Raw genomic sequence first — 55820 nt, 5'->3', positions numbered from 1 at the left:
TCACGGGCCCGCCTCTCATGTGTGATTTTCCGGATACCCGGAGCCAATGGTTTTATTTTGCGCATGATACTTTTGGGTTGGGGGCGGACACACAGCGAAACGGGACAGGACGCTTGGCAAATTGGACACGGGACAAGGAGGGGATTAGTTCGCCAGCCGTTGGTCAACGAACGATGCATTAATCAGGGTAAATGCAGCAAGCCAATCCCGCGGCCTGCGGTGATCCCTCACCGCAGGCCGCGGGGCAGAGTGCTAGGGACTGACCGTGATGCTGAAGCCGCGCGAGCTCTGCTGTCCGTTGGGCGCATAAGTCGTTACGGTCACCTGGTTGGTTCCGTTCCTTAAATAGCCCACCGGCAGTTCGAACGGGGCGGTCGTGTCACTGAATGACAAGGAGCCGCTGACCTGGAACATGGCTCGGTTGGTGAGCCCGCCGGCATTCAGGCGTAATGCGCGGAAACCGCTTCTGGCAAGTGTTGCGCCTGAGTTCGCCACCGCCACCGGCTGGCCGTTCTGCACCGTCACCAGATTGCGGATGTCCGGCGATATGCCATTACTGCCGGGCTGCAGGTACTCGTCAATGAGGCCCGACCCGGATACACCCCAGTTGGCCTGGATGGAATTCAGGAAATCGGACGGAAGGTTGCCGCTGATGAAAGGCGGGGCCTGGGTTGGTTGACGACGCGGATCCAGCTTCGCCGCCACGTTTTTCCACGCCAGGGCATTCACCTTCAGCCCGACGACTTTTTCGCTGGTTTCGTTGCCGGCATGACAGATCAGGCAGAATTCGTTGGTGGTGGAGTCAGGACGCGGGGCATCGTGGTAGAGCGGGCCTTCCGGGAAGTGCATGCTGGCGCGGATGCTGATGGCGCCGGCGGGGAGGCTATGCATCACGGCTGTACGGTCCTGGTCCGGGCTGTCCATGTAGCAGGCATAGCTGGAGTAGAAAGGTTGTCCGCGCAACTGGAGCGCTGTCGTGATGCGGCCATGCATGGCCGACGAATACCGCTTGGCCTGTTCGGCCAGTTGCGGATTAGTTCCGGTTGCCAGCAGCGTACCGTGCGCCAGATTGCAGGCCGTTTCCGGATCGGGCTGCCAGGAAAAAACCTTGTATTCATCCATCCAGCCTTTGTACGCGCCATAGTTGGCGGAGGTGGCGGTCGATATCCCGAACAACCGGGTCAGCCAGTTCGAGTAGCGCTTGTCGTAGCTGTTGTGAGCGCGCCCCAGAACCAGTGCACCCCCCGTCATTTGAAACAGGGAACTGTCTGCCGCAGTTGACAGGAATTCCGTGTAGGGATAGCCATTCACAAAGACCGTAATCCGGTTGGCCGGTGATTTCTGGATGCCCAGCTGGAACCATTGCGCCTTGACGAGACTTGCGGGAACAGAAAATGTCTGCTGCAGTTCGCCGAAGTTGTTATAGGCCTTGAACGTGACGTTTGCGCCGGAATCCAGCATGGTCAGGCGGCTCTTGTCCGGAAAGTCGAGGACCACCCGCTCCACATCCGGACTCAGCCCCCGTGCATCCAGGAACACGGAGTGGAACCAGGAAGACGCCGCCATGGAGTGCGGCTGGCCGGACGGGATGTCGTATAATATCCGCGTATTATCGCCATTGAAGTATAGGCCTTTGCCCTTGACGCCGCCGTTGCCCACCGGCTCGATGCGCCCATGCACCACATCCCCGGAGTGGGGAACAATCCAGCGGTCGGGCAGGGTGGTGGCTGCATTCTGCACCTTCACCTGACCCCGCCATGAGCCGTAGAGTTCATTCCAGCCATCATAGCCCGTCATGCGGAAAGGATTCTGGTTGACCCACGAGTAGGCCGCCACCATGTCCGAGACGATGAAGGCGTTGTTGTTGAGCAGGTCGTCGAAAGAAAATTCATCGCTCGTCGCGCCGCTGCTGAGCAGCCAGACCACATCGTGCGGCGAGGCGGGCTTCAGGTGCGGGTTGTAGTTCATGCGGTTTTCAATGCTGTCGAACAGCGACGAGTTCTTCATCAGGTAGGTCAGGGCCTTGCCATCGCCTCCGGGAATGGTGTTGCCATATTCATCCTTCAACGCGATGTACTGGTCTTTGGGTGTGCCGCCGCCGACTTCCCGGTAAGCCCCCACCTCGACACTGGCGGATTTGTTGGTCGTGCCGGGCAAGGCGGAACCGGGCTGGTAAAGATCCAGGTACAGCGCGTTGGCGAGATTGATGCGGAAGTCGGCGTAGTTCAGCCGGTTGTCAATAACGGCCATCTTGCCTTTGGTCCATGCCCCCATCAGGGCGAACTGGCTGACATTGCTCTTGTCCGGCGAGTCACCGGGTGTGCAGTCGCTGTTGACACAACGGTTGGGGAAACGGGAATTATCGAACAGGAAACCGTCCCGGAAGAGATTGGCGTCGCTGATCATCAGCGACAGGTTCTTGGCGTCCTTGTCCAGCCAGGGATAGGTGGCCTTGATGTCCTCGCCGTCGGTTATGAGGTTGCCCATTGGATCGCGGAACGGATACTTGGCGAACGCATACCGGTCCCTGACTTCCGGATCGAAGGGGGCATGTGTAATGGGTTTCAAATCACCCCATTGGGTGACATCGCACGGGGCGGCGGTCTTGGGCGCCACGGCATAGACCATTTCGTAGCTGCCGGCGCGCATCAGGCCGGTGGTCGAATGGCGCCAGACCAGCGGCAGTCCTTGCCGCCGGGTCACCAGAATACGGCCGTCCGCCGGGGTGTTCAGTTCAAACAGGATCCCTTGGCGAATGGGCGCTTCCTTGTGGTCCGGGCTGAACGTCACTTCCGCGATTTTGGCTTGCGCGGTTTTTGGTAGGCTGACCCGGACCGTCATCTCCCGGCTGTACAGACGATCCTCTTTTTCCAGTTGCGGCATATAGAGGGTTCGATAGCCATCCTTAAGCGAATAGATGGCAGAGGTGCTGAAGGTGTCCTTGACGGCGCTGCCGACCAGCGTCAGCTTGTAGCAGTCATCCTGTCCGTTGATGCCACAGGTGTAGGGGTTTCTCTCCGCAGGCGTTTTCGGTTCACCTTCGCAGATGGACACGAAATGCGTGGTCTTGCTGCCGGGCATGCCCCATTTGTTGTGGTCGGTGACTTCCCAGGTGACCGGATCCAGTGTCGGCACGCTCGCCGCGCTCTGCAGAAAGTGTTTGTTCAGGACTTCCGGACGATTGAGCCGGATGCGCAGCGGTTGCGGACTACCGTCCAGGCCGCCGCTGCCGGGAACCACGCCGATGCGTCCGTCGTGCGTCAGGCGCATCGGCGGCAGCAGCGGCTTGCGGAACCCCTCGGTCAGGTTGACGGGTGTGACCACGCGGTTGACCAATGGGATCAAGGGGGTGGCAATCGTCCAGCCACCGCCATTGTCCGGGGGATTGTTATTGACGATGACGGTGCTCAGGCCGGGGATATTGGAGGAAATATACTGGTTCCAACCGGCACTGGCACTGGCGAGCTGGTCGGCCGGCGGCAAGGCGCCATAACGTGCTTTCGCCTCGGCGTAATATTGCAGAAAGTTCCATTGCGAAACCCCGAGGGCATACGCGGAATTGATCAGGGGCCGGTCGTTGTACCAGTTATAGCTGTTTTCCGGAGCCCTGGGCTCCGGGTGTGCGGAAATACTCTGTCCGCTCAGGGATAGCAACGCGGCGATACACGATAGGCGGAATCGGGCAGTGTCGGCAAAGGTCATGGTATCTCCTGTATTCTTTATTCGTATATGGCGGGGCAGCCTTAGAGCACAGAATGGGTGATGGACCTCAGCCGCACCGCTTTTCTGCTGACCGGGAGTGCTTGTTTTTTGTGTTGTTCCCATGCGGGGGCATCAGCCGGGCCATGCTACAGCCGGTGACATGCTGCGGACACAGCAAAACGGGACAGGGTACTTGGCAAATTGGACAGAGTCAGTCTTGTTCATTTCTGCGGCCATGATCCACCGCAGCTGCGCCTTCGCCCCACTATGACACCAGCTCGCTGGTCAAATGCGTATTTCGCAGCCGGTGCAGATTTTCAGGTATTGATATTGATTAATGTTAAGATCAGTGAGTGGCAGCATAACAATAAGAGTGCCTTTGCCGAAGGCGCATAAGGGTTTGAGGGGATGAAAATGCGGAAGGTGATGGGGGCCGGCTTGCTGGCGTTGTTCATGGGCATGCAGCCCTGGGTCGCGATGGCTGCCAATACTAATAATGATGATGATGGCCTTGACCAGTTTCAGGAACGGGCAGTACGCAACCAGTGGATCAAGATCCGCGATGACCGCCGAACCAATATCGTGGCCTGGTACAAGATTGAGGATGGCAAGGCCGTCCGTTCTTTCAAGCTTGAAGCGATCATGGACTCCCCGATGGAGCGCGTCGCCAAGACCATTCTGGATGCAGACAACCTGCAGCGCTACTTCTGGGAATGCTTTGAGTCCCGGCAGGTCAAAAAGATATCCGACACCGAATTTTACGCTTACCTGAAAGTCAACGTGCCGCAGCCTGTGCCGGATCGTGACATTGTATTGCGCCTGCAGGCACAGCCGTATTCGAAGAAGCGCGGCTATCTCACTTTCCACATTGATGCGGCTCCGAATGTCCTGCCTCTGTCTTCCGGCCTGGTGCGGGTTCCTGAATTCACCTTTGACATCAAGCTGACGCCGATGGGTGCGGAAACACGGCTGGAATTGGAGGGTTCGATAAATCCGGGGGGAAATATCCCGTCCTGGGCGGTCAACGCCATCATGCGCAATGCCCCTTATGTGTCGGTTCTGGGTATGCGCAGACTGGCCAAGCTCGCTAAATTCGAGGAGCCTTTTCCCTACCGCATCACGGAGGACTAAGTCTGCCATGTCTCGTCTGGTCAAGCTGTTCCTGGTGCTCTGCGCGCTGGCGTTTATCTACATCGGCCTTGCCACCTTTCACGACCCGCTGGCCGCGTTGGCTCCGGTGGAAATCACCTCGAACTCCGTCAGTGCGCTGAATGAGCTGCGCGCCAATTATGGCGGGCTGCAGATCGGTATCGGTTTGCTGTTGCTGATCGGGGCGTTACTGCCGTCCATGACGCGGCCCGCGTTGATGGTGCAGGCGCTGCTGGTGGGCGGACTGGCGGCGGGGCGGCTGATCAGCATCGGGCTGGACGGCCTGCCGAACGGGTTTGTGCTGATGTTGCTGGCGCTGGAGAGCACCATTGCGTTGTTGTCGGCGGTGTTTTGGGTGCTGGGTAAAGATCCGGGCCGCCCGGACGCTCACAGCAACACATAATCCACCGGCTCCACGGCTTTCGGCAACTCCCCATCGCCCAGCATTTCCCGCAACGTCGTTTCAATCATCACGCACATCGCCTCCAATGGCAGGTCATTGGCGCTGGTCCCGAAAGGCTCTTCCAGCTCATCACTCAAGGCTTCCAGCGCAAAGAAGGTATAGGCGATAAAGGCCACCATCAGCGGCGTGGTCCAGCCGATGGCGTCCACCAGCCCGAAGGGCAGCAGGAAGCAGTAGAGGTAGGTGGTGCGGTGCATGATCACGGAATAGGGGTACGGCAACGGCGTGCTGTTCAGCCGTTCGCAGCCGCAGATGGCGTCGGTCAGCCGCGCCAGCGGCGGTTCCATTTCCGTGGCGGGCAGGGCGTCCAGTTGCTGCTGTTGCCGCCAGGTTTGCAGCTGCCGCGCCAGATCCAGCACCAGCAGGTTCGGGACGAACTGCGCCGTCCGCAGTGTTTCCAGAACCTCCGGCGGCAGCAGCCGTTGCAGGTCAGGCGCGGCGTCGGTGCGACGCAACTGATGGCGCAGGGCGTAGGTCACGGCCGCCAGCGTCAGCACCGCTTGGCGTTGTCGCGGCGCTTCGACAGCATGCGGCATGGTCAGTATCTGCCGCGCCAGCGTACGGCTTTCCCCCAACACAATGCCCCACAGTTTCCGGCCTTCCCAGTAACGGTCATAGCTGGCGCTGTTGCGGAAGCCGAGGAAGACCGCCAGCGCTATGCCGATCAGGGTGAAGGGCACGAAGGTAAGCGGTACTTTCAGGTGATAAAGCTGCCCATGCAGCACCGTGACCAGGCAGGCAATGCCGGTGACGGCGGCCAGTTGCGGCAGGATGCGCGGCAGCACGGAGCCGCGCCAGATGAACAGCATGCGCAGCCAGTGCTCGCGGGGACGGACAATCATGATTCAGGGCCGGACAGGCGGAAGATATCCGGCTTTTTAACGTGATCAGCATCAAGTTACCAGTCAGGGCACGGAAATATCTGCGGGATGCGCGTTGGCCGGTTTTGGTGTAGCGTCAGTGATACCCGTTACTCAGGGAAGTCTGTCCCGCGCGCCAACCCTCAGCGACGGCGAGTTCCAATCTCTCCGGCCTTTTTTGCCCGTCAATTCTGGAGTCACACCTGATCATGGCTACCTGTTACCAATGCAATGAAGAGAAGGGACTGGAAAACTGTGTTTCCTGCGAGAAGCCGGTATGCAAGCAGCATGCGGGTCATCTGAAAAACTATGTCTCGCTGGAAGGCCGCAAGGGGCGGGGATGCAGTGTCTGCATTGAGGAAGGACACGCACGGCCCGATTACGGCATGACCGACTTTCATCTGGTGGTGCCGGACGCCGTCCGCCGTTTCGAACACAAATTCTATCCGCGCATCCTGGCGGACCTCTCCACGCTCACCGACCAGACCAAGCAGGAAACCTTCAACGAAGCGCGTCAACTGGTGAAGGAACTGGAAGACTCCATCCAGCGCACCAGCGAAACCCTGACCCGCGAACTGGAAGGCTCCGCCGACCGCATTGTCACCGATACACTGGAGAAGGTGCAGCTGACCTTGCAAGGCCTCACCGCCGAGATCACCAACGCCATTACCCATCAACGAGTGGAAGTCACCTCGGATGCGGAGAAAATTGTGCAGGAAATCGGCCGCACCGCGAATCAGGCCATTGTCGAAGTGAGCAAGGCGATTAACACGGCGCTGTTGCGCGCGGCTATTGTGCTGGTGGTTGGCTTGGGCAGCGTGGCGGCGCTGATCGCAGTGGTGCTGAAATAGCCGGGAAATCCGGCTGACTCAGGCTGCACCCATTTCATCCGGGGAGACACATTACACCCCCGGTCCCACCATCGCCTCCGGCCGCACCAGTGCATCAAATTCCTCCCCGCTCATCAGCGCCAGTTCCATGACCACCGCCCTCAGCGTCTTTCCCTCCCGATATGCCTGCTTCGCCACCTTCGCCGCATTGTCATAGCCAATTCTCGGATTCAGCGCCGTCACCAGCATCAGCGAATGATGCAAATTCCGGTCGATGATTTCCGGTACCGGTTCAATGCCCATCGCGCAATGTTCGTTGAAACTGTTGCAGGCGTCGCCCAGCAAACGAATGGATTGCAGCAGGTTGAGGCTGATCACCGGCATATACACGTTCAGCTCGAAATTCCCGGAAGCCCCGGCCATGGAAATGGTGACATCGTTGCCCAGCACTTGCGCTACAACCATGGTCAGGGCTTCGGCCTGCGTCGGGTTAACCTTGCTGGGCATGATACTGGAGCCCGGTTCATTTTCGGGAATGCGCAACTCGCCGATGCCGCAGCGCGGGCCGCTGGCAAGCCAGCGCACATCATTGGCTATCTTGTTCAAACTCACCGCCAACGTTTTTAACGCCCCGGAGGTTTGCACGGCGGCATCCCGCGCCGCCAGCGCCTCGAATTTGTTGGGGGCGCTGACAAAGGGCAGGCCGGTCAGTTCGGCAATCTTCGCCGCTGTCCGCACGGCATACTCCGGGTGCGTGTTCAGACCGGTGCCCACGGCGGTGCCGCCAATGGCCAGTTCATACAGGTCTCCCAGCGCCTGCTCCAGCCGTTTCAGGCCATGGTCCAGCTGGCTGACATAGCCACTGAATTCCTGGCCCAGCGTCAGCGGCGTGGCGTCCTGCAAATGGGTGCGGCCGATCTTGACGATGGCGGCAAAATCCTCGGCCTTGCGTTGCAGCGTCTGGCGCAAGGCGGTGACGGCGGGAATCAGCTGTTGACGCATGCCGGTGGCGGCGGCGATATGAAGGGCGGAGGGGAAGACGTCGTTGGTGGACTGGGAGCGGTTGACGTGATCGTTGGGATGCACCGGGCTCTGACTGCCCGGCGGCTTGCCCGCCAGCACGTTGGCGCGGTTGGCGATCACTTCGTTGCAGTTCATGTTGCTTTGGGTGCCGGAGCCGGTTTGCCAGATCACCAGCGGAAACTGGTCATCCCATTGACCGGCCATGACTTCGTCCGCCGCCGGTAAAATCAGCGCCAGCAGCGAAGGCTCCAGTTGTCCCAGTTCGGTGTTGACCAGCGCGGCAGCTTTCTTGACCAGCGCCAGCGCCCGGATCAACGGGCGCGGCAGGCGTTCATCGCCAATCCTGAAGTTCTGCAGGCTGCGCTGGGTTTGTGCGCCCCAATAGACGCCTTCGGGCACAACAATTTCGCCCATGGTGTCGTGTTCAATGCGGCCGTTCATGATGCTGCTCCTTTAACGTACAGCATAGGCGGTATGCCGGTTTCCCGCCCGGCATTTCGCCCAGTGTCGTTTTGATCATCACGCACATCGCATCCAGTTGCAGATGGCGGTTTAACGTGATGCCTGGAGTTTTTGTCGGGAAGGACCACCGGGCGCTTGCACCCTGCGGGTGTCGTCAGGCATCTTCGGGGTGTTCATGGCCGGAGCCTTCGCAATGGAAACGTCAGTACCCGTCTCACATGTGTTGCAGACACAGCGCATCCTTCCCTATACGCCGGATGTCATTTATGCCGCCTTTGCCGACCCGGACCGCTTGGCGCAATGGTGGGGGCCGAATGGATTCACCAATACCTTTAAGGTTTTTGAATTCCGGGTCGGGGGGCACTGGATCTTCGTGATGCATGGCCCGGACGGGACCGATTATCCCAACGAGTGTGTGTTCAAGGAGCTTGAGCCGGGGAAAAAAGTGGTGATTGAGCACGTTTGTCAGCCGTACTTTACGTTGACGGTGTCTCTTCAGCCGGTGAAGGAGGGAACCCGGGTGCTGTGGGTTCAGGCGTTTGAAAATGCCGGGGTGGCGGAGGCGGTTCGCGCGGTTGCCGGGCCGGGGAATGAGCAGAATCTGGACCGGCTGGGCGGGGTGTTGGGCGGGGCTGGATGATTTGATCGCCCCGTGTGGGGGGGCTTCAGCCCGACACCACCCTCCGAACGGGGGACATCGTCGGGCTGAAGCCCGACCTACAAAACTCAAACCTCCCCCTTTCCCTGTGTCGCATACACCGCCGCCTGCACCCGGCTGGTCAGGTTCAGCTTGCGCAGAATACTCTGGATATGGAACTTTACCGTGCTTTCGCCGATATCCAGTCCGCGCGCAATTTCCTTGTTGCTTTGTCCCGCCGCCACCAGCTTCAGCACTTCCTTTTCCCGCGCCGTCAGATGCTCCTTCTCCTCCGGCTCATGCTCGTCCTTCTTCATCTGCCGCAGGCCCGCCGCCAGTGATCCTGCCATTTCCGGCTGAATCGCCGTGCCGCCCATCGCCACCATGCGGATGGCGTTGACCAGATAATCCACATTGCTGTTTTTCAGCAGATAACCGCGCGCCCCGGTCTGCAATGCCACCATCAAATCCCGCGACTCCTCCGACAGCGTCAGCATGATGATTGCCTGTTGCGGGTTTTCCTCCAGCGCCAGCTTCAGCACTTCCAGCCCGGACAGGCCCGGCATGTTCAGGTCAAGCAGCACCAGGTCGGGTTTCAGCGAGCGGATCAGCTTCAGCGCTTCCGAGCCTTCTCCGGCTTCCCCGGCAATCTCGATATCCGTCTGGCGTTGCAGCAGGGCGCGCACACCGCTGCGGAAGAGGGTGTGGTCATCAACCAGCAGGATTCGGATGGGGCTCATGGGGTGTCCTCAGGCTTTTTGCCGTTGTTCGCGCGGCAGGTGCAGGCTCAGCGTGGTGCCTTGCCCCGGGGTTGAGTCTAGCAGCAACTCCGCATGGGCGCGGGTGGCGCGCTCACGCATGATCTTCAGGCCGATGTGGGTGTGCAGGCTGGACAGCACGGCCTCGGGGTTGAAGCCGATGCCGTTGTCGGTGACGGTCAGGTCGAAGTCGGCGCGGTTCAGCACCCGCACGCTGACCACGGTGGCCTGGGCGTGCTTGCGGATGTTCGACAGCGCTTCCTGCAAAATGAACAGGATCTGCAACCGCTCCTCGTTGGCCAGCGGCGCGCCGCTGTTGTCAATCTTCAGGTCGACCGGAATGGCGGTCTGTTCGGTGAAGCGGCGGATCACCGCGCCAATGGCGGCTTCGAGCTGGGTTTCGTCGTGGCGGGTGCGGAAGTTGCCCATCAGTTCGCGCAAATCTTCATAGCCCTGCTGCACGCCGGTCTGCAGCAGCGGGATGGTTTCCGCCACCTGCGAGAAGTCACCTTTGCCCACGGCTTCCTTCAGCAGTTGCAGGTGCAGGTTCAGGAAGCTGAGGCTTTGCACCACGCTGTCATGCAGGCCCTGCGCCACCAGGTTGCGTTCTTCCACAATCGCCAGTTCCTTGGCCTGCACGGCCAGCCGCTGATTGTCGATGGCGATGCCCAGATGCTGCCCCATCGCTTCCAGCAACTGCACTTCTTCCGCCCCCAGATGGCGGTCTTCCATGAAATGCAGGTTGAAGATGCCCAGTTTCTTGTCCGAGGAGCGGATGGGGATGGCCATGACCACGGCAAATCCCGCCTCCAGGCAATGCGAGAAATTCGGGGCGCAGCGGTTGTTGAGGTGATTGACGGAAGTCCGCCCGCGTTGGGCGGCGATGGTGCAGAAGCAGCTGCCCAGTTGTTGGCATTGCATCTGTTGCGACAGGGTGGGGGGGATGCCTTCTTCCACCACCAGATAGACGCGGTCGGCACTGCGGTCGATCAGCCTTACTGTGCCGCCCGCCGCGCCGAATTCGGGGACGATGCGGCGCATGAACAGCGCGCACATGTCTTCCATGCTCTGCGGGCGGTTGAAGTCCTTGCTGATGTCGTAGAGCACGGAGAGGTGGCGGTTTTTCTCGGCCAGCCGCAGCGTCTTTTCCTGCACCCGTTCTTCCAGCCTGTCATAGACCTGCTGCAATTCGTCGGCCATGGTGTTGAAGCCTTCGGCCAGTTGCGCGAATTCATCCCGGCCTTCCACCGGCAGGCGCACGCCGAAATCGCCGGCGCTCATGCGTTGCAGGCCCTGGTGCAGGCGGGTGACGGGGGTGACGATCATCAGGTGCAGCAGCATGATCATCACCAGCGAACCACAGATCGCCAGCACAATCAGCGCCATTTGCGAGGAGCGCAGCCAGAAGGTCTGGCGGGCGTATTCCTGTTCAATGAGGCCGACGGTGGCGTGAATCTGCGCCACAAAATGCCGGGTGGCCAGTTCGTGGGCGGCAGCGGCGGCAGGGCGGATATGCCTTTCGCGCAGCATGCGGTCCAGTGATGGGGCGAAGCTGTCACGCCAGTAGGTTTGCAGGCTGCGGATGTTGCTGCGGATGTGGTTTTCCCGGGGCAGGAACAGCGGCCGTTGCGGGTCGCCGGCGCTCAGGCCGCTCAGGGTTTGCTCGAATTCGTCACGCGTTTGTTGCAGTTCGGCGGCCTGGCTGTCGCTGAGACCGGCATCGCCTTCGGCCTGGTTGATGATCGCCGCCATTTTCCAGGCGCGCATGCGCAGGCTGCCGCTGTCATTGATGGCGGCGGCCGCGCCTTCCAGTTCCCACGACAGCAGCAGCGTATAGCCGATCGCCACCAGCGCAAAGACCATGGCGCCCAGCAGCATGCCGGTGATCTTGGCGGTGAGGCGGGTTTTGAGGGTGTCGATGAAGGTGGCCATGTCCGCCATTTAAACACACTTTGGTATAGCCCCGACCTAGCCGTTCGGCGAGGGAACGGCCCGCCTTCCGGAAGCCCGCGACTGCGCCACCGACCGATGAATTCCCTTGCGGTTTGTACGTATTCTGGCGCTAACCTCCCGAGGAGCATTCCCTTATGGCTATTTCCCGCAACGCCCAGAAATATTCGGTACTGGCCAGCAGCACCATGGCCTTCACCGTCTGCTTCATGGTGTGGATGATGTTCGGCGTCATCGGTATTCCGATCAAGAAGATGCTGGGTCTGAACGCCACGGAATTCGGGCTGCTCACGGCGATGCCGGTGTTGACCGGTTCACTGTCCCGCCTCTGGCTGGGGGCTTGGACCGATAAGTACGGCGGCCGCAATGTGCTGTTCCTGATCATGCTGATCTGCGTCATTCCCATCTGGATGATCGGTTACGCCACCGCCTACTGGCATTTTCTGGTGCTGGGGCTGTTTGTCGGCTTGGCGGGCGGTTCGTTCTCGGTGGGCACCCCCTATGTGGCGCGCTGGTTTGAAGTCAACCAGCGCGGCATGGCCATGGGCGTGTTCGGCGCGGGCAATTCCGGGGCGGCGGTCAACAAGTTCGTGGCACCGGCGCTGGTGGCCGCTTTTGGCTGGACTGCGGTGCCGCATGTCTATGCCGGGGTGATGCTGGTGGCGGCCATCCTGTTCTGGATGTTCAGCTACAGCGATCCCAAGCATCTGGTCGGCAAGTCCGTCACCCTGCGCGAGCAGCTGGTGGTGCTGAAGGACCCGCGTGTCTGGAAGTACTGCCAGTACTACTCCATCGTCTTCGGCGGCTATGTGGCGCTGGCGTTGTGGATGGTGCAGTACTACGTGGGTGAATACGGTTTCAACATGAAGAACGCCGCCTTGCTGGCTGCCTGCTTCTCGCTGCCCGGCGGGGTGCTGCGCGCGGTGGGCGGCTGGCTCTCCGACAAGTTCGGCGCGCACAACGTCACCTGGTGGGTGTTGTGGGTGTCCTGGGTCTGCCTGTTCCTGCTGTCGTACCCGCAAACCGATTTCACCATTAAGACCGTGGACGGCTACACCACCTTCCATATCGGCCTCAATGTCTATGTCTTTACCGCGCTGATGGGAATCATGGGCGTGGCCTGGGCCTTCGGCAAGGCGTCGGTCTTCAAGTACATCGGGGATGAATTCGGCCACAACATCGGCGCGGTGTCGGGCGTGGTCGGCCTGGCGGGCGGCCTGGGCGGCTTCGTGTTGCCGATCATGTTCGGCGCGCTGCAGGACCTCACCGGCGTCCGCACCTCCTGCTTCATGCTGATGTACGGGATTGTCTGGGTATCACTGACCTGGAACTACCTGACCGAAGTCCGCCGCATCGATGTGATGAAGACGGCCACCCAAACCCCGCATGCAAGCGCCTGATTCTTAATTAACGGAGAAGCCTTATGTCTTCTGTCCTGAAGAAGTGGGAGCCGGAAAACCCGGCTTTCTGGAACGAGACCGGCAAGTCGATTGCCAATCGTAACCTGTGGATATCCATTCCCTGCCTGCTGCTGGCCTTTGCGGTGTGGATGGTGTGGAGCATGGTGGTGGTGAAGCTGCCGGATGTGGGCTTCAACTACACCAAGAACCAGCTGTTCTGGCTGACCGCGCTGCCGGCGCTGTCGGGCGCGACGCTGCGGATCTTCTATTCCTTCCTGGTGCCGATCTTCGGCGGCCGTCGCTGGACCGCCATCTCCACCGCCTCGCTGCTGCTGCCCGCCATCGGCATCGGCTACGCGGTGCAGGACCCCACAACGTCCTACCCGACGATGATGATGCTGGCGCTGCTCTGCGGTTTTGGTGGCGGCAACTTCTCCTCGTCGATGTCGAACATCAACTTCTTCTTCCCCAAGGCGCAGAAGGGCTATGCCCTCGGCATGAACGCCGGTCTGGGCAACCTGGGCGTGTCGGCGATGCAGTTCATCGTTCCGATCGTCATCACCCTGGGCGTGTTCGGCGCGCTGGGCGGCGATCCGCAAACCATCGTCAAGGACGGGGTGTCCAAGTCCGTGTTCCTGCAAAACGCCGGCTTCATCTGGGTGCCGTTCATTGCGCTGTCGGCCATCGCCGCCTGGTTCGGCATGAATGACATCGCTTCCGCCAAGGCCTCCTTCTCCGAGCAGTCGGTGATCTTCAAGCGCAAGCACAACTGGCTGATGTGCTGGCTGTATCTGGGCACCTTCGGTTCCTTCATTGGCTTCTCCGCCGGTTTCCCGCTGCTGATCAAGGGCCTGTTTCCGGATGTGGACCCCACCAAGATCGCTTTCCTCGGCCCGTTGGTCGGGGCCATCGCCCGTCCCCTCGGCGGCATTGTTGCCGACAAGCTGGGTGGGGCGCGCGTTACCTTCTGGAGCTTTGTGCTGATGGTGGTGGCCGTGTGCGCGGTGATCAACTTCATGCCGGGCAAGGTCGACGGCGTACTGACCGGCGGTAATTTCCAGGGCTTCTTCGCCGCCTTCCTCTGCCTGTTCGCGCTGACCGGCATCGGCAACGCCTCCACCTTCCGCATGATTCCGGTGATCTTCCTCACCCATCATGAGCGGCTGGCCAAAAGCAACAAGGCCATGACCCGCGATCAGGTGCTGCAGAACGCCAACAAGGAAGCCGCCGCCGTGCTCGGGTTTTCCGGCGCCATCGGCGCTTACGGCGGTTTCTTCATTCCCAAGAGTTACGGCACCTCCATCGCCCTGATGGGCTCCCCGGTGGGTGCGCTGTATGCCTTCATCCTGTTCTATGCGACCTGCCTGATCGTCACCTGGTGGTTCTACAGTCGCAAGAACGCCGAAATGCCCTGCTAAGGAGAATGCCATGAGCCACTTCCTCGACCGCCTGATGTTCTTCCGCCAACCCAAGGAAGAGTTCAGCAACGGCCATGGCATCAAGACCAACGAGAACCGTCGTTGGGAAGATGCCTACCGCAACCGCTGGTCGCACGACAAGATCGTGCGCTCCACCCACGGCGTGAACTGCACCGGTTCCTGCAGCTGGAAAATCTACGTCAAGAACGGCCTGGTGACCTGGGAAACCCAGCAGACCGATTACCCGCGCACTCGTCCCGACCTGCCCAACCACGAGCCGCGCGGCTGCGCCCGCGGCGCGTCCTACAGCTGGTACCTGTACAGCGCCAACCGGGTGAAATACCCGATGGCGCGCGGCAAGCTGGTCAAGGCCTGGCGCGAGCTGAAGGCACGTGAAAAGGACCCGGTCAAGGCCTGGGCCATGCTGCAGCAGGACAAGGCCGCCGTGCGCGACTACCAGTCGCATCGCGGCTTGGGCGGTTTTGTCCGCACCAGCTGGGAGGAAGTGAACGAGATCATCGCCGCCGCCAACGTCTACACCGCCAAGACCCACGGCCCGGACCGCATCGCCGGTTTCTCGCCGATTCCGGCGATGTCGATGGTGTCCTACGCCGCCGGTGCGCGTTACCTGTCGCTGATCGGCGGCAACTGCCTCAGCTTCTACGACTGGTACTGCGACCTGCCGCCGTCCAGCCCGCAAACCTGGGGCGAACAGACCGACGTGCCCGAGTCCGCCGACTGGTACAACTCGGCCTACATCATCGCCTGGGGCTCCAACGTGCCGCAGACGCGGACGCCGGACGCCCACTTCTTCACCGAAGTGCGCTACAAGGGCACCAAGACGGTTTCCGTCACCCCCGACTACTCGGAAGTGGCGAAGCTGACCGACCTGTGGATGAACCCGAAGCAGGGCACCGACGCCGCCATGGGCATGGCCATGGGCCATGTGGTGCTGACCGAGCATTTCGTCAAGCAGCAGACTCCGTACTTCCAGGATTACGCTCGCCAGTATTCCGACATGCCGATGCTGGTGCGGCTGGTGCAGAAGGACGGCCTGTGGGTTGCCGAGCGCCAGATCCGTGCTTCCGACCTGCCGGACAACCTCGGCGCCACCAACAACCCCGAGTGGAAGACCGTTGCCATCGACGGCAATACTGAAAAGCTGGTGCTGCCCAACGGCTCCATCGGCTCGCGCTGGGGCGAGAAGGGCAGGTGGAACCTGGAAGAAAAGGCGCTCTCCGGTGAAGACGTCAAATTGCGCCTCAGCCTGAAGGACGCCCCGAACCGCGAAGTGGCGCTGGTCGGCTTCCCGTACTTCGGCAACATCCCGCACGAGCACTTCCAGCATACCGACCACGGCGACATCATCCCCCGCGCCGTGCCCGCCCTGCGCCTGAAGGACAAGGACGGCAAGGACATGCTGGTCGCCACGGTCTATGACCTGTTCCTGGCCAACTACGGCGTCGACAACGGCATGGGCGGCGACAATACCGCCATCAGCTACGACGATGATGTGCCGTACACCCCGGCCTGGCAGGAAAAGATCACCGGCGTGCCGCGCGCGCAGGTGATCCAGGTGGCCCGCGAGTTCTCGGAAACGGCCGCCATTACCAAGGGCCGGTCCATGATCATCGTCGGTGCGGCGCTGAACCACTGGTACCACATGGACATGACCTACCGCAGCATCATCAACCTGCTGGTGATGTGCGGTTGCGTCGGTCAGAGTGGCGGCGGCTGGTCGCACTATGTCGGCCAGGAAAAGCTGCGCCCGCAAACCGGCTGGGTGCCGCTGGCCTTCGCCACCGACTGGGTGCGTCCGCCGCGCCACATGAACGGCACCTCCTTCTTCTATGCCCACAGCGACCAATGGCGCTACGAGAAACTGCAGGTCAACGAGATCCTGTCGCCGCTGGCCAATGAGAAAGAGTGGGCCAACGTCAGCCTGATCGACTGCAACGTCAAGGCCGAGCGCATGGGCTGGCTGCCGTCCGCGCCGCAACTGAACCTGAACCCGCTGACTATCGCCGCGCTGGCGGAGAAGGCTGGCAAGCCGGTGGCCGAATACCTGGTCGGCGCGCTGAAGAGCGGTTCCGCCGTGTTTTCCTGCGAAGACCCGGACAATCCCGTCAACTGGCCGCGCAACATGTTCATCTGGCGCTCCAACCTGCTGGGTTCCTCCGGCAAGGGCCACGAGTACTTCCTCAAGCACCTGCTGGGCACGCAAAACGGCGTGATGAACAAGGACTTGGGGCAGGAAGGCGCGATGAAGCCTTCGGAAGTGGTGTGGCAGGACAAGGGGCCGGAAGGCAAGCTGGACCTGCTGGTGACGCTGGACTTCCGCATGTCCACCACCTGCCTGTATTCCGACATCGTTCTGCCCACCGCCACCTGGTACGAAAAGCACGACCTCAACACCTCGGACATGCACCCGTTCATCCACCCGCTGTCGGCCGCCGTCGATCCCGCCTGGGAATCACGCACCGACTGGGAAATCTACAAGGGCATCGCCAAGCGCTTCTCCGAAGTCTGCGTCGGCCATCTGGGCGTGGAAAAGGACGTGGTGCTGACCCCGATCCAGCACGACACCCCGCTGGAACTGGCGCAGGGCCTCGACGTCAAGGACTGGAAGAAGGGCGAGTGCGAGCCCATTCCCGGCAAGACCCTGCCCAGCATCGTCGTCGTCGAGCGCGACTACCCCAACACCTACGCCCGTTTCACCTCCATTGGCCCCAACCTGGAGAAACTCGGCAACGGCGGCAAGGGCATCAGCTGGGATACCAAGAAGGAAGTGAAGCTGCTGGGTGAACTGAACCATCTGGTGGCGGACGGTGTCGCCAAGGGCCGCCCGCGCCTGGACACCGCCATTGACGCCTGCGAAATGATCCTGTCGCTGGCCCCGGAAACCAACGGCCATGTCGCGGTCAAAGCCTGGGCGGCGCTGTCGGAATTCACCGGCCGCGACCACAGCCATCTGGCGGTGCCGCGTGAAGACGATGCCATCCGTTACCGCGATGTACAGGCGCAGCCGCGCAAGATCATCTCCTCGCCCACCTGGTCGGGCATCGAGTCCGAGCATGTCAGCTACAACGCCGGTTACACCAACGTCCACGAGCTGATCCCCTGGCGCACCCTCAGCGGCCGCCAGCAGCTGTACCAGGATCACCCGTGGATGCGCGCCTTCGGCGAAGAACTGTGCGTCTACAAACCGCCGGTCGACCTGAAGACGATCAAACCGGCGCTGGACGCCCACAGCGATGACCGCAAGCAGGTGGTGCTGAACTGGATCACCCCGCACCAGAAGTGGGGAATCCATTCCACCTACACCGACAACCTGCTGATGCTGACGCTGTCGCGCGGCGGCCCGATTGTCTGGGTCAGCGAAATCGACGCCAAAAAGATCGGCATTGTCGATAACGACTGGATCGAAGCCTACAACGTCAACGGTGCGCTGGTGGCGCGGGCGGTGGTGTCGCAACGCATTCCTGAAGGCGCGATCTTCATGTACCACGCCCAGGAAAAGCTGACCAACGTGCCGCTGTCCGAAATCACCCAGAAACGCGGCGGCATGCACAACTCGGTCACGCGCACCGTCACCAAGCCCACGCACATGATCGGCGGCTATGCCCAGCAGTCCTACGGCTTCAACTACTACGGCACCGTCGGCGCCAACCGCGACGAGTTCATCATCCTGCGCAAGATGGACAAGGTCGAATGGGGCAACGAAGGCGATCTGGCCAGCCGTCAGGGTCAGGAGTAAACACCATGAAAATACGCGCACAAATCGGCATGGTCCTCAACCTGGACAAATGCATCGGCTGCCACACCTGCTCCGTCACCTGCAAGAACGTCTGGACGTCGCGGCAGGGCATGGAATACGCGTGGTTCAACAACGTCGAAACCAAGCCCGGCATCGGCTATCCCGACGACTGGGAAAACCAGGAACGCTGGAACGGCGGCTGGGAACGGCTGGCCAACGGCAGCATCCGGCCCAAGCTCGGGGCGAAGTGGCGCATCCTTGCCAACATCTTCGCCAACCATGACCTGCCCACCATCGACGACTACTACGAGCCGTTCACCTTCGACTACACGCATTTGCAGAATGCGCCGACCTCGAAAGTGACCCCGACCGCCCGTCCGGTGTCGGTCATCACCGGCAAGGTGATGGAAAAGATCGAGAAAGGCCCGAACTGGGAAGAAATCCTCGGCGGCGAATTCAGCAAGCGCAGCAAGGACTACAACTTCGAAGCCGTCGAAAAGGACATCTACGGCCAGTTCGAAAACACCTTCATGATGTACCTGCCGCGCCTGTGCGAGCACTGCCTCAACCCCGCCTGCGTGGCTGCCTGTCCCAGCGGCGCCATCTACAAGCGCGAGGAAGACGGTATCGTCCTCATCGACCAGGACAAGTGCCGCGGCTGGCGCATGTGCGTTTCCGCCTGTCCCTACAAGAAGATCTACTTCAACTGGGAGTCCGGCAAGTCGGAGAAGTGCGTGTTCTGCTACCCGCGCATCGAAATGGGCGAACCCACCGTCTGCTCGGAAACCTGTGTCGGCCGCATCCGCTACCTCGGCGTGCTGTTGTATGACGCCGACCGCATCGAACAGGCCGCCAGCGTCGAAAACGACGGCGACCTCTATCAGGCGCAGCTGGACATCTTCCTCAACCCCAACGACCCCGCCGTGATCGAAGCCGCCCGCAAGGAAGGCATTCCCGATTCGTGGATGGAGGCCGCACGCCGTTCGCCCGTCTACAAGATGGCGATGGAGTGGAAGATCGCCTTCCCGCTGCACCCGGAATACCGCACGCTGCCGATGGTCTGGTACATCCCGCCGCTGTCGCCGATCCAGAACGCCCACGCCAAGGGCCAGATGGGCAGCAACGGCGTCATCCCCGACGTCAACTCGCTGCGCATTCCGCTGCGTTACCTGGCCAACCTGCTGACCGGCGGCAACGAAGCGCCGGTGAAGCTGGCGCTGGAGCGGATGCTGGCGATGCGCGTCTACAAGCGCGAGCAGCAACTGCACGGGGAGGGCAATGTCGCCGTCCTCAAACAGACCGGCATCAACGCCGCCACGGTGGAAGAGATGTACCGCTACATGGCCATTGCCAACTACGAAGACCGCTACGTCATCCCCAGCGCCCACCGCGAATACGCCGGCCGCGCCTTTGATGTGCGTTCCGGTTGCGGTTTCACCTTCGGCAACGGCTGCTCCAACGGCGACAACGACGCCGATCTGTTCGGCAAGCAACGCAAGCCCAACCTGTGGGGAGGCACTCATGAGTAATCCGCTGACTTTCCGGGCGCTCAGCCACCTGCTGATGTATCCCGATGACGCGATGCGCAAGGAGCTGACCGCCGTGATCGACGTGCTGCGCGAAGAGCGCAGCCTGTCGGAAGGCACCCGCCGCGCCCTGCTGGGTTTTGCCCAGGACATCCAGGCCGGTGACGGCTGGGATGTGCAGGAGACCTACGTCAACCTGTTCGACCGCACCCGTTCGTTGTCGCTGCACTTGTTTGAACATGTGCACGGCGAATCACGCGACCGCGGCCCGGCCATGGTCGACCTGATCAACGTCTACGCCAAGCACGGCCTGGAACTGACCGATGGCCACGAGCTGCCGGACTATCTGCCGATGTTCCTGGAGTTCCTGTCGGTGCTGCCGCTGGACGAAGCGATGGCGTTGCTCAAGGAGCCGCTTCACGTCATTCAGGCGCTGGGCGCTCGCTTGCGCAATCACGACTCCGCCTATGGCCTGGTGTTTTCCGCACTGGAAGAACTGGTGGGCGTGCGCCCGCTGATCGCCAGCGAACCGGCGCAGGAAGAAGACATTGACGCCGCCTGGCAGGACGCTGAAGTCCGCTTCCTGGACAACACCGCCCCCTGCAGCAGCGCCGCCGGCCGGCCCTGATACGAGGATATGATTATGGATTCCATGGCAAACTGGCTGAACACCCTGCTGTTCGGCATTTATCCCTACATCGCCTTCGCGGTGTTCATCATCGGCTGCGTCATCCGCTTCGACCGCGAGCAGTATAGCTGGAAGGCCAGTTCCTCCCAGTTGCTGGACCGCAGCAGCCTGCGGCTGGGCAGCAACCTGTTCCACATCGGCGTGCTGCTGATCATCGTCGGCCATCTGGTCGGCCTGCTCACCCCGCATGCGTTGTACGTGCAGGTGATCAGCGTCGAGAACAAGCAGCTGCTGGCGATGGTCGCGGGCGGCATCTTCGGCACGCTGTGCTTCATCGGCCTGTACCTGCTGATTACCCGCCGCCTGAACAGCCCGCGCTTGCGCGCCCACACCCGTTTCAGCGACTGGCTGGTGCTGTGGATGCTGTTCATCCAGGTCACGCTCGGCCTCAGCACCATCTTTGTTTCCGCGCAGCACATGGACGGCAGCAGCATGATGAAGCTGGCGGAATGGGCGCAGCACATCGTCACCTTCCGCAGCGGCGCTGCTGATTTCATTCTGGAAGAAAGCATCATCTTCAAGGTGCATATCTGGCTGGGCCTGTCGCTGTTCGTGGTGGCGCCGTTCACCCGGCTGGTGCATGTCATCAGCGCGCCGGTGTGGTATCTGCTGCGGCCGGGGTATCAGATTGTGCGCAGTCGGAATGCGCGGTAATTGAAACTCCCTCTCCCCTTGTGGGAGAGGGCCGGGGAGAGGGGTACGGCGGTCGCTCTTGAGCTGCCGGTGTGTTCGAGCGACTTTCCGCACCCCTCTCCCTAACCCTCTCCCACAGGGGGAGAGGGGACCAAAAGCAGGAGAAACCCCATGACCCCCGTCATCGTCAACCACAAAGAAATCCCTGAAGCCGTTATCGGCCAGGAAATGCAGTACCATCCCGCGCAAAGCCGCCAGGAAGCCTGGCAGCGCGCCGCCGAGGCGCTGGTGCTGCGCGAATTGCTGTTGCAGGAGGCGCATCGCGAAGCCGTCGCGCAGATCGACAACGATGAAGCCGAGCTGATCGACAGCCTGCTGGCGCGGGTGATCCGCGTCGACGCGCCGGGTGAAGAGGCCTGTCGCGAATTCTATGCTGCGCAAGCGCACCGGCTGCTGGGCCCGGACGGCCAAACCTTGCCTTATGACGATGTCGCGCTGATCATTCGCGGCGAGCTGGAAGCACGATCCTGCCGTCAGGCCGTCACCGTCTACCTTCAAAAGTTGGTGGCGGGCAGCAACATCCGCGGCATCCAGATGGGCAAGACCTGGCTGCCGGTTATCAGCATGAATTGATGAACTCTCAATTAACGGAGGTTCCCATGGATTACCTGAATTCCCCGGTCGGCCACATCGCCGCCCAAGTGCCGGGCGCCACCGGAGTCTTCCAGAAATACGGCATCGACTTCTGCTGCGGCGGCAGGAATTCGCTGCAGCAACTGGTGCAGAAGAAACAGCTGGACGGCGCGATGATCGTCCGCGACCTGATTGCGCTGGAAAAAGACCCACTGGCGGAGAAGGACTGGAATACCGTCGACCTGTCGGTACTGATCGACCATATCTATCGCGATTTCCACGAGCGCCACCGCGAGCAACTGCCGGAACTGATCCGGCTGGCACAGCGCGTGGAGTCGGTGCACGGCGACCGCGCCGATTGCCCGGACGGACTTCCGGCCATGCTCAAGGAAATGCGGGAAGAATTGGAGCTGCACATGCAGAAGGAAGAATGCGTGTTGTTCCCGATGATCATGACCGGGCGCGGCCCCAACCCGGAAATGGCGATGGGCGCCATGGAGTGCGAGCACGAGGAACACGGCCGTCGTCTGGACCGCCTGCGCGCCGCCATCCACAACGGTGTGCCGCCCGCCGATGCCTGCAATACCTGGCGGGCGCTCTACAGCGGCGCCAAAGCCTTCATTGACGACCTGATGGAGCACATCCATCTGGAAAACAACGTGCTGTTCCCACGGGTACGAGCGGGGTAAATCCCATGATCCGGCGTAATCCGCGCGGTGACATTCCGGTGGTGCATGAAAGCGCCTTTGTCGACCCGACAGCCATCCTGATCGGTCAGGTGATTGTCCATGAGAACGTCTTCATCGGCCCCTATGCGGTGATCCGCGCAGACGAGGTCAATGAGCGCGGGGATATGGAGCCAATCGTGATTGGCGCGCATTCCAACATCCAGGACGGGGTGGTGATTCACTCCAAGGCGGGCGGGCTGGTGGTGATTGGGGAACATACGTCGATTGCCCACCGTTCGATCATCCACGGGCCGTGCTGGATCGGCAGCCATGTCTTCATCGGTTTCAATTCGGTGGTGTACAACGCGACAGTGCAGGACTATGCGGTGGTGCGGCACAACTGCGTCATCGACAGCCGGGAGATTCCGCCGGGGGTGTATGTGCCGTCCTGCCACAAGGTGAACCATGAGTCGGATACCTCAACCCTGCAACCGGTCACCAACCACGCCCACGATTTTTCCGAGAGCGTGGCGCGGGTGAATCTGGATCTGGTGCACGGCTACCGGGCCATCCGCAACGAGTTTTGAATGGCAGGGAGGGAAGGGCGGTTTAGTCCTTGTCCTTCCGCAGCACCATCGTTTCCGCCCCCACCAGGATCATCCGCACCATGGTCGCCGTCTGGTCGATCACCTCCGGATGACGCTCTTTCGGAATATCCAGCGCCGTGGCGCCCATGGTGAAGACCAGCCGGGTTATGGCCTTTGCCGCCAGTCCCGGCTCGAACAGCGAACGCCCGTGCAGCGCTGACAGGCGCACCAGATCTTCCTTCAACTCTTCTTCAAAATAATGTAGTTGCCGTTCCACCGCCTGCTTGAATGCCGTGGAGCCCACCGGCCCCTCGCGCAGCAGCAACGACAGGAAGCCTTCGTCGGCGGTTAGCTGCTCCATGAACACTTCCACCGACAAGCGCGTCACGCTGCTTTCGCGGTTGGCACGGCGTCGTACCTCACCAATGATCTGCCGCAACGAACTGCCCGCCAGATCAATCAGGGCAATCGCCAGTTCGTCGGTGTCGCGGAAATGGCGGTAGAAACTGTTCGGGGCAATGCCCGCCTCCCGCGCCACTTCCCGCAGGCTGATGGTGGAGACACTGCGGTTCGGCCCCACCAGCTTCATCGCCGCCTGGATCAGGTCTTCCCGCGAAATCACGGCCCGGCGGCCGGGACCGTTATGGACTTCGGCCGGAGCGTCGTCAGGAGTCTCGGGGGTGCCGGCGGAGGGGGTTAGCGGTGACTGGGACATGTTGGCCTGTCTTCGGGTAAAGTGATGATTCATCGCTTGATTATACACAGCCCGGACCGGAGCGTCGAAAACGTCTTCAGGTGTGGCTGTAATTAATATACAAGTGTATAGACATATGTATTTCAGTATGTATAATGACCGGCATTCCCCTTGTTTGCCGGATTCGCCATGTCTGCCGAAAGCTCTTCCCGCATCGCCCGCCTGCTTAGTCCGCTGTTGCCGTCCCCGGTGCTGGAGTTCTGGGCGGGCCGCCTGAATCCCCTGCTGTCGCTGGAGCGGGTGCGGGCGGAAGTGGTGGAGCGCCGTGTGGAGGCGCGGGAGACGGTGACGCTGCTGCTGCAGCCGAACCGCCTATTCAAGGGCTTCCGTCCCGGCCAGCACGTCAATGTCACGGTCGAAGTGAACGGCGCGCGGCTGACCCGCAGCTACAGCCTCAGCGACATCCCCCGCGCCGACGGCCGTCTGGCCATCACCGTGTGTCAGGAGGAGGGCGGCAAGGTCAGCACGCAACTGTGCCAGCACACCCGTCCCGGCGACATCTTGGAACTGGGTCAGGCCTTTGGCGAGATGACCCTGCCTGCCCATCCGGCCGGGGATTACCTGCTGCTCGCCGCCGGCAGCGGCATCACCCCGGTGATGAGCCTGACGCGTGCTTTGCTGGATGGCGATGCCCCGGTGACCGTGACGCTGGCTTACTGGGCGCAAACCCGCGCCGACCTCTGTTTCCTCAATGAATTGCAGGCGTTGGCCGGTCGCGACCGCCGTTTCCGCTTGTTGACCATACTCACCCGTGAACCCGTCCTCCTGAAGGGCGAATTGAACGGCCGCCTCTCCACCGAATTCCTCGCCGCACAGCTGCCGACCCTCGCCACGCAACAGGTCATGGCCTGCGGTCCCTTCGGCTTTGCCGACAGCGCCCGCCAACTGCTGCAGGGCCGGGTGCGCAGCTTCACCGCCGAAGCCTTCACCCTGCCGGAAAATCCTGCGGCCGATACCGAACGTGCCGTCACCGTCACCCTGACGCGCAGCGCCCGCACCGTCACCCTGTCCTCCGCGCAGACGCTGCTGGACGGACTGGAAGCGCAGGGCATCCGCCCGGAATCGGGGTGCCGCATGGGCATCTGCCATACCTGCAGTTGCCGGCAGCAGTCGGGCAGCAGCCGCAACCGCCTGACCGGCGAGATGCAGGACGAAGCAGGCAGCCAGGTGCGCCTGTGCATCAGTCGCCCGCAAACCGACCTGACGCTCGACCTCTGACCTTCTTGAATTGACACGGACACCGCCATGACCGCCGCCCTGCCATATGCCCTGAATTCCCAGCTCAGCGAAGCCCAGCTCACCGCCCTGGCCGCCGAACTCGACGCCCTGCGCGACCGCGTCCTCGCCGACATCGGCGAACGTGACGCCACCTACATTCGCAATATCCACAAGGCGGTGCGCTACACCGGCCTCGCCGGGCGCGGCCTGCTGATGGCTGGTATTTTCCCGCCCGCTTGGCTGGCGGGAACCGCGCTGCTGGGCGTGTCCAAGATCCTCGACAACATGGAATTGGGCCACAATGTCATGCACGGCCAGTTCGACTGGATGCGCGACCCCGCCTTCAACGGCAAGACCTTCGAATGGGACATCGTCGGCACCAGCGACAACTGGCGCTACACCCACAACTTCCGCCACCACACCTACACCAACGTGCGCGGTATGGATGACGACGTCGGCTACGGCCTGCTGCGCCTGTTCCCCGAACAGCGCTGGAAGACCATGTACCTGTTCCAGCCGGTTTACGCCGTCCTCTTCGCGCTGCTGTTCCAGTGGGGTGTCGCCATCCAGAACCTGGAACTGGGCCGCGTCGCCAACGGCAAGAAGTCCTGGGCCGAACTCAAGGAACAATGGATCCCCCTGCAAAAGAAGATCCGCAGCCAGCTGCTCAAGGACTACGTCCTGTTCCCGCTGCTCGCCGGCCCCTTCTTCCTGCCAGTGCTGCTGGGCAACCTCGCCGCCAACGGCATCCGCAACCTGTGGACTTTCACCATTATCTTCTGCGGCCACTTCACCACTGATGCTGAAGTCTTCCCCAAGGAATGCGTCGACAACGAAACCCGTGGCCACTGGTACTGGCGGCAGATTCGCGGCTCCGCCAACCTCACCGGCGGCAAACTGTTCCACATCCTCAGCGGCAACCTCAGCCACCAGATCGAACACCACCTGTACCCGGATATTCCTGCCTGCCGTTATGCGGAAATTGCCCCGGAAGTGCAGGCCATCTGTGCCCGTTATGGCATCCGGTATAACAAAGGTTCGCTGCTCACCCAATTCGGCCAGGTCACCAAGCGGATCGTCAAATATGCGTTTCCGTGGAGCGGAAAGGGCAAGGCGATCAGCGTACAACCACAGACAGCCTGAAAGCAGCTTTTGTCTTTTGTCCGAAGCCACTGTTTGAGCTAGCGTGCCGGACAGCGGAGAGAGGAAAGCGGGGTGGTGTAACGGAGAGCAGGCCGTGCGCGAGTTTGGCGCAGGACAGCGGTTTTGCTTACTTTTGCCAAGACAAAAGTAAGGCCCGCGGCAGGCGGACGCCGGTCGTCAAGTGTAGGGGCGGGGTGTTCGGGCGACTTTCCGTACCCCTCTCCCCGGCCCTCTCCCACATGGGGAGAGGGAGTACATTTCACTTGGCGACCTCTGTGCACTGCGCTAGTCTTCCCCCCAAATCCCCCTAAATATCGAATCCCCCCACATGACCGACCGCTACGCCGTCATCGGCAACCCCATCGCCCACAGTCGATCCCCGATCATCCACCGCACCTTCGCCGAGCAGACCGGCCAGGACCTCAGCTACGAGGCCCTGCTTGGGCCGCTCGACAGCTTCACCCCCTTCGTCACGCAATTTTTCGCTGACGGTGGCCGCGGCCTCAACGTCACCCTGCCGTTCAAGGAGCAGGCCTACGCCCTCAGCGAAGTACTCTCGAAGCGCGCCAGACAGGCCGGGGCGGTCAACACCCTGATGCGCGGCAAGGACGACCGCATCTATGGCGACAACACCGACGGCATCGGCATCGTCCGCGACATGACGCAAAACCACGGCTGGACTCTGGAAGGGAAGCGGGTGCTGATCATCGGCGCGGGTGGCGCGGTGCGTGGTGTCATCGGACCGCTGCTGGCGGCGGGCATCGCTTCTCTGCACATTGTTAACCGCACGCCGGAGAAGGCGGAAACGCTGGCGGATCTGTTCAAGGGGGACGGAGATGTGGCGGCGGCGCGTTACGAAGACATCCCGGCGGGCAGTGTCGATATCCTCATCAACGGCTCGTCGGCCTCGCTCAGCGGCGAACTGCCGCCGGTGCCTGCCGGTATCCTGGCCGAATGCGCCTGCGCCTATGACATGGCCTACGGCAAGGGCGAACTGCCGTTCATGGCTTGGGCGCGGGCGCAGGGCGCGGCTCAGGTCAGCGATGGGCTGGGGATGCTGGTGGAGCAGGCGGCGGAGAGTTTCTACATCTGGCGGCACGTGCGACCGGAAACCGCGCCGGTGCTGGCGATGATGCGGGAGTTGGTGGCGAAGGGGTGAGGGTGCTCACCCCGTTATCCCCTGAATCAGCTTGCGGAACCGGAGCCGGTCATCGCCGCGATCAGTGCACTGAGCACCATCAGGCCGGCACCGGCCAGGCTCATGAGGAAGGGGCGTTTGGTGGTTTGCCAGTGCATGCCCACGAAAATGTACAGGACGAAGGGCACAAACAGCGAGCCCAGCCCCCACAGAATAGATGCCTTGAATGCCTGAATCAGATTGATCAGACTGTAAACGAACAGGATAACCAGACCGCTGATGAAAATCACCATGGGTATGCCGGACATGTATTCACTCCTTGAGAAATGGTATGTTTTTTGTAACGCGGATGATCCGCGAGGCTGATACTGCCAGACCAGAGTCAGGGCGACAATATATGTGACAGTCAGTTGCCCTGAAGTGTGATCAGTTTCGCATCGTCACTACGCCCCGCCAGCCAGGCAATCACCTGTTCCCGCTGCCGCGCCGTATGCGGGTGCGACAGCAGGCCTTCCACGATAAACATGCCCGCGGTGGCGGTGATGGTCGCTTCTTCAGCCGCCATCCCCCGCGCCGTCAGTTGCCCGATCACCATCCCTTCCAGCATGCCGTGGAACTGGTCATGCCAGGTTCGCACCGATTCTGACGCTTCCAGCCGCGCATGCACCGTCAGCACCAGCCGGTGAGCCTGTTCGAAGCGGGCAATCAGCCATAACAGCTGTTCCTTCAGCGGCATCGCCTGCACCCCGGCATGGGCGGCCAGCGCTTCCAATACCAGCCCGTTCAGCACCGCAATCAGCAAGGCATCCTTGTCGGTGAAATACCAGTAGAGGGTATTGGCGGCCACCCCGGCTTCCCGCGCCACCCGCGCCATCGATGCCGCCTCGTAGCCTTCCTCCAGAAACAACCGCCGGGCCACGGCCACGATCTCATCCTGCTTGGACTGGCGGTCGATATCACGCTTGTTGCGGGCCATGGAGGAATTCCGGAAAAGGGGATGGAAGGTTCTTGAATTGTATTCAAGATATGCTAGTCTTTCAACCTTGAATCCCGTTCAAGAAGGTGTCCCGCCCATGTCATCCACCGACCTGCCCACCGTCGCCGCCATCCGGCAGATGGCCGTCCCCGAACTGATGGCGCTGTTTAGCCGCTTGGAAGCGCCTGCCCTGACCGAGATGAACGGGGAATTTGCCGCGCAGTTGCTGAAGCAGCCGTCGCTGGCCGCCACCGTGGCCGGTTATGCGGCGGTCTACAATCCCTTCCTGCTGGGCGTCTGGCTGTGCAAGGCCTTCCGTCCGGTCAGCGAGACGCAGGGCCGGGGCTACAACACCTTTCAATTGCGCGGCCGCACCGTTCAGCATTTCCCCATGCAGACGCTGATCGCCCCGTCCCGGTACGACGGCAAACCGGCCTATACCCTGGTTTACCGGGCCTTCCAGTCCCGTTGCGGCGACATCCATATGGTCGATGAACTCCGGCGGGTGGAGGCGGGCGTCTATCTTGGCATCGGCACCTGGGGCTTTACCGACAACCAGCGCCGCACCCCCTTGCCGTTCCTGCTGACCGGTCCCGGCGGCCCTTACCGCGGCGACATCGGCAAGCCGCGCCGTTCCTTCAACCTGAGCAAGGAAGTGCCCGGCCTGCGCCAGGGCTAACCCCACTACCGAACCGTCACTTTCCAGGAGTCATCCCATGTCCCAACGCACCGCCCTCATCACCGGCGCCTCAGCCGGTATCGGCGCCACCTTCGCCCGTTTTCTGGCCGCTGAAGGCTACAACCTGTTGCTGGTCGCCCGCCGTGAAGAACGCCTGCGCGAACTGGCGCAGGAGCTGACCGCCGCCCACGGCATCCGCTGCGATGTGTTTGCCGCCGACCTCACCGATCCCGCCGCCCCGGCCGCCATCATCGACTTTGCCGACCGTCAGGGCCTGACCATCGACTTCCTGGTCAACAACGCCGGGCTCTCCGGCAAGAGCAAATTCGTGGATGCACCGTGGAAGGAGCTGGCCGGGGAAATCCAGTTGATGATCACCGCCGTCACCGAACTGGCGCACCGCGTGGCGCCCGGCATGAAGGCGCGCGGCTGGGGCCGCATCATCAACCTGTCGTCGATTGCCGCCTTCGCGCCACCGGGTGAAAGCCTGCTTTACACCGGCATCAAGAGCTATGTACTGAACATCTCGCAGTCGCTGGATATGGAGTTGAAGCCGTACGGCGTGCATGTCACCGCTCTGTGCCCCGGTTTCACCTGGAGCGAATTCCACGATGTGATGGGCACCCGCGACACCACCAACAAGTTCCCGGATTTCCTGTGGCAGCAGCCGGAAGAGGTGGTGAAGGAGGGTTACGAGGCAGTGATGAAAGGCAAGCCGTTCTGCGTGCCGGGCAAGGTGAACAAGGCCATTGCCGCCAGCATGCGGCCGGTGCCGGAGTCGGTGCGGTATTTGCTGGGGAAGACATTCAATCCGTTCAAGTAAGGTGTGACATCCGGCCACGGATTGGCCGCCAATCCCATTTGCATTTTTCCCGTCTTCGGCAAAACTGATAGGCAGATGGCCGGATTTCCCGCATGCTCGTGATGAGGCCATTTTCCCCCATCACTCAGCCCGGAGCCGGACCATGGCCTGCTGCGTCGCCCTCGGCCTGTTCATCACCCTCCTGCGTTGGTTGTGGCTGCGCCTGACCTTCCAGAAGGTCAAGCCGCCGGTGCTCTTTGCCCCCGTCGCCCGTCGCGGCGAGCCGGGGCAGGCCCCGTTGCCGCTTCCTGTTCCGGCGCCGGTCCTGCCGCCCATGCCCCTGTACCGCACCCCGGCCGGCGGCCTGCTGATTGGCATGGTGGTTTATCTGGCTGCTGTCTTCGGGCTGGTGCAGGCCGGATTCATCGTCAGCACGGCGGAAACCGCGCAGTGGCAGCTGCGCACGCTGATCTATGCCGCCGCCGCGCTGTGGCTGCTGCGTCCCCGAACACGTGACAGTGAAGGCGGGGTGTCCCATCCCGTGGGTTCGACCCTCTATTTCACCGGCATGGTCTGGGTGGTGCTGGGCGTAGCCGACATGCACCTGTTCGAGCTGTTCGTGATGCAGGGGCAGGATGTGGCGCTGGCCGGCCGTCAGCATACGCACCATGACCACCACCACCTGAGTCTGGCCCTCGACCCGCAACTGCTGTTCCACGGCGGCGGCCTGCTGACGCTGGCCGCCGGTCTGTTGGTCGCCTGGGCCGGCCAGCCCCAACCCGCCCTGCAACCCCTGCCCCTGGATGACTAAGCCGATGACAACCGCCTCCCTGCCGCCCGTGGTTGAAGCGTCCGATGACGACCTGGGCATCATGCGTTACCTGCTGGACCTGTCACTGCAGCCTGTGGACCAGTGGGAAGGGTACGATCATATCGAGCAACTGGGAGGTTCGGCGTTGCGTTACCAGCTCAACAGCCTCAGCTACGCGCTGGCCTTGTCGCAGCTCACGCGCACCCCGGCTTTTACCGGCTATCTGGCCGAGGCGCAGCGCAACGTCATCGTCAAGATGTGCCATCGCAAGGTGTGGCGTTACTGGGCTTATGAAAACCTGGTCGGTTACGGCCGCTGGAATCCCGACCCCATTGCCCTCAACAACGTCATGTACTCGGCCTATTTCGGGGTGATGGTGGGCCTGTACGAAACACTGAATGACGACCGCCGCTTCAGCGAACCCGGCGCACTGACCCTGTGCTGGAACGACAAGCAGCGTTACGAATACGATTTCGGGAGTTTGGCCGGAGCCATTGAATTCAACATGCGGCTGCGGCCGGACAGTCCGCAATACCCCTGCGAACCGCACCTGATCTATCCCCTGTGCAACACTTTCGCCTTCAACTCGCTGATCATGCACGACCGCCTGCACGGCACCGCCATGACCGGCGATCTGGTGACGCGGGTGCGCGAGGTCTATGACCGCGACGGCTGGTTAAGGACCAACGGCCGCTTTGTCTCGGGGCGGATCGAAAACACGAAAATCCCCATTTTGCCGTCCACCATTGCCTATGACGCCGTCATGGCGTTCTGGCTAAGCCCGGCCATGCCGGAACTGGCGCGCGACACCTGGCATGTGGTGCGCGACTGCCATATCCATTTTGACCACAAGCATCCGCAATTGAAGGGACAGCTGTGGGACCGGGTTGATTTCGGCAACTACAACCTGGCGCGCGGCGACACCTTCACTCGCGCCATGCTCACGCACACCGCCCGCGAAATGGGGGACGAAGACGCCGCCATGGCTTTCCAGAACTCGCTGGAAGAACTGAAGGAAGTGACCTGGAAAGGCGGCGCACGGCGTTTCCACGGCATTTCGGTGATGGGCAACGGCATTTACGCCATGGCACGCTTTGGCCGGGCGCAGGGCATGAGCGATCTGATCAACGGCAACATTCCCGAGGCATGGCGGCAGGGGCCGCTGCTGACCGAGGCGGCCTATCCGGCGGTGCTGGTGGCGCGGGCGGTGAGTGACGGCAGCGGGCTGGATCTGGTGCTGCGCGCCGGGGAAGGGCCGCAACGGACAACGCTGGCCATTGGGCGTTTGCAACCGGGGCGTGCGTACCGCGTGGAAGGGGCGTGCGTGGAACGGCTGGTAGCCGGGGCGGATGGCACGGCGTTACTGGCGGTGGACTTGCAGGATCGGACGGTGGTGAGGGTGGTGGCGGAGTAGACAGAAGCTAAACCCCTCCTGCTTTACCCATGCCGTCCGCAGCCAACTGTCCGAGCAGCGCGGCCTGAAACAACGAGATGGAAGGGCAGAGGATCGGTAGCGAACCAGCCCATCGCGAGTTTTGGCGCAGGACTCGCTTTTGCTTCCTTTTGGCGAGTCAAAAGGGAGGCCCGCGGCAGGCGGATGCCGGTGGCAAAAGCTATGAACAAATCCAATGAGACACCCTGACAACTGACGCAGAGAAAACGCCCTACGCCGCCGTCCCCATCACCCCCGCCGCCTCCGTCACCTTCCAATGCCTCGCCCCCACAAAAATCAGCCGCAACTGCTTCACCGCCCGCATGCTCAACTCATACTGCAACCGCACCTGGTCCGACGCCAGCGCCAGAATCTCCCCGCTCCAGTTGATCGCGGTATTGATCACCAGATCCGCAATCATCTCCAGATCATCGCTCGGCAGGTTCTGCATCTCCGGAAACAGGCGGAAATCATTGGCCAGATCGGTCACAAAATGCCGGATCTCCCGCTGCACGGCTTCACGCACCTTCGGCGAACCGCCCATGCGCTCACGCACCAGGAACTCAAACTTTTGCGACTCCTGGCGCACATACAGCAGGAACATCATCACCGAGCTTTGCAGCGCAATATGCCCAGCGCCCTTCGCCTTCACCCGCTCTTCGCGCAGCATCTTGCGCAGGCTCAGGGACACATCGTCCACCAGCGCCAGCCCCAGCTCGTCCATGTCCCGGAAATGCCGGTAAAAGGCGGTCGGCACCACACCGGCCTCGCGCGTTACTTCGCGCAGGCTGACGCTGACAAAGCCACGCCCTTCCTGCATCAGTTTCAGGGTGGCGTCCAGCAGGGTCTGCCGGGTTTGCTGCTTGCGTTCGTCACGAGCACTCATGGTCGTCAAATCAGCCAACAATTGTTCACCATATCTTAGCAAAACTGTCAGATTTTGGGGAGGTGGGAAGGGTGAACGGTCGGGTCAGCCGACAGATGGTCACCAGCGTACTGGTGTTTGTTCACTCGTTTGTGCCGGGTGTTTTTGTATTATTACAACAAATACAAAAGGTTGCCTTTCGCACGCGCGTCGCGCGTAGTTGAAGGCGACGAAAGGTGAAAAAATTTAGTGAACACATGTTGACTCAAATCAATAATCCGCTATTATGAGTGTACAGACGTTCACCAAGGCACACAGGAGCCTGACCATGACCAGTTTCAGCCCCATCGCAAAAAAGCTCGCCGGTAAATTCGTACGTGAAGACTGGCTGGATTTCGTGTTCTCGCATGTCGACCCGATGCTGGCCGTCAACCGCGTGTTGGCTGAAGTGGTCTCCATCTCCCAGGAAACTCCGGACATCAAGCGCTTCGTGTTCCGCCCCAACGCCAACTGGCAGGGTTTTGCCGCCGGCCAGTTCATGCCGGTGCGGGTGCAGATCGACGGCATCTTCCACGAGCGCTGCTACAGCCTGGTGAGCGAACCGACCGACGGCCTGCTGGAGATCGGCGTCAAGCGCCAGCCCAACGGCAAGGTGTCCAACTGGCTGCATGACCATCTGGCTGTGGGCGACCTGATTGAGCTTGGCGAAGCCTCCGGTGACTTCGTGCTGCCGGAAGCCCTGTGCGCCAAGATGTTGCTGATTGCCGGCGGCAGCGGTGTCACCCCGGTGTACAGCCTGCTGGTGGAAGCGCTGAAGCGCCGTCCCGAGCTGGATGTGTCAGTGGTTTACTACGCCAATACCGAAAACGACCTGGCCTTTGCCAAGGAAATGGTGGAGCTGGCGGTGAAGCATCCCGGCCTGAAGCTGAACTACGCCCTGTTCAGCAGCGGCGAGGGCGGCAAGTTCAGTGAACAGCAACTCAGCAATGTCTGCGCCGACTTCGCTGAACGCGCCGCCTTCATCTGCGGCCCGCAAGGCCTGATGAAAGCTGCCGCCGACCTGTGGGCCGCCAAGGGCATCAGTGCACAGTTGAAGCAGGAACTGTTCGGACCGGTGGGCCTGGCCAGTGACGCCGTGGGCAACGCCATGCCCATCACGCTGCGCCGCAGCCAGCAAGCCATGCTGCATACCAAGACGACGCTGCTGGAAAGCGCCGAGGCCGGTGGCGCACGCCCCGCTTACGGCTGCCGCATGGGTGTTTGCAAGCAGTGCAGCTGCACCAAGGTGTCCGGTGTGGTGCGTGACAAGATTACCGGGGCCATCGACAGCAGCCCCAACACCCAGGTCCGCATCTGCGTCAGCGAACCGCTGAGCGCCGTGGTTCTGGACATCTGAATGTAAAGCCCCCTCTCCCCTTGTGGGAGAGGGCCGGGGAGAGGGGTGCGGAATGCGGTCACCTCGCTGAACTACCGCAGCACCCCTCTCCCTAACCCTCCCCCACAAGGGGGGAGGGAACCCAAACTAATTGAACACCGAGGACGACACCATGGGCACCATCAGCAAAAGCCGTGAACTGAGCTACGACGAAATCCAGGCCTTTGGCGCAGAGCTGGACACGCTGCGCAAGGAAACGATTGCCAAGCTGGGCAAGGAAGACGCCGACTACATCTACAAGATCCGCAACTTTGTGCGCTACAGCGAAATCGGCAGCCGCGCCGCGCTGATGACACTGGGCTGGTTGCCCCCGGTCTGGCTGGCCGCCACCGCCACCCTCGGCGTTTCCAAGATCGTCGAGAACATGGAACTGGGCCACAACGTGATGCACGGCCAGTATGACTGGATGAACGAACCCAGCCTGCGCGGCAGCAGTTACGAGTGGGACACCGTCTGCACCGCCGACAACTGGCGTCATACCCACAACTACATGCACCACACCTACACCAATGTCGATGGTGTCGACCACGACATCGGCTATGGCGTGCTGCGCATCTTCCCAGAACAGAAGTGGGAACCGCGTTTCCTGGCCAACCCGCTGATGGCCGCCATCCTGGCGGTCACCTTTGAGTGGACGCTGTCGCTGCAGTCGCTGGAGCTGGAAAAGGTCATGGCCGGTGAAAAGACCTGGGCCGATGTGCGCAAGCAACTGCCCCCGATCTTTGCCAAGATGCGCAAGCAGTTCGCGAAGGACTATGTGTTCTTCCCGCTGATCGCCGGTCCGATGTTCCTGCCGGTCATTGCCGGTAACTTCACCGCCAACCTGATCCGCAACGTCTGGGCGTTCAGCATCATCTTCTGCGGCCACTTCACCGAAGACGCAGAGATGTTCCCGAAGGAAGTGTTGGAAAATGAAACCCGCGGCCACTGGTACCTGCGCCAGCTTCGCGGTTCCAGCAACCTGACCGGCGGCACCGTGATGCACATCATGAGCGGCAACCTCAGCCACCAGATCGAACACCACATGTTCCCGGATATCCCCGGCATGCGTTATGCCGAAATGTCGGTGAAGGTGCGCGAGATTTGCGAGAAGTACGGCCAGCACTACAACACCGGCAGCTTCCGCAAGCAGTTCACCACCGTCTGGGGCCGCATCTTCAAGGGCGCGTTGCCGACCTTTGGTCAGAAAGTCCAGGCTTCCGCCGAAACAGCGGTTGCGCGTTTGGCTGAAGTCGTGCCAGTGTCGATACCGGCGCGCCGCAAATCGCGTGAGGCGATTGCCGCGTAAACCCCCCGGCCCCCCTTTCCAAGGGGGGATTCGTTATTGAACACAATCTGCCCCGGCCTGACGGCCAGCCTTCTGGGAAAGGGGGTGGCCGCAGGCCGGGGTTTGGAGCCTGATCATGAACAAGACCCTGACCCGTTTGGAAGCCCTGAAGGATCTGGTGCAGGACGCCATCAATCAAGGCGCCAGCACGGTTGAACAAATTCATAAAAGCATTGTGGATTTACCGTTGTCAGTGCTGGAAAAAAATGGCTTGCTGGATATGGACAGCGACAAGCGTGACGAGATGTGGGACAAGAGCATAGGCCACGTCTACGAAGTCATTCGCCGGGTGAACCAGGAAATCGGCGATCTGGCGAGCCAGGCCATTGAGGCCGTGGACGACCAGCTGATCATCCAGAAAAACATTCGTGAAGCGGCCGAATTGCAGGAGCTGGAGCGGGCCGGTCAGGCCAGAATCATTGACTCCTCCGCCGCTGTGGAACCGCAAGTGCGGGTAGCGGACGCCGTGCCGGTGGACAGCAAGCCGGTCGCCTGAGTCGCGGAATTCCGGGTCCGGTCTCCCCCTGCTTTTGCCGGCTTCGGAATCTTTCAGCCATCCTGTCCGGCAGACGGCAGGGTGGCTTTTTTATTCTTCCACCAGCCCCATCCTCATTGCATATCGAACCAGGCTCGCCACTTCGCGAATACCCAACCGCTGCATCAACTGACTGCGGTGCGCCTCAATGGTCTTCACCGACAGGCTCAATTCATCAGCCATTGCCTTGCTGGAGTAGCCCAGCGCAATCAGCTTCAGGATCTGCACCTGGCGGGCGGTGAGGTTGCTGAGCAGGTTTTCCTTTTCGTTGCGTTTCTGCAGTAGGCCCATGATCTGTTTGGAAACAGACGGGCTCAGGTAGATTTCGTCGCGCATCACGGTGTCGATGGCGTTGAACAGTTCGGTCGGCGCCGCCTCCTTGACCACATAGCCCTGAATTCCCAGCTTCAGCGACTCGCTGATGTATTCGGCAATGTGGCTCATGGTCAGCAGCAGGATTTTCGGGGCGCAGGGGCGGCGCAAAATGTCCGAGGCCACTTCCAGGCCGTTTTTCTCCGGCATCATGATATCCAGCAGCACCAGGTCCGGGCGCAGGCTTTCAATCATCAGCATGGCGTCGCGTCCGTTGCCGGCTTCGGCAATCACCTGGTAGCCGGGATGGCTTTCCAGCAGGGCTTTCAGCCCCTTGCGCACCAGTTGGTGGTCGTCGACCAGCAGGATGTTGACCATGTCGGATCTCAGGTAATGGGCCAGATGGCGGTGATGGTCGTTCCAGTACCGGGGTTGGAGGTAATGTTAAGTTTTCCTCCGGAGAGATGGGCTCGCTCGCTCATGCTGACCAGCCCCAGGCCTGCCTGATGTTCACGCGCCTCCTGCGCGCAGAAGCCGTTGCCGTCGTCGATGATGTTCAGGGTCAGGTAGCCGTTGCGATGGTGGAGATCCACTTGCACGCGAGTGGCCGAGGCATGGCGCAGGCTGTTGGTCACGGCTTCCTGGGCAATGCGCAGGCAGGCGTTTTTGACGTCGGCGTTGAGTTTGGGCAGTTCCTCGTCAATGCGGATGTCAAAGGCGATATCGGAGTGCAGTCGGCTCTGTTCCAGCCAGGTGCGCAGTGTCCGCTTCAACCCGAATTCCTGTAAGTGGCGGGGGTGCAGTCCGCTGGTGAAACTGCGGATGAAGGTGATGCTTTCATCCAGCAGCACCATCCAGTACTGCATGGCTTCTGCCAAGGACGGGGGCACATCCTGACGGCCCATGGCATTGTGGATGGCCAGTTTGATGCCGATCAGCGTCTGGCCCAGCACATCGTGCAGGTCGCGCGCCAGAGCGGCATTGTGGTTGTCCAGCTGGGCCATCAAATGCCTCGCCAGCCGCTGGTAGCGGATTTCCGTTTCCTGAAAGCTGGGCATTTCCATGCGCAGCTTTTCCTTCTCTTCCACCACTGAAATAATGCCTGCGTCCTGGCCGGGCAATCGGCAGGGGCCCTGCAATACCAGATAGTGGCCTTCGGCGCATTGCCGATCGCTGCAGGTATATTCAAAGAGGGTGGATCGGCCGGTTTCCAGCACATAGTGGTCGGCCGCCAGCGTCTTGTCGGCATCCTCTGCACACAACACCGAGCGGATATGCCGCCCGGCAATGCAGGCGCCGTTGCCGGCGAAACGGCGGATGAACAGGGTGTTGGCCCACAGGAAATAACCGTTCCGGTCACGAACCGCGATGGGTGCGGGCAGGCTTTCCAGCCAGTTCTGCCACGACAGGGCTCCGCTCAGCGGCCGCACCCGGCACAGGTACAGGGCTTGCTCGGGATGGATGTCGACGCGTTGCACCCGGATATCGCAGGGCTGTTCGCGGAACTGGCCCAGAATGTTGGTCCCAAGGTCGGTGAAGGTGTTGACGGGTAGTTGCAGCCGGTCGTGGATATTCTCGCCCCGCAGCACCGGCGGCTCAGCGAAAGTCTTGCCGGCAACGGCATGAATCACCTTCCCGTGGGCATCGCAAACCAGCAGGCAGTCATCCTGATCGTTGGCCAGGGCCAGGAATAGCGGGCTCAGCAGCAGGTCAGTTTCCATGGGTGTCATACAGGGGCGGGTATAGGTATTCATTAGACTTCAATTTGTATGTGCAGGCAATAACCATGACATAAATGTGTGTACTATCTCCACGAAAAAGTGTCGCTCCTGAGCAGTCACACCAGGATGCGCAGCGCCTGGTTCAGCATGTCCGATGTACGGGTCATCATTCGTCGCAACATGTCGGTATGCGCCGCATCGCTGGCTGCGATCAGCAGGATGTAGTCGCCGGTCAGTACGCTGACGTTCCAGATTTTCCGGTCCGCGCCCCAGATCAGCATTTCCGTCGGCCCTCCGGAGGCCAGCTGGTTGAGGCTGGAGGAGGTGTTGACCATCAGGCTGGAGGCGCAGGCGGCTGATTCATCGCCGTCAAACTGGCCGGAGGAGGCCAGCACCAGACCGTCGGGCGACGACAGCACGGCCCCGTAGAAGCCTGGGCAGCTGCTGCATTGTTCCATCGTCTTGCGAATGAACAGCAGGGTTGTTTTGTTCATGGCTGACATGGGCTTCCCTCCGCCGGTGCGACGCCGATACAGGTGTCGCAGCCGATCTTGCCGATACGCTTGTGATAACGAACCACGGTGTTGGCCGGAATTTCCCCGCTGCAATAATCGCAGACGGTGGCTTCTTCCAGCAGGCAGACCTCGTATTGTTCGGTATCCACCAGCATGCCGCCCATGCGCTTCAGCCAGGGCTTGTATTTGACAATGTCCGGCCGGAATTGTTCTTCATAACGCGACCAGCGGGCAATCAGTCCTTCGTCGATACCGTGTTCGCGCATGGCCTGCAGCATCAGGTTCTGCCGGTGGTCGAACAGGGCGTCGGTTATCACCATCCAGCTGTGCGAGTTGTGCGGCTGTTCCCCCAGAAACCCCGGCTCGTCCTTGATGTGCTGCTTCAGGAAGGCAAACTGCTTGCCGATGATGCGGTCCAAGGTGACGCGCTCGAAGAAGGGCCGCAGCTCCGGGTCGGCATAGACCTTGTCGTAGAACGTGGCCAGCACGGCCCGGACCATGGCGTCGCCGCCCAGCTCATCCCACAACGCCGGTTCCGGCGGCAACGGCGTTACCGGCTCCGACTGCTCCACCGGCAAGGGGCCGCGCAGGCAAAACTCCAGATCTTCAAGGGATTGCTGACGCAGCCAGTCCGGCAGCCCGGCTCCGTCGCCCAGCTCAACGACCGTATAATAGTCGTCGTCCGGCACACTGATGAAGACGGCGGAACATTCGCCATCCAGCCCGGCGCTCATCAGGCGGGCCAGCTGGGCGGGGCGGTAATTCAGGGTGGAGAACGGCTCAAAAACCACTCGCCAGCGGTCGTTGACGGTGCGGGTCAGTTCCACCAGGCGGCAACGGGTGACACTGTCTTCCGGTGAGCGGGGCGCCAGCATCATGGGGCCGGTGGGGTGACACTGGCAGGACAGCAGGCAACCGGCCGCGCGCTGGTGTTCGGGCAGTTTGCGCTGGGCGTGGGGTGGAATATCGCCGTCCACGCAGCGCACCATGCAGCGATGACAAATGCCGCTCTTGCAGGAGAAGGGGATGTTGACACCCGCTCTCAGGAAGGCGTCCAGCACCGTCTCGTTGTCGCGGCAGGCCACGGCATGCCCTTGGTAGTGCAGCACGCGGGAGGGACTATCAGAGGGCATTTCCAATCTCGGTGAGTTTTGCCGCCGCCGCGCGGGTTTCCATGATCAGTTTGCCGAGGTTGGCCTTGGCCGGGCGGGCGGCGACGGCAAGCACGGCGAACTTTCCGATATGCGTCAGCAGCATGGGGCCCTTGGTGCCGTCCAGGATCACCTGGCGCAACTCACCCCGGTCCACCTCGGTGGCCGCCTTGGAGGCCAGCGCCAGCAAGGAGGCGCACATGGCGCCGAAACGGTCGGCATCGGCGCCGTGGGAAAGCTGGGAGGCTACAATCAGGCCGTCGCGGGAAACCACGGCCGATGCCTCGATGTTGTCTTCCGCCTGATGCACGGCGCGGAGCACGCTGCGTGCGCTGTGCGCGAAAGACTCTTTGTTGTTTGCCATTGTCATGATGTGGATTCTTCCCTTGTGATGACTCGTTGCTTGACTTCTTCCGGCAACATCGGCCGGCGTTGCCCGATGTGTCGGTATTTCCCTTGTCGCCCGGCGGGCTTCCTGCCGCCGGGGCGGTTACCGCACTATCCGGATCAGAGCGCCTGCTCGACGCTTGGCATACCCGCGCGGGCCTTGGTCAGCACCATGCCGAGGTTGGCGCCCTTGCGGCAGACAAAACACACGACTTGCTGTTGCTTCTTGCCGCGAAGGAACACATGGATCAGGTTGTCACTGTTGACGATTACCTCCTGGAAATAGTGCATCTCAGTGGACTCGGGCAGCCCGCGCGCCTTCTTGAAGATGTTTTCAATGGCCACGACATTGGGGCCCTGGAACAGATCGGTGGTTGCGGCGGCCAGGAAGTCGAAGACTTCCGAAGGGTGGGAGTCCACGGTCTTGACGCTGAGTACCATGCCGGAACTCAGATCGACAAAACCGGCCGCGACGCAATCAGGGACGCTGGTCATGGCGCGTTGCAGGGCATCGTCAAGCTTGCTCATATTAAAACTCCTGGTTTTTCAGTGGTGGTTATGGTTATGGTTGTCATGTGAGGCGCTTCCCCCGGCCTCGTTCGGGTTTGGTGCGGCGATGCAGGCGCGGCGGTCTGCAGCGATTCGGCAAACTCGCTCAGGAAGTCCACCTGCGCCTGGGACTGGATCATTCCCGACTCCATGCGCCGCACGTATTCAATGGCTTCAATGGCGTTGTATTCCCCTTGGCCGGTCCACAGCCAATAGACCGCCAGCAGGGTGCCGGTGCGGCCCAGTCCGGCCTTGCAGTGGATGGCGACGGTTTCGCCTGCCTGCAGCCAGCGGTCGGTATCCCGGCAAAAGTCAAAGGCGACTGCCAGCGTTGGGGCGTGCATGTCGGGAATGGGCACATTGGCGCACTGGATACCGAATCGCGCCGCCTGTACTTCGTCAAACGGAATCTCGGTCAGTGACACAAGTCGGGTGATGCCGACATTGCGCAACGCGTCCAGATCTTCATCCGTATCGCGGACAATACCCGGCCAGGGAGTTCCGGCCAGCCGTCCGGGAATCAGCCAGACAAAGCCGCGCGGTCCCATGAACCGGCTCTTGACGGTCAGCGCGGGCGCCAGATGTTCGGCGCGCGGCGGTTGCGGGATACTTTCCATAGCGCAGTCCTCGTCTTCCTCGGCAACCGGCTCCAGTGAGCTTTCGGGACAGGAGCCGCTGCGGATAAAAATCTTTCCGGCTTCGCTGCGGGGCGACTGGAAGAAGGCGGCAGTGGGGCCGCTTTCCTGCACCATACCGCCCGAGAACAGCACGACGTGGTCAGCCAGCCGCTGCGTCTGGGCCAGATGATGTGAAATCATCAGCACCGGTTGCAGCGCAGCCACTTCATGAATCAACCGGCAAATTTTCCCGGCGGCGTCATCGCTCAGGCTCTCGGTGGGCTCGTCCAGCATCAGCAGGGCGGGGCGGGCCAAGGCTTCGCGGAGAATGGCGACCGCCCGTTGCTCGTAAAATTCCAGCTTGGTGACCGGATGGGACAGTTTTTCGATGACCCAGACCTGATCCAGTCCCGTACAGAAGCCGCTCAGCAACTCAATCTGCTCCAGTCGCGTCAATGACGAACGGTGCGGCAGGCTGGTCAGCAGGTTTTCCAGCACCGTCGACACCATCAGCGCCGCCTTCTGCATCACCAGCGCCGGGCGGCCCGCGCCCCGGTAGTTCACTTCGCCCCAGGTCAGCAGCGAGGGATGGTTGTCGTTGAAACCCGCCAGCGTGCGCAACAAGGACGACTTGCCGGTGCCGGAAGGGCCGAGAATGGCGGTGATGCCCGTGTCCGGGACGGTCATGTCGATAGACAGCAGCACCTTCTTGTCGTTATAGGCCAGGCCGTAACCCTGCAGTTCGAGGATGTGCTGCATCAAGCTACCCCATGGACGGTCTGGGGCAGCCGCTCGTTCATTTCCAGCATGGCGGCCAATGCCATCATCAGCGCGCTGGCATCATGGCGCTGCCGGGCATCCACGCGGAATACCGGCACTTTGCCGCTGGCAAACGGCAGCGGGTGCTGCTTGAGGTACTCCAGATACAGGGTCATGGAGCGGTCGGTGCGTTCATCGGTATGGGTGACGCCCACCACCACCGGCAGGGTGCGGCCCGCCAGCATGCCCTTCAGGCGGCCGGCATAAAAAGCGATGTCCTGCAGGGGGTCCGGGTTGGCGTGATTGAGCATGATCACCAGCCCTTTGGTGTGTTCCACCAGGATTTCCCACATGAAGTCGAAACGTCCCTGACCGGGTGCGCCGTAGAGTCGTAGCCTGTCGCCGCCGCCCAGATTAAGCACGCCGACATCCATGGAGACGGTAGTTTTCTCCTTGAGCAGGGCGGTTTCATCGGTGGCGGCCACGTCGGTGTCCACCACCTCGATATCCGACAGCGAGCGAATGGCTTCCGTTTTACCGGCCCCGACCGGCCCCATGAACAGGATGCTCCATTCCATGATCAGGCGGCCCCTCTCAGGCGGTTCCAGAGTTTTGACAGTAGCGAGGACGGCTTGCCGCCGCTGACCTGATCGTGCAGGGGAATGACATTGTTGGCTTCAGTTGCCGCACTCTGGTGTTCGTGCAAGGTCCGGATGTCCCCGGCGTGGGAGCAGGCGGGGATGATTTTCAGCACGCGATTGACGTTTTCCGGGGGAATGTCCAGGAAACGGCTGATGGTTTCACGGCTGCTGGGCCGCACCGACAGCAGCGCACAAATGCGGGCGGCGTCATGCAGCATGTCGTCGGCCATGCGGGGAAGGTCAGGCCACGATTCCAGGCTGATCAGGATTTCGGTCTGGGCGGAGATGGTCGGGGCGGTCTTGACGTTGCTCTCTGTCTTCAACGGATTGGGTTCTGCCGGTGCGGCGGGAGCGGTGGCCACCGGGATGTCAGCGGCATCTGCAGTGACACGGGCTTCGAAACCCGCCGCCTCAATGGCTTGCAGCAGTTGCAAAAATTCGTTGCCGCGCAGCGGCTTGGACAGCGTGAACTGACGACCGACCAGAATCTGCTGGTTGCCGGCCAGCACCACCACCACGCCTTGTCCCTGTTCGTCGGCCAGTGCGACGTGTTCCTCATCATCAATGTCCACAATCCGTACATCGAAAGGGCCGACATCGCTGAACGACCACTGATGCTTTAGGCTTGACGTGGCGCCTTGGCCAAGAACCCGAACCATGGACCGGAAAATGAGGTGTTGGCGCTGCTCACTGGAAACACAGCCGATTACACGGGTCATCTTGGTCATGTACGTTGTCCTCGCCGCTACAGGGAAGCCTGAGCGCTTTTCTTGTTGTTCGGGATGACGATATCGTGTCAGCCGGGCAGCGCCCATTCGGGAATACCCTTGTTTTATTAATGGGGATTCCCGTGTCAGGCAGGGGGTTTCCCCGATTGACATTTATCAAAAAGCCAAGTAATGCTCAGGTTTTAGGTGGAAATTCCAAGGCCGAGCCCTGCCAAGCTTCCGGGCTGTCGCCGGCCGCCAGGGTCATCAGGAAAAAGCGGGTGTCGGCGCTGAAATTCTTCAGCAACCGGGTCAAGCGGTTGAAGGCAGGCATGAAAGGTTCCCCATTGTTGTTGTTGGCAGGGCTGTTGCGGGATGTTCTGTCTCGATCATAGGCAGCCTCCGAGGCAGAGGGCTATTAGGGTTTTCCCTCGAAATGATTGGGGAATAAGCGTGCATGCCTGGGGGAATCCGGCATTCATCCGTGAAATGCCGCCATTTCTTATCTTTCGCCGCCAGTGCTGCTAAAATGCGCGCCTCCTTCTGCTGCACCGAGTCCAGCCTGCCATGCGCAAACCCCACGTCCTGATCATCCTTGACGGCTTCGGCCATCGTGAAGCCTCCGATTCCAACGCCATCCAGGCGGCCCGCACTCCCCACTGGAACCAAATTCTGGCCGAGAACCCGCACGGGTTGATCTCCGGATCCGGGGAAGATGTGGGCCTGCCGGACGGACAGATGGGCAATTCGGAAGTGGGGCACATGAATCTGGGCGCGGGCCGCATCGTCTATCAGGACTTCACCCGCATTACCAAGGCCATCCGTGATGGTGACTTCTATACCAATCCCGTGATTACGGCGGCGGTGGACAAGGCAGTGGCCGCCGGCAAGGCCGTGCATGTGCTGGGCCTGCTGTCCGAAGGTGGCGTGCATTCCCACGAAGACCACCTGCACGCCATGGTGAAGCTGGCCGTGGATCGCGGCGCGCAGCAAGTGTATGTGCATGCCTTCCTCGACGGTCGCGATACACCGCCGAAGAGCGCCATGCCCTCGCTGCAGAGGATGGAAGACGCCGTGCGCGCCACCGGCAAGGGCCGCGTCGCCAGTCTCATTGGCCGCTATTTCGCCATGGACCGCGACAACCGCTGGGACCGCGTGGAGCAGGCATACCGGCTGCTGACCGAAGGCTTGGCCGTGCGCACTGCCGCCACCGCCATGGCCGGTCTGGATGCCGCTTACGCCGCCGGTGAGAACGACGAGTTCGTCAAGGCCACCGTGATTGCCGCCGAGGGTGAGCAACCCGTGGTGCTGGCCGACGGCGACGCCGTGGTGTTCATGAACTTTCGCGCCGACCGCGCCCGAGAAATCACCCGCGCCTTTGTCGACGAGGAATTCACCGGCTTCACCCGCAGCCTGCGCCCGCAACTGGCCGCCTGGGTGATGCTGACCCAGTACGCGTCCAGCATCAAGGCGCCGGTAGCCTATGCACCCGCCAGTCTGCACAACACTCTGGGCGAATACCTGGCGTCGCTGGGCAAGACCCAGTTGCGTATTGCCGAAACCGAAAAATACGCCCACGTCACCTTCTTTTTCAGCGGCGGGCGCGAAGACCTGTACCCCGGCGAGCAGCGCATCCTGGTGCCGTCGCCGCAGGTGGCCACCTATGACCTGCAACCGGAAATGAGCGCCTTTGAAGTCACCGACAAACTGGTCGCGGCCATTCAGTCCGGCGATTTTGACGTGCTCGTCTGCAATTACGCCAACGGCGACATGGTGGGCCATACCGGCGTGTTTGAAGCGGCGGTGAAGGCGGTTGAAGCGCTGGATGTGTGCCTGGGACGCCTGTATGAGGCGGTGAAGGCTAGCGGCGGCGAAATGCTGATCACCGCCGACCACGGCAATGTCGAGCAGATGGTGGACTACGAGAACGACCAGCCGCACACCGCCCACACCTGTGAATTCGTGCCCTTTGTCTATGTCGGCGGCCGCAAAGCCGTCATCCGCAGCGGCGGCGTCTTGTCCGATGTCGCGCCGACGCTGCTGAACCTGATGGGTGTGCCGGTTCCCCCTGAAATGACCGGAAAAAACCTGGTGCAAGCGGTCTGAAGCACCGTCAATAACAATAACCCAACAGCGGCCAGCACCGACGGTTCCCCCCGCCGGTGCAAGCCTGCTACTCTGTGCCGACTACAGCCCTGATCCGCTTTATCCGCCATGCCTATGAACAAACCATGCGCTATTGCCCTGGCGTTGCTGGCCCTGAACGGCCCAGCCTTTGCCGGGGATGACTCACCTGCTCCGACGACAGCCGCCAAGCCTGCCGCCGAAGCGCCGCAAACCCTGCCGCTGGAAGACCTGCGCACCTTCGTCGATGTCTTTGAACGCATTCGCGCCAGCTATGTGGAACCGGTGGACGACCGCACGCTGTTCGAGAACGCCATTCGCGGCATGCTGTCGGCGCTGGACCCGCATTCGGCCTATCTCAACGAAAATGACTATGACGATCTGAAGGCGGCCACCACCGGCGAATTCGGCGGCATCGGCATCGAGATCGGCATGGACGACGGCATCCTGCGCGTCATTTCCCCCATTGACGACACCCCGGCCGCCAAGGCGGGCCTGCAGGCGGGCGACTACATCCTGAAGCTGGAAGGCAAGGTGGTGAAGGGTATGTCCCTGAACCAGGCGGTGGAGATCATGCGCGGCCCCATCGGCCAGCCGCTGAAGATGACCGTGCAGCGCAAGGGCAAGGAACCCTGGGACCTGAGCATTGTGCGCGGCAGGATTGAAACGAGCAGCATCAAGGTCAAGCAGCTGGAGCCCGGTTTCGCCGCCATCCGCATCACCCAGTTCCAGACCCACACCGGCCGCGACCTGGTGCGCGAGCTGACCAAGCTGCGCGACAACACTGCCAACCCGCTGAAGGGGCTGGTGCTGGACCTGCGCAACAATCCCGGTGGCGTGCTGCCTGCCGCCATTGACGTGGCGGACGCCTTCCTCGACAAGGCGCTGGTGGTGTACACCAAGGGCCGCAGTGAGGACTCCATCCAGCGCTTTGAAGCGGCGGAAGGTCAGGTCATTCCCGGGCTGCCGCTGGTGGTGCTGGTGAACGCCGGCTCAGCCTCGGCTTCCGAGATTGTGGCCGGGGCCCTGCAGGACCAGCATCGCGCCCTGATTGCGGGCACCACCACCTTCGGCAAGGGCTCGGTGCAGACCGTGCTGCCCATCAGCGAGAAAAAAGGCATCAAGCTGACTACCGCCCGTTATTACACCCCCAACGGCCGTTCCATCCAAGCAGAAGGCATTCGTCCCGATGTGGTGCTGGAAGCGGCGAAAGTGCAGGTGCTGGGCGGCTATGACGCCTTCCGCGAAGCCGACCTGCGCGGGCATCTCAGCAATCCCAACGAGAAGGACAAGGCCCCGGCCGTCGAAACGCCAGCAGTTGTTCCGGCGGAGCCCGCCAAGCCGGTTGAGGGCAAGAAACGCAAGAAAGGCAAGGCGGTTCCGGAAGTGGTTTCCACCCCGGCAGACAGTGACGCGACGGAGGACAAGTCGGCCACCGCCGCGCCCAAGCCGCTGTCGGAAGAGGACTTCGCCATGTACGGTGCGTTGAACCTGTTGAAGGGGGCGTTGTTCTGGCAAGCCAAGTTGCCGGTGACTGCGCCGGTGGAGGAGAAGGTCGATGTCGCCCCATAACGACCTCCCGCCCAAGTCCGTCAGCATTCGCCAAGCCACCCCGTCTGACCGCGAGGCCTTGATTGACACCCTGGTGCACGCCTTTGCCGATGACCCGATGTACACTTGGCTCACCGCGCGCGACCACCGTTTCGACCAGCGCTACCGCAAGTTGTTTGGCGCGTACCTGGATCATCTGGCCTTTCCGCACGGACAGGTCTGGACCACCGAAGACCGCAAGGCCACCGCACTGTGGGCGCCGCCGGGATGCTGGGAGCTGGGGCTGATGCAGCAGTTGCGCTTTGCGCCGGACTGGCTGCAGGTGATTGGCCTGAAGAACCTGTGGACGCGCTGGCGGGCGGTGGAGCAGATCCAGTCGAGGCATCCGCACACCCCGCATTGGTACTTGATGGTGATCGGGGCTGATCCGGAGGTGCAGGGGCAGGGAAGGGCGTCGGCGCTGATGAAGCCGGTGCTGGAGATTTGCGACCAGATGCAGACAGGCGCCTATCTGGAAACGCCGAAGGCAAGCAATATCCCGATTTACGAACGCTTTGGCTTCAAGGTGACGGAAGAACTCCGTATCCCGAACGGACCGACGCTGTGGTTGATGTGGCGGAATCCGCAATCGCCATGGTGATGAGCCCGGTCACGGACACGACCTGGCCGCAATCCTTGCAAGTCGGTCTGTAGGTCGGGCTTCAGCCCGACAATGTCCTTCGATCGGAGAGTGTTGTCGGGCTGAAGCCCGACCTACAGGGGGTCAGATTTCCCGCATTACAATGCCCTGCGCGGCCAGATACGCCTTGGCCTGCGGCACCGTGTATTCCCCGAAGTGAAAGATGCTGGCCGCCAGCACTGCATCGGCATGGCCCTGCAAAATGCCCTGGGCCAGATGGTCCAGGTTGCCGACGCCGCCGGAGGCAATCACCGGCACATTCACCGCGTCGCTCACCGCCCGCACCATGCCCAGGTCATAACCGGCCTTGGTGCCGTCGGCGTCCATGCTGGTCAGCAGAATCTCGCCTGCACCGTATTCCGCCATCTTCGCCGCCCAGGCCACGGCATCAATGCCGGTGTCCTTGCGGCCGCCGTGGGTGAAGATGTCCCAGCGGCCAGGGGCCACGCGCTTGGCGTCAATCGCCACCACGATGCACTGCGAGCCGAATTTATCCGCCGCCGCGCGCACGAAGTCGGGGTCATAAACCGCCGCCGAGTTGATGCTGACTTTATCCGCCCCGGCATTGAGCAGGTTGCGGATGTCTTCCAGCTTGCGGATGCCGCCGCCCACGGTCAGCGGTACGAACACTTCCGAGGCCATGCGTTCCACCGTCTTCAGCGTGGTGTCGCGGCCTTCGTGGCTGGCGGTGATGTCGAGGAAGGTGATCTCGTCCGCGCCCTGCGCGTCATAGCGCTTGGCGATTTCCACCGGGTCCCCGGCGTCGCGGATGTCCAGGAACTGCACGCCTTTGACGACACGGCCTTTGTCCACATCCAGGCAGGGGATGATGCGTTTGGCGAGGGTCATGGTTTATTTTCCTGCGTGTTGGCCGGCAGTTCTATGGCCTTGAAGGGAATGGGAACCGTGAAACGGTAAACGGCCTTGTTGTCGGCCGGATCAAACCGAAGGCGCTCCAGTACTCGTATGACATCACGGCGAAGTTCCCTCGCAGGGATGTCGGAACTGATTTCCTCCACGCCTCCGACCTTTCCGTTTCTTTTGACAGTCATGGCGACCGATATCCGGCCAGCGAACCGGACCGGGTCGCCGCCATACTGGTTGACCGAGGACGAGCGGATAGCATTCATGACGGGTAAAATCCTGTCCAGACATTCATATACCATGGCTGGATATTCAAGCCGGTTACGTCCGCTGTCATCGTGACAGCTTTCCGGACCATTGGCGCCAAACACACGAACCGTACCTGAAACCCGGACTTTGCCGGGAGAGCGGATGCTCGAATACGGGGTATTGACAGCTACCATGCAGAAAAGGCTAGCGACTTCCGGGCGACGGATATCAGAGTCAATCAGAGCGCACTCACTGGCTTTACCGTTGTCATCAATCCGGAAATCCATCACCACTGGCTTGTTGCAATACTCATGATCGATACAGACGTTAATGGCCCGGGTGTACCAGTCACGCTGGGCATCAACGGCCTGTTTAACCATTGAGGCCTCGATATCGCCTTCAAGTACTGTCACATCCCAAGCCCAGACCTGCGATGACAGGACTGACAGCAGCAGTGGTAGCAGCGATTTAACGTTCATGCTCTATTCGCTGTCCGCCAGCGCCTGTGCTTCGGCCAGATTAATCGTGCCTTCATAAATCGCACGGCCGGTAATCGCGCCAATGATGCCATCCGCCGCGACCTTCTTCAGGCGCACCACATCATCCATGTTGGTGACACCGCCGGACGCAATCACCGGCAGGCCGCAGGCGCGGGCGAGGGCGGCGGTGGCTTCGACGTTGACGCCCTGCATCATTCCGTCGCGGGCAATGTCGGTGTAGACGATGGCGCTGACCCCGGCGGCGGCAAACTGCTTCGCCAGGTCTTCGGCCTTCACCTGCGACACTTCCGCCCAGCCGTCTGTGGCCACCCAGCCGTCCTTGGCGTCGATGCCGACAATGATGCGGCCGTGGAAGGCCTTGCAGGCATCAATCACGAACTGCGGGTCTTTCACAGCCTTGGTGCCGATGATGGCCCAGGTCACCCCGGCGCTGATATAGGCTTCAATGGTGTCCAGCGAACGGATGCCGCCGCCGATCTGGATGGGCAGGCTGGGATGACGCTTGGCGATGGCCTTGACCACGTCACCATGGATGGGCGTGCCGGCAAACGCGCCGTTCAGGTCCACCAGATGCAGGCGGCGTGCGCCCTGGGCCACCCAGTGGCTACCCATGCTTACGGGGTCGTCGGAGAAGACGGTGTCGTCTTCCATGCGGCCCTGTTTCAGGCGGACGCACTTGCCGTCCTTGAGGTCAATGGCGGGGATGATCAGCATTCGGGTTTCTCACAATAATATGTCAGCAAATTCTGGTAGTCCCCTCTCCCCTTGTGGGAGAGGGTTAGGGAGAGGGGTACTGCATGCGTCCTTAAGTTGCCGTGTGTTTGGGCGACTTTCCGCACCCCTCTCCCCGGCCCTCTCCCACAAGGGGAGAGGGGGAAAATCAAGCCTTCCAGCCCACAAAATTCTTCAACAGCTGCAATCCCCACTTCTGGCTCTTTTCCGGGTGGAACTGCACAGCGAAGAGGTTGTCGCGGGTGATGGCGGTGGTGAAGTCGAGGCCGTAGTGCGTGCGACCGGCAATCAGGCCGCTGTCTTCCACGGCCACGTAATAGCTGTGCACGAAATAGAAGCGGCTGTCCTGAGGAATGTCGGCCCACAGCGGGTGGTCCACGGTCTGGTTGACGTTGTTCCAGCCCATGTGCGGCACCTTCAGGCGCTCGCCGTTTTCCACCAGGTTGTTGCCGAAGAATTTGACCTGACCGGCAAACATGCCCAGGCAGTCGACGCCGCCGTTTTCCTCGGAGCGGTCCAGCAGCGCCTGCATGCCCACGCAGATGGCCAGTACCGGCTTCTGCAGCGCGGCTTCGCGCACTTCCGCATCCACGCCTACCGCCTTCATGCCCGCCATGCAGTCGCGCATGGCGCCAACGCCGGGGAACACCACGCGGTCGGCCGCGCGCACCTTGGCGGGGTCGTGGGTGATGATGACTTCCGAGGCGCCCACATGTTCCAGCGCCTTGGCCACCGAGTGCAGGTTGCCCATGCCATAGTCAAGAACGGCTACACGGGTCATTTACAGGCTGCCTTTGGTGGAGGGGGTTTGACCGGCCATGCGCGGGTCCAGTTCAACAGCCTGGCGCAGGGCGCGGGCGAAGGCCTTGAACACGCTTTCCACTTGGTGGTGGGTGTTGCGGCCGCGCAGGTTGTCGATGTGCAGCGTGACGTTGGCGTGGTTGACGAAGCCCTGGAAGAATTCGTAGAACAGGTCCACATCAAAACCGCCGACGCTGGCGCGGGTGAACGGGACGTGGAATTCCAGGCCCGGACGGCCGGAGATGTCCACCACCACGCGTGACAGGGCTTCATCCAGCGGCGTGTAGGCATGGCCGTAACGGCGGATGCCTTTCTTGTCGCCAATGGCCTGGGCAAAGGCCTGGCCGAGGGTGATGCCGCAGTCTTCGGCGCTGTGGTGATCGTCGATTTCGGTGTCGCCGGTGCAGTGGATGCTGATGTCGATCAGCCCGTGCCGCACAATCTGGTCGATCATGTGGTCCAGGAAGGGCATGCCGGTGTTGAGGTGGCCCACGCCGGTGCCGTCGAGGTTGACGGAGGCGGTGATCTGGGTTTCCTTGGTGTTGCGGACGACGTCGGCGCGGCGCGCGGTCATGGCGGGTCGGTCTCTGGCCGGGGGAAAGGGGGAATTATAGCGGGTTTTCGGGGGGTTTGCCGATTCGGGACAAAGTCTCCCTCCCCACTTGTGGGGTAGCCCCCTCGCCCCTTGTGGGAGAGGGTTGGGGAGAGGGGTACGGAAAGTGGCTCTAACACTACGCCGGGTTAGTGTCGACTGTCATCCGCCTGCCGCGGGCCTCCCTTTTGTCTTGGCAAAAGGAAGCAAAACCGTGTCCTACGCCAAAACTCGCGCTCGGCTGTCTGGTGTCAGCACCTGTGTGTTCTGCGATTTTTTGGGTTCTTAATGCGTTGTGTGGCTCGGACAGTTGGCTGCGGACGGCGTTGGTGTTGGGTTTGGTGGCTTTACGCTTGGCAGGTTGGCAATGCCCCTGCTATCGTCAGGTTATTGTGGTTTGTCTTTTTCTTTTCTGTTCAGGAGTTTGTCCGCCATGCCTGTTTCCGTGACTGCTGAGAAGTCTCTTTCGCCGGAGTTGAGCGCCGGGTTGTCGAAGTTGTATGCGTCCAGCCCGGAGTTTGCGGGGGGGGAGGAGGCGGTTGCCGAGGCGCAGCGTATTCTGGGAGCTGGCGGGTTGGTGTATGTGGGTTGGTTCAACGGTAAGGCGGTGTCGTCCATCATGGCGGAGGGGCCGCAGGATGAGCGGACGTTGCGCTGGATTGTGGTGCATCCGGCCAACCGGGGGCGGGGTATTGCCGACCGTTTGGTGAGTGAGACTTGTCGTCTGGAGCGGCAGGAGGGGCGTCAGCGTTTTGTGCCGGGCTGCACGGCGATTGCGCGGCTGTTGAAGATGGAGGCGGCGCGCCACCACTAAGCTTGGGCGGCGGGTGGTGCGGTGTTTATTTGTCCTTGCACTTTCGTTGCATGTATTCCTTGGCTTCGCGCAGGCGGCGGTCGTGGCGGGGTTCGCTGTAGAATTCCTTGCGGCCGTTCTGCTGGTTGATGGTGAAGGGTTTGCGGTCCAGCCAGTATTGGTAGCTTTCGCGGGCGTTGGCGCAACTGCGTTGCCTGGACTGGGCGTTATCGGTGTCGGCTTGCTGCTGTTCCCGTTTTTCGGCGGCTATGCGGGCGACGTCGTCGGCGCTCTGGGCTGAGCCGCCGGTGCCGGTGCGCAGGGGTTCCGGCTTGGGGATGACCTTGGCGGCGGCGTTGCCGGGTTGTTTGTCCGAGAAGTGAACCTTGCCGTTTTCGTCAGTCCATTTATACAGGTCGGCGGCTGAGGGCAGGGCCAGGGTGGTCAGCAGCAGCAGGTACAGGGGTTTCATGGGCGGCTCTGGGCAAGGGGCTTCGCTTTCAGTGTAGCGCGTTCTGTTGGCGGCGGCATGCTGGAAAATTGCTTGACACCTTTGGTCTTATTGGTTTTAATATGCGCCTCATGTGGCCCGGTAGCTCAGTTGGTAGAGCAGCGGATTGAAAATCCGCGTGTCAACAGTTCGATTCTGTTCCAGGCCACCACGAATACCGAAAAACCCCGCAAGCGAAAGTTTGCGGGTTTTTTTGTTTTGGGGCTGGCGTTGCCCCATTGCTACCCTGCGTCCGCGCCAGCCCTGAACCGGCGGCTTCCGGTATTCGAGAACCTGTTCTCAGCCATAAAATAAATCTTTCAATAGTCCAATTAAGGCTTCTTGTGTACTATAAAGACACACAAAAGACTTATTTTGGTCTGTTATGGAAAGCGTATATTCCCCTGAAGAGCTGGAGGCCACGCTGGGTGACAACATAAAGTCACTGCGGCTTCAGCGTAACCTGACGCGCGAAACCCTGTGCGAACGTGCGGGCATCAGCCTGCATGCGCTGAAGAATCTTGAAAGCGGCAAAGGGTCTACCTTGCGCACCCTTGTGCTGGTGGTCCGGGCGCTGGAACGGACCGAATGGCTGGGCGCGCTGGCTCCCGTGATCAGCATCAACCCTTTGACCATGCCGCGCATTGGCGAATCCCGGCAGCGCGCCAGCAAGCGTCTCCGGAGTGAGTAATGGCGAAATCCACGGTCCGCAGCAACCGGAAATCCCCCTACAAGCCTGTTCATCGTATTGAGGTGTTCATCTGGAACCGCCTTGTCGGTGCGGTGGCGCTGGATCCCCGTCTGGGCTATTACGTATTTGCCTTTGATCCGAAGTTCCGCAAGACCGGGATGAATCTGTCGCCTTTGCGCATGTCTGTTCAAGCGCCGGATGATGTTTTTGTCTTTACCGATTTGCCGGTTGCCACCTACAAACGACTGCCTGCCTTGCTGGCGGATGCGCTGCCCGATGATTTCGGCAATGCCCTGATCAACCGCTACATGGCGGACCAGGGGATTCCGCCGGAAAACATTACCGCGCTGGATCGTCTGGCCTATATGGGCACGCGCGCCATGGGTGCCTTGAGTTTCAAGCCGGGCCGGGGACCGCGCCGTCTGGAGCCGACAGCCGTTTCCATGGGGCAGTTGGTCTCTGAAGCCCGTAAAGCGGTCAGTGGTCACTGGGGGGATGATCATGAAACCAGCGCGGCCTTGCGCAGCATCATTGATGTTGGCACCTCGGCCGGTGGCGCCCGCGCCAAAGCCGTTGTTGCCTGGAACCCGGATACGGATGAGATGCGATCCGGGCAGCTGGATGCGCCGCCGGGCTTTGAGCACTGGTTGCTGAAGTTTGACGGCATGGGGTTTGACAGCGAACTGGGGGCTTCCCAGGATTATGGCCGTATTGAATACGCCTATCATTTAATGGCCCGTGATGCCGGTATTGCCATGACGGACTGCCGGCTGCTGCTGGAAAACGGCCGGGCGCATTTCATGACCCGTCGTTTTGATCGCGACGGTGCGGGTACGCGCCATCATGTGCAGACGTTGTGCGCCATGAGTCATCTGGACTACAAGCTGAAGGGGGTGAATGCCTATTCGCAGCTGTTCCTGACCATTCAGGCGCTGGGTCTGGGTTATGAGGCGATGGAGGAGGCCTTTCGTCGCATGGTTTTCAATATCATGGCCCGCAATTGCGATGACCATTCCAAGAACTTTGCTTTCCGGTTGAAGGAAGGCCAGGCGTGGGAGCTGGCCCCGGCGTATGACGTGACCTTTGCGCATAATCCGCAGGGGGAATGGACGCATCAGCATTTGATGTCCGCCAACGGTAAGTTCAAGGATTTTACGGTGGAGGATTTGCTGGCGGAGGCGCGTCGCTTTGGGGTGGGGACGGCGGGGCGGGTGATTGGCGAGGTGGCGGCGGCGGTGCGGAATTGGCCGGGGTATGCGGCGAAGGCGGGGTTGGGGGTGGATCAGGTGGGGAAGATCGGGGGGCTGCATTTGGTTATGGGGTGAGGGGAAGCGGGATGCTCCATGACGTCCTCGGGCTTTTTTGCGCATTTATTTGCGGATTCTGTCATGGAATTATTTTGTTATAAAGCAGGGAGTTGTGTTGGATAGGCGGCGGTTTGGTGCGGTGAACTTGCGGATATTTTTGCGGATATTCGGCGTTGATGCATGAAAAAGAGGTTATCTGGTTGACTGCATAAGCACGTCCAGCGTCAGCCATTGCGGGGTTGCCGAATTTCTTCCGGCAGCTCTTTCGGGTAGCTTCAAGTAGTCCCAATGGTATCCCTCAAATCCGTGGGCAGGTTCAACGTCAAAGACTAGATAGAAGGGCTGGCTGGGCTTTCCGGGATAGGCTTTCTCAATCAAACGCTCCCGTGAGAATACACGAGGTCCGTCTGCACTGATTTTTAGCAGGGTGGGGCAGGTCACGCCCTTGTCTGTGTGAAGCAGCAGATACTGTGCACCTGCAACTTCACGAGGCAGACGCAGCGAGCCTCGCGAAGAGTCCATGCGGAAGTTATACAGTTTGTTTTTCAACACCCACTGTAAGTGTTCGTTGGTTTTGTACCACCCGACGAGTACGTGTGTTTCCGAAGGTGGAGGCAATCGATTTCCTTCGTTCAATCTCTCGGGTATTGGCTGAAGCACTTCGTAATGGGCTGCTTGATCTTGAGAGTGGTAGATCTGGTCAACGTGGTAACTGAGCCTTTCTCGAGCATTGGCTCGGTTGCAAAGATGCCGGACGATGGCGTGGATAAAGTCTGATAACTCGGTAGTTTGCGTTCCCGGCTTAAGCGGGAAGGCACCAAGTCCCGGC

At 61.2% G+C, this 55820-nt stretch carries 56 protein-coding genes and 1 tRNA gene (2 of these 57 cut by a window edge); 30 read left to right on the top strand and 27 right to left on the bottom strand.

What is annotated here, in order from left to right; translation table 11 throughout:
• Positions 1-4, bottom strand: the 5' portion of a protein-coding gene (locus Q7T36_RS11750) for a PHB depolymerase family esterase (protein ID WP_304848469.1). The gene continues 1322 nt to the left of window position 1, outside the view; the window shows 4 of its 1326 coding nt (coding positions 1-4); it begins with the start codon at positions 2-4; its stop codon lies off the left edge, out of view.
• Positions 5-252: 248 nt separating this feature from the next.
• Positions 253-3702 (bottom strand): hypothetical protein, encoded by a 3450-nt coding sequence (locus Q7T36_RS11745; RefSeq protein WP_304848466.1) that lies wholly within the window; start codon positions 3700-3702, stop codon positions 253-255.
• 408 nt (positions 3703-4110) lie between these two features.
• Between Q7T36_RS11745 and Q7T36_RS11740 the strand changes: the two genes are divergently transcribed.
• Complete coding sequence (locus Q7T36_RS11740) at positions 4111-4833, top strand: hypothetical protein (RefSeq protein ID WP_304848463.1); 723 nt, start codon at positions 4111-4113, stop codon at positions 4831-4833.
• A 7-nt stretch (positions 4834-4840) separates the two neighbouring features.
• Entirely contained in the window at positions 4841-5254 is a 414-nt protein-coding gene (locus Q7T36_RS11735; protein ID WP_304848460.1) for a DUF4345 domain-containing protein, read from the top strand.
• Here Q7T36_RS11735 and Q7T36_RS11730 read toward each other — a convergent pair.
• Complete coding sequence (locus Q7T36_RS11730; protein ID WP_304848457.1) at positions 5239-6156, bottom strand: bestrophin family protein; 918 nt, start codon at positions 6154-6156, stop codon at positions 5239-5241. The two genes, Q7T36_RS11735 and Q7T36_RS11730, sit on opposite strands and share 16 nt — an antisense overlap.
• 227 nt (positions 6157-6383) lie before the next feature.
• On the opposite strand from Q7T36_RS11730, the gene Q7T36_RS11725 reads away from it, so the two are divergent.
• Entirely contained in the window at positions 6384-7025 is a 642-nt protein-coding gene (locus Q7T36_RS11725) for a hypothetical protein (RefSeq protein WP_304848454.1), read from the top strand.
• A 51-nt stretch (positions 7026-7076) separates the two neighbouring features.
• Here Q7T36_RS11725 and fumC read toward each other — a convergent pair whose 3' ends face one another.
• Positions 7077-8468, bottom strand: a complete 1392-nt coding sequence (fumC, locus tag Q7T36_RS11720; RefSeq protein WP_304848450.1) for a class II fumarate hydratase — start codon at positions 8466-8468, stop codon at positions 7077-7079.
• Positions 8469-8682: 214 nt separating this feature from the next.
• Here fumC and Q7T36_RS11715 point away from each other — a divergent pair, with 214 nt between their 5' ends.
• Positions 8683-9129 (top strand): SRPBCC family protein, encoded by a 447-nt coding sequence (locus Q7T36_RS11715; RefSeq protein WP_304848447.1) that lies wholly within the window; start codon positions 8683-8685, stop codon positions 9127-9129.
• Between the two features lie 86 nt (positions 9130-9215).
• Here the strand turns inward: Q7T36_RS11715 and Q7T36_RS11710 are convergent, their stop codons facing one another.
• Entirely contained in the window at positions 9216-9866 is a 651-nt protein-coding gene (locus tag Q7T36_RS11710; RefSeq protein ID WP_304848444.1) for a response regulator transcription factor, read from the bottom strand.
• A 9-nt stretch (positions 9867-9875) separates the two neighbouring features.
• Complete coding sequence (locus tag Q7T36_RS11705; protein ID WP_304848441.1) at positions 9876-11825, bottom strand: type IV pili methyl-accepting chemotaxis transducer N-terminal domain-containing protein; 1950 nt, start codon at positions 11823-11825, stop codon at positions 9876-9878.
• A 197-nt stretch (positions 11826-12022) separates the two neighbouring features.
• Between Q7T36_RS11705 and Q7T36_RS11700 the strand changes: the two genes are divergently transcribed.
• From Q7T36_RS11700 to Q7T36_RS11660, 9 genes are all read left to right on the top strand, one after another.
• Complete coding sequence (locus Q7T36_RS11700; RefSeq protein ID WP_370690108.1) at positions 12023-13234, top strand: nitrate/nitrite transporter; 1212 nt, start codon at positions 12023-12025, stop codon at positions 13232-13234.
• A 23-nt stretch (positions 13235-13257) separates the two neighbouring features.
• Positions 13258-14652, top strand: coding sequence for a NarK family nitrate/nitrite MFS transporter (locus Q7T36_RS11695; RefSeq protein ID WP_304848435.1), 1395 nt, complete (start codon positions 13258-13260; stop codon positions 14650-14652).
• 10 nt (positions 14653-14662) lie between these two features.
• On the top strand, positions 14663-18409 hold the full coding sequence (locus Q7T36_RS11690) for a nitrate reductase subunit alpha (protein ID WP_304848433.1): 3747 nt from the start codon (positions 14663-14665) through the stop codon (positions 18407-18409).
• Between the two features lie 5 nt (positions 18410-18414).
• Entirely contained in the window at positions 18415-19938 is a 1524-nt protein-coding gene (gene narH, locus Q7T36_RS11685) for a nitrate reductase subunit beta (RefSeq protein WP_304848430.1), read from the top strand.
• Positions 19931-20563, top strand: coding sequence for a nitrate reductase molybdenum cofactor assembly chaperone (narJ, locus tag Q7T36_RS11680; protein WP_304848426.1), 633 nt, complete (start codon positions 19931-19933; stop codon positions 20561-20563). The genes narH and narJ overlap by 8 nt, the downstream gene beginning before the upstream one ends.
• Positions 20564-20578: 15 nt before the next feature.
• The gene (gene narI, locus Q7T36_RS11675) at positions 20579-21277 is read left to right on the top strand and encodes a respiratory nitrate reductase subunit gamma (protein WP_304848423.1); all 699 of its coding nucleotides are present in this window, start codon (positions 20579-20581) and stop codon (positions 21275-21277) included.
• 150 nt (positions 21278-21427) lie between these two features.
• Complete coding sequence (locus Q7T36_RS11670) at positions 21428-21889, top strand: hypothetical protein (RefSeq protein WP_304848420.1); 462 nt, start codon at positions 21428-21430, stop codon at positions 21887-21889.
• A 26-nt stretch (positions 21890-21915) separates the two neighbouring features.
• On the top strand, positions 21916-22578 hold the full coding sequence (gene ytfE, locus Q7T36_RS11665) for an iron-sulfur cluster repair protein YtfE (protein WP_304848417.1): 663 nt from the start codon (positions 21916-21918) through the stop codon (positions 22576-22578).
• A gap of 5 nt (positions 22579-22583) precedes the next feature.
• Positions 22584-23144: a carbonate dehydratase gene (locus Q7T36_RS11660; protein WP_304848414.1), complete on the top strand. Its 561-nt coding sequence runs from the start codon at positions 22584-22586 to the stop codon at positions 23142-23144.
• 22 nt (positions 23145-23166) lie between these two features.
• On the opposite strand, the gene fabR (Q7T36_RS11655) is transcribed toward Q7T36_RS11660, so the two are convergent.
• Entirely contained in the window at positions 23167-23859 is a 693-nt protein-coding gene (gene fabR, locus Q7T36_RS11655; protein WP_304848410.1) for an HTH-type transcriptional repressor FabR, read from the bottom strand.
• Positions 23860-24027: 168 nt separating this feature from the next.
• On the opposite strand from fabR (Q7T36_RS11655), the gene Q7T36_RS11650 reads away from it, so the two are divergent.
• From Q7T36_RS11650 to aroE, 3 genes are all read left to right on the top strand, one after another.
• On the top strand, positions 24028-25116 hold the full coding sequence (locus Q7T36_RS11650; protein ID WP_304848408.1) for a ferredoxin reductase: 1089 nt from the start codon (positions 24028-24030) through the stop codon (positions 25114-25116).
• Positions 25117-25143: 27 nt separating this feature from the next.
• Positions 25144-26259: an acyl-CoA desaturase gene (locus tag Q7T36_RS11645; RefSeq protein WP_304848405.1), complete on the top strand. Its 1116-nt coding sequence runs from the start codon at positions 25144-25146 to the stop codon at positions 26257-26259.
• Positions 26260-26587: 328 nt separating this feature from the next.
• Positions 26588-27418: a shikimate dehydrogenase gene (gene aroE, locus Q7T36_RS11640; protein ID WP_304848402.1), complete on the top strand. Its 831-nt coding sequence runs from the start codon at positions 26588-26590 to the stop codon at positions 27416-27418.
• A gap of 26 nt (positions 27419-27444) precedes the next feature.
• Here the strand turns inward: aroE and Q7T36_RS11635 are convergent, their stop codons facing one another.
• Together Q7T36_RS11635 and Q7T36_RS11630 are read right to left on the bottom strand one after the other, a co-directional pair.
• Entirely contained in the window at positions 27445-27705 is a 261-nt protein-coding gene (locus tag Q7T36_RS11635; RefSeq protein ID WP_304848399.1) for a hypothetical protein, read from the bottom strand.
• A 98-nt stretch (positions 27706-27803) separates the two neighbouring features.
• Complete coding sequence (locus Q7T36_RS11630) at positions 27804-28373, bottom strand: TetR/AcrR family transcriptional regulator (RefSeq protein ID WP_304848397.1); 570 nt, start codon at positions 28371-28373, stop codon at positions 27804-27806.
• Between the two features lie 97 nt (positions 28374-28470).
• On the opposite strand from Q7T36_RS11630, the gene Q7T36_RS11625 reads away from it, so the two are divergent.
• The 4 genes from Q7T36_RS11625 (at position 28471) to Q7T36_RS11610 (ending at position 32079) form a co-directional block, all read left to right on the top strand.
• The gene (locus Q7T36_RS11625; protein ID WP_304848394.1) at positions 28471-29052 is read left to right on the top strand and encodes a hypothetical protein; all 582 of its coding nucleotides are present in this window, start codon (positions 28471-28473) and stop codon (positions 29050-29052) included.
• 37 nt (positions 29053-29089) lie between these two features.
• The gene (locus tag Q7T36_RS11620) at positions 29090-29875 is read left to right on the top strand and encodes an SDR family oxidoreductase (RefSeq protein WP_304848391.1); all 786 of its coding nucleotides are present in this window, start codon (positions 29090-29092) and stop codon (positions 29873-29875) included.
• A gap of 142 nt (positions 29876-30017) precedes the next feature.
• Complete coding sequence (locus Q7T36_RS11615) at positions 30018-30665, top strand: hypothetical protein (protein WP_304848388.1); 648 nt, start codon at positions 30018-30020, stop codon at positions 30663-30665.
• Between the two features lie 4 nt (positions 30666-30669).
• A complete protein-coding gene (locus Q7T36_RS11610; RefSeq protein WP_304848385.1) occupies positions 30670-32079 on the top strand; it encodes a hypothetical protein in 1410 nt (469 codons plus the stop codon).
• Between the two features lie 250 nt (positions 32080-32329).
• Here Q7T36_RS11610 and fabR (Q7T36_RS11605) read toward each other — a convergent pair whose 3' ends face one another.
• On the bottom strand, positions 32330-32983 hold the full coding sequence (fabR, locus tag Q7T36_RS11605) for an HTH-type transcriptional repressor FabR (protein ID WP_304848382.1): 654 nt from the start codon (positions 32981-32983) through the stop codon (positions 32330-32332).
• Positions 32984-33290: 307 nt separating this feature from the next.
• Here fabR (Q7T36_RS11605) and Q7T36_RS11600 point away from each other — a divergent pair, with 307 nt between their 5' ends.
• The 3 genes from Q7T36_RS11600 (at position 33291) to Q7T36_RS11590 (ending at position 36220) form a co-directional block, all read left to right on the top strand.
• The gene (locus tag Q7T36_RS11600; protein ID WP_304848379.1) at positions 33291-34358 is read left to right on the top strand and encodes a ferredoxin reductase; all 1068 of its coding nucleotides are present in this window, start codon (positions 33291-33293) and stop codon (positions 34356-34358) included.
• A 151-nt stretch (positions 34359-34509) separates the two neighbouring features.
• Positions 34510-35685, top strand: a complete 1176-nt coding sequence (locus Q7T36_RS11595) for an acyl-CoA desaturase (RefSeq protein ID WP_304848534.1) — start codon at positions 34510-34512, stop codon at positions 35683-35685.
• 115 nt (positions 35686-35800) lie between these two features.
• The gene (locus Q7T36_RS11590; protein ID WP_304848376.1) at positions 35801-36220 is read left to right on the top strand and encodes a hypothetical protein; all 420 of its coding nucleotides are present in this window, start codon (positions 35801-35803) and stop codon (positions 36218-36220) included.
• Between the two features lie 90 nt (positions 36221-36310).
• On the opposite strand, the gene Q7T36_RS11585 is transcribed toward Q7T36_RS11590, so the two are convergent.
• The 10 genes from Q7T36_RS11585 to Q7T36_RS11540 form a co-directional block, all read right to left on the bottom strand.
• On the bottom strand, positions 36311-36949 hold the full coding sequence (locus Q7T36_RS11585; protein ID WP_304848373.1) for a response regulator transcription factor: 639 nt from the start codon (positions 36947-36949) through the stop codon (positions 36311-36313).
• Positions 36950-36957: 8 nt separating this feature from the next.
• Positions 36958-38292 (bottom strand): ATP-binding protein, encoded by a 1335-nt coding sequence (locus tag Q7T36_RS11580; protein ID WP_304848370.1) that lies wholly within the window; start codon positions 38290-38292, stop codon positions 36958-36960.
• 116 nt (positions 38293-38408) lie between these two features.
• Positions 38409-38795, bottom strand: coding sequence for a roadblock/LC7 domain-containing protein (locus Q7T36_RS11575; RefSeq protein WP_304848367.1), 387 nt, complete (start codon positions 38793-38795; stop codon positions 38409-38411).
• On the bottom strand, positions 38783-39940 hold the full coding sequence (locus Q7T36_RS11570) for a 2Fe-2S iron-sulfur cluster-binding protein (RefSeq protein ID WP_304848364.1): 1158 nt from the start codon (positions 39938-39940) through the stop codon (positions 38783-38785). Before Q7T36_RS11570 ends, Q7T36_RS11575 begins: the two co-directional genes overlap by 13 nt.
• A complete protein-coding gene (locus tag Q7T36_RS11565) occupies positions 39930-40328 on the bottom strand; it encodes a roadblock/LC7 domain-containing protein (RefSeq protein WP_304848361.1) in 399 nt (132 codons plus the stop codon). The genes Q7T36_RS11570 and Q7T36_RS11565 overlap by 11 nt, the downstream gene beginning before the upstream one ends.
• Positions 40329-40465: 137 nt before the next feature.
• The gene (locus Q7T36_RS11560; RefSeq protein WP_304848358.1) at positions 40466-40873 is read right to left on the bottom strand and encodes a hypothetical protein; all 408 of its coding nucleotides are present in this window, start codon (positions 40871-40873) and stop codon (positions 40466-40468) included.
• A complete protein-coding gene (locus Q7T36_RS11555) occupies positions 40870-42270 on the bottom strand; it encodes an ATP-binding cassette domain-containing protein (protein ID WP_304848355.1) in 1401 nt (466 codons plus the stop codon). The genes Q7T36_RS11560 and Q7T36_RS11555 overlap by 4 nt, the downstream gene beginning before the upstream one ends.
• Positions 42270-42848 (bottom strand): ATP/GTP-binding protein, encoded by a 579-nt coding sequence (locus Q7T36_RS11550; protein WP_304848352.1) that lies wholly within the window; start codon positions 42846-42848, stop codon positions 42270-42272. The genes Q7T36_RS11555 and Q7T36_RS11550 overlap by 1 nt, the downstream gene beginning before the upstream one ends.
• Positions 42849-42850: 2 nt before the next feature.
• Positions 42851-43639, bottom strand: coding sequence for a hypothetical protein (locus tag Q7T36_RS11545; protein WP_304848349.1), 789 nt, complete (start codon positions 43637-43639; stop codon positions 42851-42853).
• A gap of 175 nt (positions 43640-43814) precedes the next feature.
• Entirely contained in the window at positions 43815-43952 is a 138-nt protein-coding gene (locus tag Q7T36_RS11540; protein ID WP_304848346.1) for a hypothetical protein, read from the bottom strand.
• Between the two features lie 233 nt (positions 43953-44185).
• Between Q7T36_RS11540 and gpmI the strand changes: the two genes are divergently transcribed.
• The 3 genes from gpmI to Q7T36_RS11525 all read left to right on the top strand — a co-directional run bounded on the left by gpmI (position 44186) and on the right by Q7T36_RS11525 (position 47933).
• Complete coding sequence (gene gpmI / locus Q7T36_RS11535; RefSeq protein WP_304848343.1) at positions 44186-45724, top strand: 2,3-bisphosphoglycerate-independent phosphoglycerate mutase; 1539 nt, start codon at positions 44186-44188, stop codon at positions 45722-45724.
• 114 nt (positions 45725-45838) lie between these two features.
• Positions 45839-47314: a S41 family peptidase gene (locus Q7T36_RS11530; RefSeq protein ID WP_304848340.1), complete on the top strand. Its 1476-nt coding sequence runs from the start codon at positions 45839-45841 to the stop codon at positions 47312-47314.
• Complete coding sequence (locus Q7T36_RS11525; RefSeq protein ID WP_304848337.1) at positions 47301-47933, top strand: GNAT family N-acetyltransferase; 633 nt, start codon at positions 47301-47303, stop codon at positions 47931-47933. The genes Q7T36_RS11530 and Q7T36_RS11525 overlap by 14 nt, the downstream gene beginning before the upstream one ends.
• A gap of 123 nt (positions 47934-48056) precedes the next feature.
• On the opposite strand, the gene hisF is transcribed toward Q7T36_RS11525, so the two are convergent.
• The 5 genes from hisF to hisB all read right to left on the bottom strand — a co-directional run bounded on the left by hisF (position 48057) and on the right by hisB (position 51692).
• Complete coding sequence (hisF, locus tag Q7T36_RS11520; protein WP_304848334.1) at positions 48057-48821, bottom strand: imidazole glycerol phosphate synthase subunit HisF; 765 nt, start codon at positions 48819-48821, stop codon at positions 48057-48059.
• The gene (locus Q7T36_RS11515; RefSeq protein ID WP_304848330.1) at positions 48818-49564 is read right to left on the bottom strand and encodes a hypothetical protein; all 747 of its coding nucleotides are present in this window, start codon (positions 49562-49564) and stop codon (positions 48818-48820) included. The genes hisF and Q7T36_RS11515 overlap by 4 nt, the downstream gene beginning before the upstream one ends.
• A 3-nt stretch (positions 49565-49567) precedes the next feature.
• Positions 49568-50299 carry a 1-(5-phosphoribosyl)-5-[(5-phosphoribosylamino)methylideneamino]imidazole-4-carboxamide isomerase gene (gene hisA / locus Q7T36_RS11510; protein WP_304848327.1) on the bottom strand — a complete coding sequence of 244 codons (732 nt, stop codon included), beginning with the start codon at positions 50297-50299 and terminating at the stop codon, positions 49568-49570.
• A 166-nt stretch (positions 50300-50465) separates the two neighbouring features.
• A complete protein-coding gene (gene hisH, locus Q7T36_RS11505) occupies positions 50466-51098 on the bottom strand; it encodes an imidazole glycerol phosphate synthase subunit HisH (protein WP_304848324.1) in 633 nt (210 codons plus the stop codon).
• A complete protein-coding gene (gene hisB / locus Q7T36_RS11500; RefSeq protein ID WP_304848321.1) occupies positions 51099-51692 on the bottom strand; it encodes an imidazoleglycerol-phosphate dehydratase HisB in 594 nt (197 codons plus the stop codon).
• Between the two features lie 451 nt (positions 51693-52143).
• Here hisB and Q7T36_RS11495 point away from each other — a divergent pair, with 451 nt between their 5' ends.
• Entirely contained in the window at positions 52144-52524 is a 381-nt protein-coding gene (locus tag Q7T36_RS11495) for a GNAT family N-acetyltransferase (protein ID WP_304848318.1), read from the top strand.
• Positions 52525-52549: 25 nt separating this feature from the next.
• On the opposite strand, the gene Q7T36_RS11490 is transcribed toward Q7T36_RS11495, so the two are convergent.
• Positions 52550-52975 (bottom strand): DUF4124 domain-containing protein, encoded by a 426-nt coding sequence (locus Q7T36_RS11490; protein WP_304848315.1) that lies wholly within the window; start codon positions 52973-52975, stop codon positions 52550-52552.
• Positions 52976-53089: 114 nt separating this feature from the next.
• Between Q7T36_RS11490 and Q7T36_RS11485 the strand changes: the two genes are divergently transcribed.
• The 3 genes from Q7T36_RS11485 (at position 53090) to Q7T36_RS11475 (ending at position 55009) form a co-directional block, all read left to right on the top strand.
• Positions 53090-53165, top strand: a tRNA-Phe gene (locus tag Q7T36_RS11485).
• 213 nt (positions 53166-53378) lie between these two features.
• Positions 53379-53684 carry a helix-turn-helix domain-containing protein gene (locus Q7T36_RS11480; protein WP_304848312.1) on the top strand — a complete coding sequence of 102 codons (306 nt, stop codon included), beginning with the start codon at positions 53379-53381 and terminating at the stop codon, positions 53682-53684.
• Positions 53684-55009: a type II toxin-antitoxin system HipA family toxin gene (locus Q7T36_RS11475; protein WP_304848309.1), complete on the top strand. Its 1326-nt coding sequence runs from the start codon at positions 53684-53686 to the stop codon at positions 55007-55009. The genes Q7T36_RS11480 and Q7T36_RS11475 overlap by 1 nt, the downstream gene beginning before the upstream one ends.
• A 174-nt stretch (positions 55010-55183) precedes the next feature.
• On the opposite strand, the gene Q7T36_RS11470 is transcribed toward Q7T36_RS11475, so the two are convergent.
• Positions 55184-55820, bottom strand: partial view of a DUF2357 domain-containing protein gene (locus Q7T36_RS11470; protein WP_304848306.1) — the final stretch only. 1712 nt of this gene lie beyond the right edge of the window; only the last 637 of its 2349 coding nucleotides appear in the window; its start codon lies beyond the right edge, outside the window; its stop codon occupies positions 55184-55186.

The sequence above is a fragment of the Fluviicoccus sp. genome (assembly GCF_030646115.1).
In the GTDB taxonomy this organism is placed as follows: domain Bacteria; phylum Pseudomonadota; class Gammaproteobacteria; order Pseudomonadales; family Moraxellaceae; genus Fluviicoccus.
This window is presented reverse-complemented; position numbering and strand designations above follow the sequence as displayed.

Bases quoted from the DNA above. Each gene is read 5' to 3' on its own strand.
- Q7T36_RS11745 (WP_304848466.1), bottom strand. From the start codon at position 3,702: ATGACCTTTGCCGACACTGCCCGATTCCGCCTATCGTGTATCGCCGCG.
- Q7T36_RS11740 (WP_304848463.1), top strand. From the start codon at position 4,111: ATGAAAATGCGGAAGGTGATGGGGGCCGGCTTGCTGGCGTTGTTCATG.
- Q7T36_RS11735 (WP_304848460.1), top strand. From the start codon at position 4,841: ATGTCTCGTCTGGTCAAGCTGTTCCTGGTGCTCTGCGCGCTGGCGTTT.
- Q7T36_RS11730 (WP_304848457.1), bottom strand. From the start codon at position 6,156: ATGATTGTCCGTCCCCGCGAGCACTGGCTGCGCATGCTGTTCATCTGG.
- Q7T36_RS11725 (WP_304848454.1), top strand. From the start codon at position 6,384: ATGGCTACCTGTTACCAATGCAATGAAGAGAAGGGACTGGAAAACTGT.
- fumC (WP_304848450.1), bottom strand. From the start codon at position 8,468: ATGAACGGCCGCATTGAACACGACACCATGGGCGAAATTGTTGTGCCC.
- Q7T36_RS11715 (WP_304848447.1), top strand. From the start codon at position 8,683: ATGGAAACGTCAGTACCCGTCTCACATGTGTTGCAGACACAGCGCATC.
- Q7T36_RS11710 (WP_304848444.1), bottom strand. From the start codon at position 9,866: ATGAGCCCCATCCGAATCCTGCTGGTTGATGACCACACCCTCTTCCGC.
- Q7T36_RS11705 (WP_304848441.1), bottom strand. From the start codon at position 11,825: ATGGCGGACATGGCCACCTTCATCGACACCCTCAAAACCCGCCTCACC.
- Q7T36_RS11700 (WP_370690108.1), top strand. From the start codon at position 12,023: ATGGCCTTCACCGTCTGCTTCATGGTGTGGATGATGTTCGGCGTCATC.
- Q7T36_RS11695 (WP_304848435.1), top strand. From the start codon at position 13,258: ATGTCTTCTGTCCTGAAGAAGTGGGAGCCGGAAAACCCGGCTTTCTGG.
- Q7T36_RS11690 (WP_304848433.1), top strand. From the start codon at position 14,663: ATGAGCCACTTCCTCGACCGCCTGATGTTCTTCCGCCAACCCAAGGAA.
- narH (WP_304848430.1), top strand. From the start codon at position 18,415: ATGAAAATACGCGCACAAATCGGCATGGTCCTCAACCTGGACAAATGC.
- narJ (WP_304848426.1), top strand. From the start codon at position 19,931: ATGAGTAATCCGCTGACTTTCCGGGCGCTCAGCCACCTGCTGATGTAT.
- narI (WP_304848423.1), top strand. From the start codon at position 20,579: ATGGATTCCATGGCAAACTGGCTGAACACCCTGCTGTTCGGCATTTAT.
- Q7T36_RS11670 (WP_304848420.1), top strand. From the start codon at position 21,428: ATGACCCCCGTCATCGTCAACCACAAAGAAATCCCTGAAGCCGTTATC.
- ytfE (WP_304848417.1), top strand. From the start codon at position 21,916: ATGGATTACCTGAATTCCCCGGTCGGCCACATCGCCGCCCAAGTGCCG.
- Q7T36_RS11660 (WP_304848414.1), top strand. From the start codon at position 22,584: ATGATCCGGCGTAATCCGCGCGGTGACATTCCGGTGGTGCATGAAAGC.
- fabR (WP_304848410.1), bottom strand. From the start codon at position 23,859: ATGTCCCAGTCACCGCTAACCCCCTCCGCCGGCACCCCCGAGACTCCT.
- Q7T36_RS11650 (WP_304848408.1), top strand. From the start codon at position 24,028: ATGTCTGCCGAAAGCTCTTCCCGCATCGCCCGCCTGCTTAGTCCGCTG.
- Q7T36_RS11645 (WP_304848405.1), top strand. From the start codon at position 25,144: ATGACCGCCGCCCTGCCATATGCCCTGAATTCCCAGCTCAGCGAAGCC.
- aroE (WP_304848402.1), top strand. From the start codon at position 26,588: ATGACCGACCGCTACGCCGTCATCGGCAACCCCATCGCCCACAGTCGA.
- Q7T36_RS11635 (WP_304848399.1), bottom strand. From the start codon at position 27,705: ATGTCCGGCATACCCATGGTGATTTTCATCAGCGGTCTGGTTATCCTG.
- Q7T36_RS11630 (WP_304848397.1), bottom strand. From the start codon at position 28,373: ATGGCCCGCAACAAGCGTGATATCGACCGCCAGTCCAAGCAGGATGAG.
- Q7T36_RS11625 (WP_304848394.1), top strand. From the start codon at position 28,471: ATGTCATCCACCGACCTGCCCACCGTCGCCGCCATCCGGCAGATGGCC.
- Q7T36_RS11620 (WP_304848391.1), top strand. From the start codon at position 29,090: ATGTCCCAACGCACCGCCCTCATCACCGGCGCCTCAGCCGGTATCGGC.
- Q7T36_RS11615 (WP_304848388.1), top strand. From the start codon at position 30,018: ATGGCCTGCTGCGTCGCCCTCGGCCTGTTCATCACCCTCCTGCGTTGG.
- Q7T36_RS11610 (WP_304848385.1), top strand. From the start codon at position 30,670: ATGACAACCGCCTCCCTGCCGCCCGTGGTTGAAGCGTCCGATGACGAC.
- fabR (WP_304848382.1), bottom strand. From the start codon at position 32,983: ATGAGTGCTCGTGACGAACGCAAGCAGCAAACCCGGCAGACCCTGCTG.
- Q7T36_RS11600 (WP_304848379.1), top strand. From the start codon at position 33,291: ATGACCAGTTTCAGCCCCATCGCAAAAAAGCTCGCCGGTAAATTCGTA.
- Q7T36_RS11595 (WP_304848534.1), top strand. From the start codon at position 34,510: ATGGGCACCATCAGCAAAAGCCGTGAACTGAGCTACGACGAAATCCAG.
- Q7T36_RS11590 (WP_304848376.1), top strand. From the start codon at position 35,801: ATGAACAAGACCCTGACCCGTTTGGAAGCCCTGAAGGATCTGGTGCAG.
- Q7T36_RS11585 (WP_304848373.1), bottom strand. From the start codon at position 36,949: ATGGTCAACATCCTGCTGGTCGACGACCACCAACTGGTGCGCAAGGGG.
- Q7T36_RS11580 (WP_304848370.1), bottom strand. From the start codon at position 38,292: ATGGAAACTGACCTGCTGCTGAGCCCGCTATTCCTGGCCCTGGCCAAC.
- Q7T36_RS11575 (WP_304848367.1), bottom strand. From the start codon at position 38,795: ATGTCAGCCATGAACAAAACAACCCTGCTGTTCATTCGCAAGACGATG.
- Q7T36_RS11570 (WP_304848364.1), bottom strand. From the start codon at position 39,940: ATGCCCTCTGATAGTCCCTCCCGCGTGCTGCACTACCAAGGGCATGCC.
- Q7T36_RS11565 (WP_304848361.1), bottom strand. From the start codon at position 40,328: ATGACAATGGCAAACAACAAAGAGTCTTTCGCGCACAGCGCACGCAGC.
- Q7T36_RS11560 (WP_304848358.1), bottom strand. From the start codon at position 40,873: ATGAGCAAGCTTGACGATGCCCTGCAACGCGCCATGACCAGCGTCCCT.
- Q7T36_RS11555 (WP_304848355.1), bottom strand. From the start codon at position 42,270: ATGCAGCACATCCTCGAACTGCAGGGTTACGGCCTGGCCTATAACGAC.
- Q7T36_RS11550 (WP_304848352.1), bottom strand. From the start codon at position 42,848: ATGGAATGGAGCATCCTGTTCATGGGGCCGGTCGGGGCCGGTAAAACG.
- Q7T36_RS11545 (WP_304848349.1), bottom strand. From the start codon at position 43,639: ATGACCAAGATGACCCGTGTAATCGGCTGTGTTTCCAGTGAGCAGCGC.
- Q7T36_RS11540 (WP_304848346.1), bottom strand. From the start codon at position 43,952: ATGCCTGCCTTCAACCGCTTGACCCGGTTGCTGAAGAATTTCAGCGCC.
- gpmI (WP_304848343.1), top strand. From the start codon at position 44,186: ATGCGCAAACCCCACGTCCTGATCATCCTTGACGGCTTCGGCCATCGT.
- Q7T36_RS11530 (WP_304848340.1), top strand. From the start codon at position 45,839: ATGAACAAACCATGCGCTATTGCCCTGGCGTTGCTGGCCCTGAACGGC.
- Q7T36_RS11525 (WP_304848337.1), top strand. From the start codon at position 47,301: ATGTCGCCCCATAACGACCTCCCGCCCAAGTCCGTCAGCATTCGCCAA.
- hisF (WP_304848334.1), bottom strand. From the start codon at position 48,821: ATGACCCTCGCCAAACGCATCATCCCCTGCCTGGATGTGGACAAAGGC.
- Q7T36_RS11515 (WP_304848330.1), bottom strand. From the start codon at position 49,564: ATGAACGTTAAATCGCTGCTACCACTGCTGCTGTCAGTCCTGTCATCG.
- hisA (WP_304848327.1), bottom strand. From the start codon at position 50,299: ATGCTGATCATCCCCGCCATTGACCTCAAGGACGGCAAGTGCGTCCGC.
- hisH (WP_304848324.1), bottom strand. From the start codon at position 51,098: ATGACCCGTGTAGCCGTTCTTGACTATGGCATGGGCAACCTGCACTCG.
- hisB (WP_304848321.1), bottom strand. From the start codon at position 51,692: ATGACCGCGCGCCGCGCCGACGTCGTCCGCAACACCAAGGAAACCCAG.
- Q7T36_RS11495 (WP_304848318.1), top strand. From the start codon at position 52,144: ATGCCTGTTTCCGTGACTGCTGAGAAGTCTCTTTCGCCGGAGTTGAGC.
- Q7T36_RS11490 (WP_304848315.1), bottom strand. From the start codon at position 52,975: ATGAAACCCCTGTACCTGCTGCTGCTGACCACCCTGGCCCTGCCCTCA.
- Q7T36_RS11480 (WP_304848312.1), top strand. From the start codon at position 53,379: ATGGAAAGCGTATATTCCCCTGAAGAGCTGGAGGCCACGCTGGGTGAC.
- Q7T36_RS11475 (WP_304848309.1), top strand. From the start codon at position 53,684: ATGGCGAAATCCACGGTCCGCAGCAACCGGAAATCCCCCTACAAGCCT.